This is a genomic window from Microbacterium sp. MMO-56 (assembly GCF_037146215.1).
In the GTDB taxonomy this organism is placed as follows: Bacteria; Actinomycetota; Actinomycetes; order Actinomycetales; family Microbacteriaceae; genus Microbacterium.
Window position 1 is genome coordinate 1 of the sequence record NZ_JBBCVW010000014.1, and the last position, 54,541, is coordinate 54,541.

Genomic DNA, 54,541 nt, shown 5'->3' on the forward strand with positions numbered 1-54,541 from the left:
CGCCGGATCGCCCGCGGCTTCACCAACTACGACAACTACCGGCTCCGCATGCTCCTGATCGCCGGCGGACTTGACCCCCTCACCCCCACCTAGAATGCGCAGAGCCGGATAAATCGGGCGAGAGAATCCCGCGGCAGACAGCATGTCGTCATGGTCGAACTCATTCGCGGACGCATCCGAACCATCCTCGACGACGAACGCGGCGACGTACCCGGCTGGGTCCTCGTCACGCTCATGACCGCCGGGCTGGTCGTCGCCATCTGGAGCCTCGCGGGGCCGGCGCTGGTCGACCTCTTCGAACAGGCGCTGGGTCGCGTCGTCGGACTCTGACCGACCATGCCTCGACCACTCGACGACGATCGTGGGTCGGCGGCCGTGGAGTTCGTGCTCGTGGGGCTGATCCTGACGTTCCTGACCCTCGGGGTGTTACAGCTCGCACTCGTCGTCTACGTGCGGAACGTCCTGCACGACGCCGCCGTCGACGGTGCGTACGTCGGAGCCCGCGCCGACAACGAGCCCGCGGACGGCGCCGAGCGGACCGCCCGCCTGATCGAGGTCGCTCTCGGCGGCGGGCTCGAGCCGCGTGTGGACGCGGCCGTCGTCGCGGGACCCTCCGGCCAGCGCGTCCGGGTGAGCGTGGCGGCGACGCTGCCGTTGCTCGGCTTCCTCGGTGTTCCGGAGTCTCTGGAGGTGGCCGCGCATGCGCCGCGCGAGAGTTTCGACTGAGATGCCGACGGCCGGGGAGGCGGGGTCCGCCTCGCTGGAGTTTCTGGTCGTCGCCGTGATCCTCCTCGTGCCCATCGTGTACCTGATCGTCGCGCTCGGCACGATCCAGCAGCAGGCGCTCGGCGTCGAGACGGGTGCGCGGCAGCTCGCGCGCACGGTCGCCACGGCGTCGGACGCGGCCGTCGCCCGAGATCGATCGAGTCGCGTCATCGACGAGATCGTCGCCGAGTACGGGATCGATCCGACTGCCCTGGCGGTGTCCGCGACGTGCGACCCGGGTGCGCCGAGCTGTCCGGAACCCGGGGCGCTCGTCAGGGTGACGCTCCGCACGTCCGTTGCGCTCCCGCTGGTCCCGCCGGTGCTCGGTCTCGACCGCGCGACGCGGGTCTCGGTCGAGGCGTCGGCCGTGCACCGGGTGTCACGCTTCTGGACGGGAACACCGTGAGGCGTCCGCCGCGAGTCGGCCCACCCGCTCGGGGATCGGATGACGAGGGCTCGGTCCTCCTCCTCGCTCTCGGCTACGCGCTCCTCGCTCTGGCATTGGTCGCCGTGTGCGTCGACGCGACGAGCCTCTACCTCACGCAGAAACGCGCCGCCGCGGCGGCCGATGCCGCGGCCCTCGCCGGGGCGGACGCACTCACCCTGGTCGTCGACGACGACGACGGCAGCGGCGCGCGCGCCGTTCTGACGGATGCCGACGTGCGCGCCCACGCGTCGCAGGTGCTCGAGGCGCTCGGCACCGCGCAGCTCGTCGACGCGGCCACACCCGACGGGGTCTCGGCCCGCGTGCGGGTCGCCGCCGAGTGGCATCCGCCGGTGCTGACGGTGTTCGTCCCCGACGGCTGGATCGTCGAGGCCACCGCGACGAGCCGCACCGTGCTGCGCTGACGCGCAGCGTCAGTCGCGCCGGCGGGGCACGAAGCGCGGCACCCACCGTGCGAAGGCGGCGGCGCCGATCAGGCCCACGATGCCCATGGCTCCCGTGGCGACCGACAGGGACACGGCGGCGGCGAGCGCCGACACGAGCAGGGGAGCGACCGCACCGCCGGCGTCGGTGAGGGTGCGCCAGGAGCCGAGGAAGGGCGCGGGATCCTCCTGCGGCGCGACATCGGCTCCGAGGGTGAGCAGGATGCCGCTCGAGAGCCCGTTGCCGACGCCGAGCACGGCCGCGAAGAGCGCGAACCACATGGCCGCCTGGTCGCCGTCGTGCGTGAACGCGAGTGCGAGGAACCCCGCTCCCATCAGGATCATCGCCGGCAGGGCGGCCCAGAGCCTGCCGAAGCGGTCCATCACCTGACCGCTGGCGTAGAACAGGGCGAAGTCGATCGCGCCGGAGATGCCGACGACCAGGGCGATCGTCTGGGCGTCGAGACCGATAGAGACGCCCCAGAGCGGCAGCACCACCTGACGCGCAGAGCGGACGGCCGACAGCGACGCCGCCGCGAGGCCGAGGCGCGAGAGGACGTCGCGGTGGCGCCACATCGTGCGGAAGACGCCGGGCGCGTCCGCGGTCGGAAGAGCGCCCGTGACGACCTCCCCGGTGTCCTCGCCGACTTCCGAATCGCCGCCTGTCGTCGTCCCGGCGGCAGGCGGCGCCGGGATCACCCCGGGCGCGGACTCGGTCTCGGGATCGGGGCCGAACAGCACGAGCAGGATCGCAGCCGCGAGGCAGACCGCGAAGAACCACACGGCGGCGTGCTCGTCGCCGAACAGCGCCAGAAGCGCCGCCGCGATGAACGGGCCCACGAACATCCCGAGCCGGAAGGTGCCGCCCAGCAGCGACAGGGCCCGGGCGCGGAAGTCGAGCGGCACCCGGGTCGTCATGAAGGAGTGCCGCGCGAGCCCGAACGCGGCAGCGCAGAAGCCGATCACGAAGACCGACGCGGCCAGGACGGCGAGGTTTGGCGCGAGGGCGAGGCCGACGACGCCGAGCATGCCGAGGACTCCGCCCCCGGCCATCGTCCATCGTTCGCCGATGCGGGCGACCGTCCAGCCGGCGGGGATGTTGCCGCACAGCTGGCCGACGACGAGAGCGGAGGCGACGAGAGCCGCGGTGGGGACATCCGCCCCCAGGCGCGCCGCGATGACCGGAAGAAGCGGGATGACCGCTCCCTCGCCGAGCGCGAAGAGCACGGTCGGCCCGTAGATGACGGGGGCGAGTCTCCACAGCACCCGTCGGATCGAATCGGGGGTGGAGGCATCGGTCACCGCATCCACGTTAGTCTGGACTGTCATGCTTGAGTTCGATCCGTCTGCCGACATCCAGGCCCTCCGTTCCACCTTCTCCGACATCCAGGCGGTGGTGGACGTCGAGTCGCTGCGCGCCGAGATCGACCGCCTCTCCGAGGAGGCCGGCGCACCCGATCTGTGGGACGACGTCGAGAAGGCGCAGAAGGTCACGAGTGCGCTGAGTCACCGCCAGTCCGAGCTGAAGAGGGTGACGGATGTCGAGCAGCGCCTCGACGATCTGGACGTTCTCGTCGAGCTCGCCCACGAGATGGACGACGAGGACACCGCTCAGGAGGCGAGGCGCGAGATCTCCGACCTCCAGGGCGTGATCGGTCAGCTGGAGGTGCAGACCCTCCTCGACGGCGAGTACGACGACCGCCCCGCCGTCGTGACGATCCGCTCCGGCGCGGGCGGCGACGACGCGACCGACTTCGCGGAGATGCTCCTGCGCATGTATCTGCGCTGGGCGGAGCGTCACAAGTACTCGGTCAAGGTCATGGACACCTCCTATGCGGAGGGCGCGGGCATCAAGTCCGCCACCTTCGAGGTCGATGCACCGTACGCCTACGGCACCCTGTCGGTCGAGGCCGGCACGCACCGACTCGCCCGCATCAGCCCGTTCGGCGGCGCCGACAAGCGGCAGACCTCGTTCGCCGCGGTCGAGGTGATCCCCGCGCTCGAGGAGGCCGTCGAGGTCGACGTGCCTGAGAGCGACATCCGCGTCGACGTGTTCCGCTCGTCGGGCCCGGGCGGCCAGTCGGTCAACACCACCGACTCCGCGGTGCGGATCACGCACCTCCCGACGGGCCTCGTCGTCTCGATGCAGAACGAGAAGAGCCAGATCCAGAACCGCGCCGCGGCGATGCGCGTCCTCCAGACGCGCCTGCTGCTGCTGAAGCGCGAGGAGGAGGCCGCGAAGAAGAAGGAGCTCGCCGGCACGATCACGGCGAGCTGGGGCGATCAGATGCGCTCCTACTTCCTGTACGGTCAGCAGCTGGTCAAGGACCTCCGCACCGGATACGAGGTCGGCAACCCGGCCGTCGTCTTCGACGGCGATCTGGACGGTCTCATCGCCGCCGGCATCCGGTGGCGCAAGCGCAAGGACGACGATTGAGTCGATCCTTCCACCGCTGAGGCGCGCATTCGGACGCTCTCGCGGAGCACGAGAAAGAACTCGCGGAAACATCCTGTTTTAGGACGCTGATCCGCGGTTTTCCGATCCGCAATGTCGGAGGCCGTCGGCAGGATGGGGGTATGGACCTCCTCCGACAGACGCTCCGAGAGCTGCGCACGACCGTGCAGGCCGCGGCGGCGGGTGCCCGCGACGAGCGAGCCTGCGAGCGTCTGTCGGACGATGAGCTGGCGGCGCATCTGGGCTCCGTCGCGGAGCTCGTACGCCTCGTCGAGGGGATGCTGCTCGACGCCGTCGGCGAGGCGGCGCGGCGTGCCGACAACCCGGTGCGCGAGGAGAGGATGACCGATCGGCTCGGCTGCCACGACCTGAGTGAACTGCTGCAGAGGACGACGCGGCTCTCTCCGCAGACCGTTCGGCGGCTGCAGCGCGCGGCCGTCGCGGTCCGCCCTTCCGTGTCGGAGACGACCGGTGAGGTCCTCGACGCGTCCTTCCCGTCGGTCCGCGCCGCGATGGTCGACGGTGTGCTCGGCGTCGACGGCATCCTCTCGATCGTGGAGCCGTTGCAGTCGACCGCACCGCGGGTGACTGCTTCCGCGCGGCGCGCGGCCGCCGACATCGTCGTCGCCGAGGCACGAGGCGACGGACCGGACGGCGCATCGCCGGCGTGCGCGGACATCCTTCGGATCCATGCCCAGGCGTGGGCCTGCGCCCTCGACCAGGACGGCGCGGAGCCGCGCGAACGCGCCGCCGAGCGCAAGCGGCACGTCACGTTGGGTGTCGCGACTTCCGACGGCGTGCCCCTTCGAGCGATGCTGCTGCCGGAGGTCGCCGCACAGCTGCAGACGATCTTCGATGCGCAGCTCTCGCCCCGGGTGTCGTTCCCGCCGCCGGCCGGCGCGGACGGACACGGCGACGACGGGGCCGGGCGGTCTTCCGACCTCGAGTTCGGCGATGACGGCCCCGTCGCGCCGCTCGACGAGCGCACGCGGCGGCAGAAGCAGCACGATGCGTTCGCGGCAGCCCTGGGCGTGGCGGCGAGCTCCGGCCGGCTCCCCACGATCGGGGGCGCGCCGGCGACCCTCGTGGTGCAGGTGGACGCCGAAGACCTGGCATCGGGCACCGGGTACGCCCACGCGCAGGGGTGCGCGCAGCCGGTGTCGCTCGCGGTGGCCCGCCACATCGGCTGCGGCGGGGTCGTCGAGCGCGTGGCCATGGCCGCGAACGGGCGGATCGTCGCTTTCGGCACCGGTGACCGGGTGTTCGGTCACCGCCAGCGCCGTGCGATCGTCCTGCGCGACGGCGGGTGCATCATCCCCGGGTGCGGCGTCTCGGCCGCATGGTGTGAGATCCACCACGTGGTCGAGCACGCCCGCGGTGGACCGACCCACACCGACAACGGTGTGCTGCTGTGCTGGCATCATCATCGATCGCTCGATCGCAGCGGGTGGGGCATCCGCATGCGGCACGGGGTGCCGGAGGTGCGCGCCCCCGGCTGGTTCGACGCCTCACTGCGATGGCGTGCGGTGACCACCGCCCCGATCCGCCAGCGCACGAGGATCCTGCGGGGGTGAACCCCTGAACCCCTGAACCCCTGTACCCCGCAGCCGTGAACTGACGACCCCGTGAACGCCGGGCGCCGCTGATCCACGCCCCCGGGGTGTCGCGAGCGGGATCCACGGGTCGCCCGCTTAGGCTCATCGGGTCATGATCCGGTTCGAGCACGTCACCAAGAAGTACCGCGGCACGAACAAGCCGGCGTTGAGCGACGTCGACTTCGAGGTGCAGCGCGGGGAGTTCGTCTTCCTCGTCGGCGCGTCGGGGTCGGGGAAGTCCTCGTGCCTCCGGCTGATCCTCCGCGAGGACACGCCCAGCGACGGGCGTGTGGTCGTGCTGGGCCGCGATCTGCGGACCCTGTCCACGCGCAAGGTCCCCTACTTCCGTCGCCACATCGGGTCGGTGTTCCAGGACTTCCGCCTGCTGCCGAACAAGACGGTGTTCCAGAACGTCGCCTTCACGCTGCAGGTGATCGGTTCGTCCCGCGTGTTCATCCAGCAGGCGGTGACCGAGGCGCTCACGCTCGTCGGCCTCGACGGCAAGCAGAAGCGCTTTCCGCACGAGCTGTCGGGCGGTGAGCAGCAGCGCGTCGCGATCGCCCGCGCCATCGTCAACCGCCCGCAGATCGTCCTGGCCGACGAGCCGACCGGAAACCTCGACCCCGCGACCTCCATCGACATCATGCAGCTGCTCGCCCGGATCAACGAGGGCGGGACGACCGTCGTCATGGCGACCCACGAGGCGGGCTTCGTCGATCAGATGAAGCGCCGCGTCATCGAACTGCAGGACGGCGTCATGGTCCGCGATGACCGACACGGCGGCTACGGCGACCGCTCGTCGCTCCCGACGCTGACGCCCCAGCAGGAGAAGGGCGCCGCCGCGACCGCGGCCCTGACGGCCGTGCTCGAGCTGCAGCGCGAGATCGCCGCATCGCCGGTCACGCCGGTGCCGTCGGCCGTGTCGGATGCCGCGGCGGACGCCGTCGCCGCCAGTGCGGTCGCGGCCGCCGCTGCGGCGATGCCGGCCGACCCCGGACCTCCCGAGCCCCGGCCGTCCACGCGCCCGATCAAGATCGACACTCCTGCGGTCGAGCTCGACGGTCTGGCACTGGGAGACCTCGGGGTCGCCGACCGACTCGGTCTGGCATCCGACGAAGACGAAGTGGGGCCGACCTCGTGAGAGTGCGCCTTATCCTCGCCGAGGCTCTCACGGGCCTGCGGCGCAACGCCTCGATGGTGATCTCCGTCGTGCTCGTGACCTTCGTCTCGCTGACCTTCGTCGGTGCGGCGATGCTCATGCAGATGCAGATCGGCAAGATGCAGGCGTACTGGGTCGACCGTGCCCAGGTGTCGATCGTGATGTGCCGCGATGATTCGACCGCGACCACCTGCGTCGACGGTGCCGCAACCGAGGAGCAGGTGAAGGAGGTCGCGGATCGCCTCGCGAGCCCGGCCCTCGCCGATGTCGTGCGGGACGTCCGCTTCGAGACGGCCGACGAGGCGTACCAGAACCTGATCGACCTCTACGGCGACGAGTACAAGGACTACGTGACCCCGGCGCAGCTGGGCCAGACCTACTGGGTGGGGCTCGTCGATCCTGCGAAGTCCGACGTGATCACCGAGGCCTTCAGCGGCACCCAGGGCGTGGAGGCGGTGCGCAATCAGATGCAGTATCTCGAGCCGCTCTTCTCCGCGCTCACCGTCGCGACGTACATCGCGGTCGGCATCGCGGCGCTCATGCTCATCGCCGCGGTGCTGCTGATCGCGACCACGATCCGCCTGTCCGCCTATGCGCGACGACGCGAGGTCGGCATCATGCGACTGGTCGGCGCATCGAACCGCTTCATCCAGACGCCGTTCATCCTCGAGGGCGTGTTCGCCGCGCTCATCGGCTCCGTTCTGGCGGGTGCGGCGATCCTCGGCGGGGTGGTGTTCGGCGTCGGCGGCTATCTCCAGGAGCGCGTCACGTTCATCACCGATTGGGTCGATGTACGGGACGCGGCGATCGTGATCCCCGTCATCATCCTGCTCGGTCTCGTCCTCGCCGCGCTGTCGGCCGGCTTCGCCATCCGGCGATGGCTGCGCGCGTGAGCGTCGTCCTGCGGTAGGCTGGCAGGCTGCCGCGGAGCGCGGCATCCGTCCCACGCGGGGCGCAGCACTCAGGAGGATCTGTCATGCCCAGGGAACGCGGGGAGAAGGTCGTCGCGACCAACCGTCGCGCGCGGCACGAGTACGCGATCGAGAAGACCTACGAGGCCGGCATCGTCCTCACCGGTACCGAGGTCAAGTCGCTGCGGGAGGGTCGGGCGAACCTCAGCGACGGCTATGCGTACATCGACGGGGGAGAGGCCTTCCTCGACGCGGTACACATCCCCGAGTACGCGCAGGGGCACTGGACCAATCACTCCTCGAAGCGCACGCGCAAGCTCCTCCTGCACAAGGAGGAGATCATCAAGCTCTCGCACGCCATCAGTGCGGGCGGCTACACTCTCGTCCCGCTCAAGCTGTACTTCTCGGACGGACGCGCGAAGGTCGAGATCGCCATCGCCAAGGGCAAGCGCGAGTACGAGAAGCGGCAGACCATCCGCGAGCGCGAGGACAAGCGGGAGGCGGAGCGCGCCATGCGCAGCCGCAACCGTCTCGGCGACTGACCGCGGGGCCCGCGCCCGCGGAGCGCGGGGGCGCGCCCCGCTGGCGTGGCGGCGCGTGCAGCGGCGTGACGAACTCCGCAGGATGCCACGTACTCCGCACCCGCACGGGCGATCGGATGCGGAGTACGCGCGATCGTGCGGAGTTCGTGCAGACAGGGACGGGTGGCGACGGGGCGCGGCGGCTCAGTGCGCCGTGAATCGGGCCTCGACCGCGGCGGTGACCACGATGTCATCCGGCTGGAAGTCGACGACGGGCGCGGCATCCATCGCGACGGATGCCGACCGCGCGAACATCCGCGGCGCGGGCGCCTCGGGGCGCCCGTCGCCCAGCAGCCCGACGTCCGCCAGCTGCACCGGAACGATCGTCTCGCGCCCGATGGCCCGTGCGTACGCCGTCGCGCGCTCGACGGCGACACCCACCGCCTGCGTCGCGACCCTCCGCTCGACGTCGGCACGCGTCTCGGGCGTGAGACGCCACTCGACCGCGCCGACCTGCAGCCCGTCGGTGCCGACGATCCCGTTGAGCCAGTCCGAGAGCGCGAGGACGTCCGTGAAGGTCGCGGTCAGCTCGACGGACGCATGGTGCACGGGGTCGAGTTGGCGTCCGTCCGAGTTCCAGGGGCGGTCCGCCCAGACCGACACGCGCTGGCTGGACCAGTCGCTCAGCGTGCCGGACGCCTTGCGCGCCGCCAGGTCCGCGCGGAGAGGCTCGGCGAGGGCGGCGATGCGCTCCACGACGGTGCCGCGCGCGGCGCCGTCGGCGGTCGCCGTGACCCGGGCGACCGCGATCTCGGGGGCAACGGCCGTCTCGCTCTCGCCCCGGACCGTGATGGTGACTTCGCTCATGCAGCCGAGCCTACGGTGTCGGCGCGGAATGGCGTCAGAGCGAGTTCCGTTGTAGTCTGGGATGCTCGGATGCCTCGGCATCCTGCACACAACTCCACAGCGTGACAGTGGCTCACCCTGCCGCCAGGCGCACGGGGCTGATCGGTTTCGACAGCGCCTGTGTAACTGCGGGAAGCGGGCCGAGGATGCAGGGTTATCTCGTAAACGATCTCTGCGAACCAATAGTTGCCGATGCAAAGCGCAACGACTTCGCCCTCGCTGCCTAAGCGAGCCCGATAGTCCGTCAGACCGTAGGCGATCCCGCTACGGACCCTGGCGTCATCTAGGGATCTAGCTGTGTGACGGGGTCTCGACGTCACATGGGACTCTTCTGAGACTGGGCTCGTCGACTTAGGTGTCTGTGACAAAGGTCGGAGCCGAGCAGAACGCCTCTACAGACTGCGCCCGGAGAAGACGCAGTATCTCAGCGTTGGACGGGGGTTCGATTCCCCCCAGCTCCACGACGCCGCTGTCACGCGGAGTGCATGAGGCCGGACCCTGGGGTCCGGCCTCATGTCGTGTCCGGGGCGTCAGGCGCCCGGTCGCCGGATCAGCAGCAGGTTCTGCTTGAGGTCGCCGACGGTGACCCATCCGTCGCCGAACTCGTACGTCATGCCGTAACCGCTCGGGTCGACGGTCGGGGCCTGCGCCGGGTCCTCGGTGATGTACAGGCTCGACCCGTCCTTCTTCCGGATCCAGCCCTGCCCTTCGAGGCCGCTCTGCATCTTGGTCGACTGGTCCGCCGTGAGCGGTGCCCATCCGAAGATGAGGATGCTGCCGGACGGCTGCGTGTAGTTCGCCCAGGTGCACACGAGGCCCTGACTGAGGGTGACACCGCCCGCCGCGAACGGCGTCTCCTTCGCGGTCCAGCCCTGCGCCTGCAGGTCGGTCAGGACGTCGGGGTCGATGAGCGAGTCGCACGTGACGTCCTCGGGGGTGGCCGACGGGTCCGCGGGGGTGGGATCGCTCGCCTCGGGCGGTGCGGACGTGGGGGCATCCGTGCCGACGATCGCAGTCGGCGCCTGTGCGGCGGTGCCCGCGCATCCCGACAGGAGGAGGACGGCGAGGCCGACCGTGGCGGTCGCCGTGAGCAGGCGGGGGCGGGTGTGGGTCATCGTGTCGTTTCGTGGGGGAGGGCCGCGCCGGGTCAGGACGAGGGGTGAAGGAGCTCGAGGAAGTCGGGGTGGAGGACGCCGTTGGTCGCGAGCGAGGAACGTGTGGAGATGGTGTCTGCGCCGTCGATGTCGGTGAACCGTCCCCCCGCCTCGTGGATGATCGGCACGAGCGCGGCCATGTCGTACTCCTTGACGCCGAACTCGGCGACGAACTCGAGGCGCCCCTCGGCGAGGAGCATGTACGGCCACGTGTCGCCGTAACCGCGGTCGCGCCACACGGCGCGGCTGAGCCGGACGAGATCGTCGGCGCGTCCCACCTCGTCCCACTGGGCGATGGACTGGAAGCTGACGCTGGCGTCGGCGAGCGACGCGACTCGGGAGACCGCCAACCGTCTCGGCTCGCCGCCCGGCTGGTTCGTCCAGGCGCCGAGGCCGGATGCGGCCCACCAGCGCCGTCCGAGCGCCGGCTGACTCGCGACGCCGACGCGGGGCACCCCGCCGACGGCGAGAGCGATCAGGGTCGTCCACATCGGGATGCCCTTGAGATAGTTCGCGGTGCCGTCGATCGGATCGATGATCCACTGCCGGCGGTCGTCGCCGGTCGCGCCGAACTCCTCACCGAGGATGCCGTCGGCCGGTCGCTCGTCGGCGAGGATGCTCCGGATCGCCTTCTCCGTCGCGAGGTCGGCCTCGGTGACGTGCGTGGCATCCGCCTTGACCCGCACATCGAGGTCTGCCGCGTCGAAGCGCGCCATGGCGACGGCGTCCGCCGCGTCGGCCAGACGCAGTGCGAGGGCGAGGTCATCGGCGAGATCGCCGTCGAAGGGCGCGGTCCATCCAGACGTGGTGGGGGAGGTCACCTCACCAGGATACGCGGCCCCTCATGCTCGATTCGCGATGAACGCTCACGGATGGTAACGTTGCTCCTCGGTTCGCCAGTGAGTTCTCGACGAGGATTCGGCGGACACGGAACGCACCTCTAGCTCAATCGGCAGAGCAACTGACTCTTAATCAGTGGGTTCTGGGTTCGAGTCCCAGGGGGTGCACCGAACAAAGAAGGCCCGGCAGGACACGCACGACGCGCCACCTGCCGGGTCTTCTTCGTTGCACGTCTCATCGCCTCTGCGAAGAACGCCGCTACGGGCTCGGTGACCACTCGTCGAGGCCCCGAACGGGGTAGTCGATCAGGCCGAGCTGCTGGGTGCAGATGCCGTGCCAGCCCCAGTCGCGCGCGGTGGGGCCGGTCTCGAAGACCGGTGGATCGGAGTCCCAGAGCGTCGAGCCGTCGTAGACCTGCGCGACGAGTCGGTCGGCTTCGATCTGGTCGTGTGCGTCGATGGCGGCCCACGCGGCATCGAGGTGGAGGCACGCCCAGATCATCTCAGCGGATGACGGCGGCACCTGCTCGGGCCAGGAGTAGCCGGTGGGGAGGTCGGTGGAATAGCGCGCGAGCGCGGCATCGACGGTCGCGTCGGTTGTGGGAAGGGTCGCGGACTGTGGTGTGGACGACCCGATCGGCTCAGGCGCGTGGACACCGGGGCTGCATGCCGCGAGGGCGACCACGACGAGCGGTGCGGCGAGAGCGGCGGGGTGCGGACGCATGCGTCGTACCTTAGGCGATCATTCCCACAGCCGGTGCGTCGGGGCATCGGCCCCCGTGCGGCATGATCGGCTCATGACAGGTTCATGGCGCGACCGCTGGGAAGACCACACCTTCGTCTTCGACCTTCCCCCGGGCGGATTGCGGGCCGAGGGCACGACTCCGATCCGGTTCGACGCGGCGACGTCAGGCGGCGTGCCATCCGCGACCGGGTACTTCCGGTATCGGCCGGAAGGGCACGAGGACTCCGAGCTCGGGAGGGTGTTCGACGTGGTGGTGCTCTCCAACCTGGAGATCTTCGAGGGCTTCCGCCGCATCGGTCTCGGGAGCGCGGTGGTCGCGGCGATCGCACGCCACTTCCCCGACGCGCTGATCGTGGGAGAGAACGCGAATGAGGACGCCCAAGCGTGGCACAAGCGCAGCCTCGAAGTCCGGATGCCCACGAGGATGCTCGATGTCCTCTCGGGCGGAGAGGTACGGATCACACCCGGAGTGTCGATAGATCAATCGGAAGTGGAGTGAGCGCGCATGAGCTGATCCGGCTCCGATGCAGCGGCGCGTGCCGCGCTACTGCTTCCTCTTCTTCTCCCGCGCATCGAGGCTCGCCCCGAGCGCGACCCCGAGTGCGAGACCGACTCCGAGTCCCACGGAGACATTCCCCGTGACGGAACCCATCAGCATGCCGATCCCCGCTCCGAGGGCGATGCCGATCGCGATCCAGTTCTGCGACGTGTTCGTGTTATCCGCCATGCGACCACGCTACGCACACAGTGACGCGCGCACCTCCGTCGCGCGGCGGATCTTGCCGTCAGCTGCTCGGAGCCTCGTCGGGAGTCTCGGGCTCGGCCGGTTCGGGGACGAGATACAGACCGGTGGCGCTGTTCGCGGTCATCGCGAGCGCTTCGAGCCAGTTCTTGTTGAGCGTCGGCGTGCGGCTTCCGAAGTACTTGAACGAGATCGGGATGGACTGGTTCATCCACACCGATACCCTTCCGGCGCGCATGTGAGAGACGTCCTTCCACGTGAAGACGAAGGACTCTCTGCGGCGCAGCTTTCCGGCGATGACCACCTGGAGGTGGGCGAGAGCACGGTCCTCGATATCCGTGGTCGTACTGGTCTGATAGGTGAAACGGCCCATGCCGGGCTCCTCTGTGACCCACGCGGGACCCAGCGGTTCGCGACGAAGGCACAGCTACTCGTGGAGGGTCCCGACGGCGCGTCGATATCGATCCAGGGTCGCACAGTTCCGGTGGCGAGGCACGGGGCTTGTCAAATCGTCGCCGATCTGATCGACGCGCCGCCGACGACGTCCGTATCGACGGTGGTGTCGACGCGCCGCGGACGTGCTAATCGGTGCGAGGGGGAGAAGCCTCATCGGGGATGGCGGTGACGGGGATGATCGAGACGTCCTGCATCTTCCAGTCGAGTGCGGCGACGGCGCGTCGTGCGGCGTCGATCTTGGTGGTGGAGACGCGGTCGCGGCGCGGCACGACGAATGCTTCCACGTGGAAGACCTGCCCCATGTCGCGCATCCGGACGCCCGCGTGGCGCACCCACGGCTGACGCTCGAGCTCCGCGGCGATGCGACCGACGAGGGGATGCGGTGCGGAGTCGTCGACGCGTCGGGCGCGCTGGTCGATGAGGTCCCGCACGGCGGCACGCGTGTTCCGGTAGCCGTCCCACACGATCCCGAGGGAGATGAACAGGGCCGCAGCGCCGTCGAGCCACCACCAGCCGATGCCGATGCCGAGCACCCCGACGATCGATGCGACGGTGGTCGTCCAGTCGGCCTTGGCCATGTCGGCGTCGGTGTAGAGGACCTTGTTGTGCAGCTTCGGCGCGAGCTTCGCCTTCGCGTTCCCGTAGAAGAACGGGCCGATGACGATCACCGACATCACGGCCACCATGAGCCAGCCCAGCCAGATCGTCTGCCCGAAGAGGACCACGCTGCCGATGGCGGGATGCTCCCCGCGAACGAGACCTGCGACCGACTCGACGGCGAGATTCCCGCCGACCGCGAGCAGCGCGACGCCGGCCACGAGATGCCCGATGCCCATCACCCGATGCAATCCGAACGGGAATCCGCTCGTCGGGGCGCGTCGGATGAACAGGAGGGAGACGAGGAAGGCGACCTGCGGGATGAGGGACAGCATGTCCTCGATCCACGCGGTCTTCATCGCCTGGGATCCGCCGAGGACGAATGCGATGACGACGATCGTCACGCTGGTGTAGCCGATGGTGAACCACTCCCATCGGATGGCGCTGCGCAGCGCCCGCTGCTGCTCTTCCGGCAGCGCCGTCCGGCCCAGCGACTTCACCGCCGCGCCTCGCGGTCGAGGTAGGCCTCGAGAGCCAGCTGGAGGGCGTTCTCGCCGAGGGGCAGCAGGACGACGAACGACCGGTCGTCGCCGTCCACGATGTCGTCGTACCCCCGGGTGACCGACACCCGTTCGCTCCACGGGCTCGCCGTCGTCATCCCGCCGACGGCGAGGTCGATGTCGCCCGCTTCGAGATCGTCGACGAGGGTCTCCTCGCCGGCGACGACCCACTCCACCCGTGCCCCCTGCTCGGCGGCGAATCCCTCCACGAGGGAGGCGAGGGGCCCCGAGACGCCCTGCCCGTCGACGGACAGCGCGTCTCCGGCGGGCGATGCTCCCGCGCGCAGCTCCCTACTCGAGGCGATCCGGCGGAGCGTCCCGTCGGGATCGGACGGAATGGTCACCCCGCACCCCGTGGTCGCGACCGCGAGCACCGCGGCGGTGACGACGCCGGCGAAGCGTCGGTGCAGCGTGGTCATGGTCATCCTTGTCGTGTCGACGTCGGCGACGAGCCCGTGGAGTCGTGGCGCACGGGGACGAGGCGCTGCCAGCCTGGCACGCGACGGCCGTGCGACCGGAGGGCTTGCCAATCGTCGTCGGCTGTGGGTGTGGGGGTGTCCGCCGGATGTCAGCCCACACGCGCCCGGACGGCGTCTCGCACGCGCTCGAGGTTCGACACCATGAGATCCATCGAGGCCGCACCCCAGGCATGCATCAGGTCGTCGACCTCGGTCGCGAACTCCACATCGAAGGCCGAGTCCTCGGATGCCTCGATCGTACGATCGCGGAACCGGTGCGTCGCGATCTGCTGCTTCCGCGCGCTCAGCTCCGTATCGACGAGCCTCAACAGCGATGCCGCATCGAGGAACCCGCAGAAGTACACCCGAGCCCGGAACTCGAAGTCGACGGGTCCGAGCGTGGGAACGAACGGGCTGCGAAGCCAGGTCAGGAACACCTCGCGGCCCGCTTCCGTCGCCTCGTAGATCTTCGCGTCCTGGGCTCCGGGACGCGTGCTGACGGTGTATCGGGCCCACCCGCGTTCCGACATCTGGGCGAGAGAGCGGTAGACCTGGCTCATCTGCGTGCGCGGGCGCATGAAGACGCCCTCCATCTCCATGTAGCGCGAGAGCTCGTAACCGGTCCGCGGGGCGATGAGGAGGATCCCCAGCAGAAGGTTCTCGAGCTTCATGTGTCGTCTCCCTGCGGCATCGACGGACCGTGGCGACTATTCTACATCTGGAGTACTAGTACTCTACTTGTCGAATCCATCGACGGCCCCTCCCCCCTCTACCGGAGGGCTCGTCGCATTCAGATCGTCAGAACCCCGCCACAGAAGCCGGAGGTCACCATGACCCGCCCGAACATCGTGTTCATCATGTCCGACGACCATGCCGCGCATGCGATCTCCGCCTACGGCTCACGCGTCAACCACACGCCGAACCTCGATCGCCTGGCCGCCGACGGGGTGCGGATGGACGCGGTGTTCTGCACGAACTCGATCTGTTCGCCGTCGCGGGCGACGATCCTCACCGGGACGTACTCCCATCTCAACGGCGTGTCCTCGATCTGGACGGAGATGGACTACCGCGTTCCGACGTTCATCGACGTCTTGCACGATGCCGGCTACAAGACGGCGATGTTCGGCAAGTGGCACCTCGGCGAGCACGGTCGCAGTCTGCCGCGCGGCTTCGACGCGTGGAAGATCTTCCCCGGTCAGGGCGACTACGTCGACCCGGAGATGATCGACGCGTCGGGTACCGCGGTGGTGCCGGGGTACGCGACGGACATCGTCACCGATCTGTCGATCGATTGGATCGATTCCCTCGCGGAGGATGAGCCGTTTGCGGTGATGGTGCACCACAAGGCGCCGCACCGCCCGTGGGTGCCGGATGAGAAGCACACGCACCTGTACGCCGATGGGTCGATCCCGGAGCCGGAGACGTTCTTCGACGACTATGCGACGCGCTCCAAGGCGGTTCGCGGCGTGCACATGACGATCGCCGAAGACATGGGCGCCGACGATCTGAAGCAGGACGTGCCCGAGCACCTGCGCGGCGAGGAGAACCGACACGCGCGGATGAGCTGGAAGTACCAGATCTACATGCGCGACTATCTCCAGTGCATCCAGTCGATCGACGACAACGTCGGCCGTCTGCTCGATCATCTGGACGAGCGTGGCCTCGCGCAGAACACGATCGTCGTGTACACCTCCGACCAGGGATTCTTCCTGGGCGATCACGGCTGGTTCGACAAGCGGCTGATGTTCGATCAGTCGCTGCAGATGCCGATGCTGATCACGTGGCCGGCCGAGATCCCCGCGGGATCGCGCTGCGAGGCGATCATCACCAACACGGACTTCGCCGCCACGTTCCTGGATGCGGCGGGGATCGACGCCGGGCACGCATTGCCGACCTCGCAGGGCCGCTCGTTCCGCGCGCTTCTGCGGGGGGAGGAGGTCCCAGACTGGCCGGATGCGGCGTACTACCGCTACTGGGAGCACGACGATCCGATCCACGCGGCGCCCGCGCACTACGGGATCCGGACGAGACGGCACAAGCTCATCTACTACTACGGCGCGGGTCTAGGCGTGCCGGGAGCATCGCAGCGGGTCTTCGCGCCGGAATGGGAGCTGTACGACCTGACCGCGGACCCCGCCGAGGTCCGGAACGTCGCCGACGACCCCGCGTACGCGCAGATCCGTGCCGATCTCGAGGCGAAGCTCGCGCAGTATCAACGGCACTACCGCGACGAGCCCTACACGGGGCCGGACACGCCGGCACCGCAGTGGGGGCCGCACGACCCCGAGTTGCTGGAGAGGGTACTCGGCTACGTCGACGGCATCCGCTCGAGCAGCTGACCAGGATGCCCGGGGGCCACGGATGCCTGACGCCGCGCCTCGCCCGGCCCCTGGCAGGATGGATCGCGGAGCGTCCCCGGTGCACATGACCCGGGCCACGCAGCGACGGAGTCGCTCGGACGCGTTGATCCGAACGGAGAGGACACATGGCTGATCTCGAAGGATCGTGCGGCCCGTCGTGCGCGTGCGGTGCGCCCTCCCGGGGAGCGTTCGAGCTGGTCGTGCCGCCGCGGCGCGACGGGATCGCCGGTGCGGGACGGCACATCGTCCCGCAGGTGCGCGTGCCCGCGGGCAGCTTCGTGATGGGCGACTCGTCCGGAGATCGCAACGCGGCCGACGGCGAGGTGCCGCGTCATGACGTGTCGCTCGACGGCTTCCTCATCGACGAGTCATCCGTGACCAATGCGGCTTTCGCCGCGTTCGTCGACGACACCGGCTACCGGACGGAAGCGGAGACCTACGGCTTCTCCGCGGTCTTCCATCTCGCCCTGGCCGCGCCGCCGCAGGATGTGATGGGTCCCGCGGCGGGCACACCGTGGTGGCTCGGGGTGCGCGGCGCGGACTGGCGGCACCCGGGAGGCCCGCTGTCCTCGATCGACGGCCTCGACGATCACCCGGCTGTGCACGTGAGTTGGAACGACGCCACCGCGTACTGCGCCTGGGCGGGCCGGCGCCTGCCCACGGAAGCGGAGTGGGAGTACGCCGCGCGCGGAAGCATCGCGTCGGCGACCTACCCCTGGGGCGACGACGAGATCGACGCCGGCGGCTGGCGCGCGAACATCTGGCAGGGGGACTTCCCGCGGGAGAACACCCGGGAGGACGGCTGGCTCACGACCGCGCCGGTGCGCTCGTTCGCTCCCAACGGCTACGGGCTGTGGCAGATGGTGGGCAACGTCTGGGAGTGGTGCAGCGACTGGTTCTCACCCACGTACTACGAACGGTCGCCCCGGCACTCGCCCGTCGGCCCGGACGCCGGCACGGCACGGGTCCTGCGCGGCGGAAGCTACCTGTGTCACATCTCGTACTGCAACCGATACCGGAACTCGGCCCGGTCGCAGAACACGCCGGACTCGTCGATGGGCAATGCGGGGTTCCGGACGGTGGCGGCGTGACCGGCGGCCACGCGGACAGCGAGGGCGAGCCGCACGATCGCGGGCGCCGACGCAGGCCTCGCCGTGGGCGTCGCCCCGCGCCGCAGACACCCGTCCCTGAGATGCGGGAGTGGCTCTCCTCCTACGTCTACGGGAACATCACGGTCCTGGGGGCGGCGATCGCCGTCGGCCCGGAGCAGATCCGTCACGGCGCGGCGGTGTGGGCCGTGCTGGCGACCGGCCTCCTGACGTTCCTCGCGCACGTCCTCGCCCACATCGTCGCGCAGGGATTCGGTGACGGCGCGGACGAGCAGGCGCCCGATGCCCGGCGTGCCGCCGTGCGCGAGGTGGTGATCACGGCGCGGCCCATCGCCACATCTGCCGTCATCCCCGCGGCGCTGTACGCGGTCGCATGGATGGGATGGCTCCCGTCCGTCTGGATGCAGGCCGCGGCGATCCTGGTCCTCGCCGTCCGCATCGGCTTCGTCGGTCTCGCCATGGAGCGATACAGCGGGCGCCCGCTCACTCTCGGCGCATTCTGGAGCGGTGTCGTGCTGGCGACGGTGGCCATCGGGATCGGGATCGTCAAGCTGCTCCTGACCCACTGAGACCGGGTCCGGGCCGGCCTCGGTCCCGTCCGCTTCACGGCGCACCTCGCGCCGTCAAATATCGACGTTTGGCGACCTCCGGCGCCGATAGAGTTCCGCCATGGAATCCGAATCTGAGCTGGGCCCCGGTCGCTACCGCTTCTACCTGATCTTCTCCGTCGTCCTGGCGCTGCTGACGATCGGGGTCGGCATCTGGGGCATCGGATGGAGCAATGAACCGTTCCTCGGCTGGTTCATGCTCGCCGTCGGCATCGTGACGACGGTGATCGCGGTCGTGCAGGCCCGCAGGGCCTAGCCCCGTCCGCGGACGCGGAGCGGAAGGCCGGGCTGGAGCTACGCGGCGTCGCCGACGAGCACGGCGGCCGCCTCCTCCGCGGCATCCGCATCATGCGCGTCGATACGGGAGAGCGCTCGTCGCCCGATCAGGATCGTTCCGGCGGACACGAGCACCGAGACGGCGGCGAAGACGAACGGCACCGATTCGGAGAACGCGTGGCCGAGGGCCGCCGCGATCGGCGGAGCGGCAGCGCCGCCGAGGAACCGGACCGCCGAGTACGACGACGACGCGACCGATCGCGGCAGATCCGTGGCCTCCATGACCGACTCGGTGAGGATCGTGTTCATCAGCCCGAGGAGAAGGCCTCCCGCGATGATGCAGACGACGAGTCCGGTGGGGGAGTCCACGACCAGCGCCGCGGCCAGGAGATCGATCGCGAGGAGCGGGAGGACGAGGAGCATCGCCGTGCTCCGCCTCAGACGGCGCAGCAGGACGGGCGCGACCCATACACTCGTGATCGCCAACGCGACGCCCCAGCCGAAGAACGTGAGGCCGATCCCCATCGCTCCGAAGCCCAGGGGGAACGGCGAGTACGCCAGCAGCACGAAGAACCCGATGTTGTAGAAGAGCGCCGCGATGGCGAGGACGGCGAGCGCCGGCTCGCGCAGCGCGCGGAAGGGTGCGGACAGCGGAACGGGCGTGCGCTTCTCCTCACCTCCGCGCAGAAGCGTCAGCACCGCGATGAACGCGATCGCCATGAGGCCCACGACGCCGAAGAACGGACCGCGCCAGCTGATCTCCCCGAGGATGCCCCCGAGAAGCGGCCCCACGGCGATGCCGAGACCGAGCGCCGCCTCGTAAAGGATGATCGCCGCGGCGGAGCCGCCCGAGGCCGCGCCCACGATCGTCGCCAGGGCGGTGGAGATGAACAGGGCGTTGCCGAGGCCCCAGCCCGCGCGGAACCCGATGACGGCGTCGACGCTGCCGGACAGCGCGCACAGCAGCGCGAACACGACGATCAGGGCCAGGCCGATGAGGAGAGTCGGCTTCGTGCCGATCCGCGACGAGATCCAGCTGGTGAACAGCATCGCCACGCCCGTCACGACGAGATAGCTCGTGAACAGCAGCTCCGTCTCGACCGGGCTGGCATCCAGCGACGTCGCGATGGCGGGCAGGATCGGGTCGACCAGGCCGATGCCCATGAACGCGATCACGCACGCGAAGGCGACGGCCCAGACCTGTGCGGGCTGGTGCCAGACGGTGAGCTTCCCTGCGCCGGCGCTCACCGGGCGACCCCCTCGAGAATGCGCCCCTCGGCTCGGGTGCGCTCGGCGACGATGTCCGCGGCCCGGCGGATGGCGGCCCAGTCCTCCTCGCCGAGGTCGTCGAAGCGGGGGGCCAGCGCATCGCTCAGCACGCGCATCCACTCCTCGAAGGCGGCGAGGCCCGCCGGGGTCGCCGAGACGACCGTGGCGCGGGAGTCGTGTGCGTCCGCGCGGCGCTCGAGGAGGCCCGCGTCCGTCATCTGTCCCACCAGCCGGGTCATCCCGGGCTGCGTGACGCGACTGAGCGCGGCGAGATCGCCGATGCGCTGGGGTCCGTGCTCCTTCAGCAGGGAGAGGGTGCGCCACTGTGCGGCGGGCGCCTCGTTGCGCGTCTCGAGCGACGCGACCCGCGTCAGCGCATGTGCCCCGACGAGGAGGCGCAGGATGTCGTCACCGTTATGCATATCAGAAGTATATACCTGCGGTATCTAAGAGGGCTCGCGCGATGCGGGCCGGTTGACACGCGTCGTCCGTCGGTCGCAGGATGACATGACCTGAATCACCCGTCGGGTCTTCCTGCACCGGTGGAAGGGCGTACACATGCGGCGTGCGAAGGCGATCCATGACCACCACTGACGCGCCCGCCGGGGGTACGCACGCGCCGGACGCCGTTCTCGATGCGCCGCCGGTGTCCACGACGGGGAGGCCGCTGACCACGCGCGGAGAGGCGACCAGGCGCAAGCTCCTCGAAGCGGGCGAGCACGTCTTCGCCGACCTCGGGTACCACGAGGCGTCGATCGTCAGGATCACGGAGCGCGCCGGGGTCGGGCTCGGCACGTTCTATCTGTACTTCGACGGCAAGCAGCAGATCTTCGAAGAGCTCGTGGTCGATCTGAACCGGCGCGTCCGGCACTCGATGGCCGAGGCGATGGCGGGTGCCGCCACGCGCATCGACGCCGAGCGGGCGGGCGTCGAGGGGTTCTTCCGGTTCACGGCCGCCCACCCGGCACTGTACCGCGTCGTGCGCGAAGCGGAGTTCGTCTCGCCGGACATGCTGCGTCTGCATTACACGCGCATCGTCGAGGCGTACGAGGAGGGCCTGCGCGCCGCACAGCTCGTGGGCGACGTGGACGCCGCACTCGATCCCGAGGTCACCGCGTGGGCGCTGATGGGCGCGGGCGAGCTCATCGGGATGCGCTTCCTGCTCTGGGAGCGGGACGCCGACGGCGCGGTCCCCGCGGAGATCCCGACCGAGATCGTCGACGGCATGATGCGATTCATCCGCAATGCCCTCGCGCCGCGGCGCGAGGCCGGGAACGACGGAGGCACGGATGCCTGAACAGGACCTCACCGGGCGGCGCGCGCTCGTCACCGGCGGCGGGAGCGGCATCGGCCGAGCGTGCGTGCGCGAGTTCGCGGCACGCGGCGCACACGTCGTCGTCGTCGATGTCGACGAGCGGGCCACTCGCGACGTGGCCGCAGAGGTCGGGGGCGATGCCTGGGGCATCGACCTCTCGGACACCGTCCTGCAGGAGGAGCTGACTCTGGACGTCGACATCCTCGTGAACAACGCGGGCGTCCAGAACGTCGCTCCGATCCACGAGTTCGACCCCGAGCGATGGCGATTCATGCACCGGCTCATGGTCGAATCGCCCTTCCTGCTGATCCGCGCCGCACTCCCCGGGATGTACGCGCGCGGGTGGGGGCGCGTCGTCAACATCTCGAGCGCGCACGGACTGCGCGCCAGTGCCTACAAATCCGCGTACGTCGCGGCCAAGCACGCCCTGGAGGGCCTGTCGAAGGTCACCGCGCTGGAGGGTGGCCCGCACGGCGTTACGAGCAACTGCATCAACCCCGGATACGTGCGTACGCCGCTCGTCGAGAGGCAGATCGCCGACCAGGCCCTGATCCACGGCATCGCCGAGAGCGAGGTGATCGAGAAGATCATGCTCACCGAGTCCGCGATCGCCCGACTCGTCGAGGCGGACGAGGTCGCCTCGCTCGCGGGCTGGCTCGTCTCGGAGCGCTCCGGGATGGTCACCGGTGCGAGCTACACGATGGACGGTGGGTGGACGGCGCGGTGACCCGTCTCGAGACCGTGCGGCTCTGCGGATCAGCGTCGTCAGCGCGCTCCGGCGGCGACCCGAGTGGACAGCTGGTGGGCGTGGGCGAGCAGCGTGCGCCCGAGCTCCGCGACCCGGTCGGGGGAGAAGCGGAACTCGACGCCGGTCAGGCTGAGCGCCCACTGCGGATGACCCGAGCGCGTGAACACGGCCGCGCCCAGGCCGAAGCTCCCCTCGACGATGAGCCCCGGGTTCAGCGCGAAGCCGCGCTCCGTCGTCTCCCGTAGCCGAGCACGCAGCCTCCGCTCGCCGTGTGCGGGTCCATAGCGAGCCGCGAGGTCCGGATGCCGCTCGAAGTACGCGTCCACATCGTGGCCGGGGAGGAATGCCAGGATCGCGAGACCCGCCGAGGCGACGCCGAGCGGAAAGCGGGTTCCCTCCGACAGCACGAAGGAGCGGATCGGGAAGCTCCCCTCCTCACGGATGAGGCAGACGGTCTCGTCGCCACGGCGCACCGAGAGGAACGCGCTCTCCTCCGTGCGCACGGCGAGCGAACGGACGATGTCCCGGGCGATCGCCGTGATGTCGTATCGCGCTGCGGCCACCGTCCCCATCAGATAGAGCTCGGGCCCGGGCATCCATCGTCCGGTGTGCTCGTCCTGGTCGACGAGCCCCTCCTGGCGCAGGGCGCTGAGCAGGCGGTGAGTCGTGGGACGCGTCAGCCCGGCACGGCGGGAGAGGTCGGCGACGGTCGCGCCGGCGTCGCCGCCCGCCGTCACAAGGCGCAGCAGCACGGCGGCGCGGGCGATGGCCTGTGCGCCGGGGACGGTGCGCGCGGAGCCCCTCGTCGCCGCGGTGTCCATGATGTGGACAGTACGCGTCACATCGCCCACATCGCAAGCATCCGCGCGCGGTCGGACGAGCCCGAGGCGCACGATGGAGGGGCGACACGAACGAAGGAGTGCACGTGATCGACAAGACCTACCCGTCGGCGGCGGAGGCCGTCGCGGACATCCCGGACGGAGCCTCGCTCGCCGTCGGCGGGTTCGGGCTGTCCGGCAACCCGATCGCCCTCATCGAGGCGATCCTGGCGCAGGGCACGAGCGACCTGTCGATCGTCTCCAACAACTGCGGCGTCGACGACTGGGGCCTCGGCATCCTGCTCGAAGCCCGGCGGATCCGCAAGATGACCTCGTCGTACGTCGGCGAGAACAGGGAGTTCGAGCGGCAGTTCCTCTCCGGCGAGCTCGAGCTGGAGCTCACCCCGCAAGGCACCCTCGCCGAGAAGCTGCGCGCCGGCGGCGCAGGCATCGCCGCCTTCTACACGCAGACCGGCGTCGGGACGCAGGTCGCCGAGGGCGGTCTGCCGCGTCGGTACGACGGGGCAGGGGGAGTGGCCGTGGCCTCGCCGGCGAAGGACGTCCGAGAGTTCGACGTGACGGGCGAGTCGCGCACCTACGTGCTCGAGGAGGCCATCGTGACCGACTTCGCCCTCGTCCATGCGGCCGCGGGAGACGTGCACGGCAACCTCGTGTTCCACAAGGCCGCGCGCAACTTCAACCCGCTCGCCGCGATGGCGGGGCGCGTGTGCATCGCCCAGGTCGAAGAGCTTGTCCCGGCGGGGTCGCTCGACCCGGACGCCGTCCATCTGCCGGGGATCTACGTGCACCGCATCGTCGAGGTCGGCTCCGACATCGAGAAGCGGATCGAGCGGCGCACGGTGTCCGAGCCGGATCCCCCGACGCCCGGCGCCCCGGGCGGCGACGACCGCGAAGGAGTCTGACCATGGCGCTCACCCGCACCGAGATGGCCGCCCGGGCTGCCGCAGAGCTCGCCGACGGCTCCTACGTCAACCTGGGGATCGGGCTGCCCACGCTCGTGCCGAACCACGTCCCACCGGGGGTCACCGTCGTCCTCCAGTCCGAGAACGGCATCCTCGGCGTGGGGCCGTACCCCGTCGCGGCGGACGTGGACCCCGACCTCATCAACGCGGGCAAGGAGACCGTCACCGTCCTCCCCGGCGCGGCGTTCTTCGACTCCGCGACGAGCTTCGGCATGATCCGCGGCGGAAAGATCGACGCCGCCATCCTGGGCGCCATGCAGGTGTCCGCGTCCGGCGATCTCGCGAACTGGATGATCCCCGGGAAGATGGTGAAGGGCCCGGGCGGAGCGATGGACCTCGTCCACGGCGCGGGCCGCGTCATCGTGCTGATGGAGCACGTCGCCCGCGACGGCTCCGCGAAGATCGTCGACCGCTGCACCCTTCCCCTCACGGGTCGCGGGGTCGTCGACCGGATCATCACCGACCTCGCCGTGATCGATGTCACGGACGAGGGCCTCGTCCTGGTCGAGACGGCGCCCGGCGTGAGCGTCGACGACGTCGTGGCCGCCACCGAGCCCGCCCTCCACATCCCGCACTCGCTGAAGGAGCACCCATGAGCACCGATGACATCGTCATCGTCGCCGCCGCCCGCACCCCGCAGGGTCGGCTGAAGGGGCAGCTCGCCTCGTTCACGGCCCCGGAGCTCGGTGGTCTCGCGATCGCCGGGGCGCTCGCTCAGGGCGGGGTCCCCGCCGACGCCGTGGACGCGGTGATCCTCGGGCAGGTGCTGCCGGCCGGGTCGGGGCAGAACCCGGCGCGGCAGGCCGCTCTGGCCGGCGGGCTCGGCTGGGACGTGCCCGCGTCGAGCGTCAACAAGGTGTGCCTGTCGGGACTCGCCGCCATCATCGACGCGAAGCGGATGATCGCGTCCGGCGACGCGTCCGTCGTCGTCGCAGGCGGGATGGAGTCGATGACCCGCGCGCCGCACCTGCTCATGGGCTCCAGGGAAGGGTGGTCCTACGGGTCCGTCGAGGTCCTCGACCACATGGCGTACGACGGATTGACGGATGCGTACGACCGCGAGTCGATGGGGGCGTCCACCGAACGACTCAACCCCCGCTTCGAGATCACCCGCGCCGCTCAGGACCACGTGGCGGCGCTGTCGCACTCCCGGGCCGCCGCAGCGCGCGAGGGGGGCGTGTTCGACGCCGAGATCGTCCCGGTCGAGGTGCCGCAGCGTCGCGGCGCCGCGGTGCTCGTCACCGCCGACGAGGGCATCCGTCCCGAGACGACGGAGGAGACGCTGTCGGGGCTCCGGCCCGCCTTCGCCGCCGACGGGACGATCACGGCGGGCAACGCGTCGCAGATCTCGGACGGCGCCGCCGCCGTGGTCCTGACCACGCGCGCCCACGCGGATGCGAACGGATGGTCGGTGATGGCGGTGGCCGGCGCGGCCGGACAGGTGGCCGGACCGGACAACTCGCTGCACGCCCAGCCCGCGCGCGCGATCGCCCAGGCGCTCGCACGCCAGCATCTGACGGCGGCCGACCTCGATCTCGTCGAGATCAACGAGGCATTCGGGGCCGTGGTGGCGCACTCCCGGGTGGAGCTGGACGTCCCGGAGAAGATCGTCAACGTCCATGGCGGCGGCATCGCCCTCGGGCATCCGATCGGCGCCTCGGGTGCGCGGCTCGTCGTCCACGCCGTGCACGAGCTCGTGCGGCGTGGATCCGGGACGGCGGCGGTCGGCCTGTGCGGCGGCGGAGGTCAGGGCGAGGCGCTCATCGTGACCCGCTGACGCGGCGGAGGGCTCGGGGGTGATGACTCAGGGCGCGGGGAGGCCGAGGGCCGGAAGCAGCACTTCGTCGACGAGGGTGATGATGTACTCGCGGTCCACCGCCTGGCCCAGCATGAGGGACTTGTAGGCGGTCATCGACGGGATGACCTGAGCCAGCACGTGCACGTCGACGTCGGGGGTGACCTCGCCCCGATCGATCGCGCGCCGGATGAGGGTGCGGAGGGCGGCCGCACGCGGCTCTACGATCACCGACCGGGCGGCGTCGGCGAACTCAGGCGATTCGGACATCAGCGAGACCATCCCAGCCATGATGCGCAGCTTCCGCTCGCCGTCCTTGACCGCGGGCGCCTTGATGTTGGCCACGAGGTCGCCCCGGAGCGACCCGGTGTCGGGCAGGTCTGCGGGATGGGTGCTCTTCATGCAGGCGACTGCGTCGATGACCAGCTCGGCCTTCGACGGCCATCGTCGGTAGAGCGTCGCCTTCCCTGCGCGGGCACGCGTGGCGACCATGTCGACGGTCATCCGCTCGTACCCCTTCTCCGCGAGGATGTCGAGGGCTGCGGCGAGGATCTCGGGGTCGCGCGAGTGATCGCGCTTGCGGCCGAGCCTCGGGGTGGGGTCGACGTCCTCTTCGCTGAGCGTCGTGTCAGACATGAGAACAGTATAGTTCAGGAACTGTCGTGTTCAGAAACTCCATGGTTTCGGAACTGACGAGTGTCGTATAGAGTCTGGCGCATGACTTCATCCGTCCCCCTCGCGCCGACCTCGGCGCACGCGGGTCAGCGATGGCTGACCCTCGCCGTCGTCGCCCTGGCCCAGCTCATGGTCGTCCTCGACGCGACCGTCGTGAACATCGCGCTCCCGGCCGCCCAGGCCGATCTGCGGTTCTCCGACGGCGACCGCCAGTGGATCATCACCGCGTACTCGCTCGCCTTCGGATCCCTCCTGCTCCTCGGCGGCCGACTGTCCGACCTCATCGGCCGCAAGCGCGCGTTCATCATCGGGCTCGTCGGCTTCGCCCTCGCCTCCGCGCTCGGCGGGATGGCCGACACGTTCGGCCTTCTCGTGGCCGCTCGCGCGCTGCAGGGCGCCTTCGGTGCGCTGCTGGCGCCCACCGCGCTCGCGGTGCTCACCACGACCTTCACCGACCCCAAGGAGCGCGGACGCGCCTTCGGCGTCTTCGGCGCCATCGCCGGTGCGGGCGGCGCGATCGGTCTGCTCCTCGGCGGCATCCTCACCGAGGACCTGAGCTGGCGGTGGAACCTCTACATCAACGACGTGATCGCCGTCGTCGCCGTCGTGGGCGCGATCTTCTTCGTCCACACCGTCGCTCGCACGGGGCCCCGGCCGAAGCTCGACGTGCCCGGCACCGTCCTGGTGTCCGCGGCCCTGTTCGCCCTCGTGTACGGGTTCTCGCACGCGGAGACCGACGGCTGGGAGGCGCCGCTCACGTGGGGGATGCTCGTCGCCTCCGGCGTGCTGCTCGTCGCCTTCGTCGTGTGGCAGGCGCGCGCCGCGCATCCGCTCCTCCCGCTGCGGATCGTCCGGGATCGCAACCGCGCCGCGGCGTACAGCTCGATCCTCATCGCCGGGGCCGGCATGTTCGGCATCTTCCTGTTCGTGACCTACTACCTCCAGACGACGCTCGGCTACTCGCCGATCCAGACCGGACTGTCGTTCCTGCCGATGATCGCGATGCTGGTGCTCAGCGCCCAGCTGTCGACGAACATCTTCCTGCCCCGATTCGGTCCGAAGGTGATGGTCCCGATCGGGATGCTCCTCGCGATGTCGGGCATGGTGCTGTTGACGTTCCTCGACGGATCGAGCGCGTACGCGACGCACGTCCTGCCGCCGCTGATGCTCCTCGGGCTGGGCATGGGGTCGATCATGCCTCCGTCGATACAGACCGCGACGCTCGGCGTCGATCGGGAGTTCGCCGGCGTGGCCTCCGCCATGGTGAACACGTCCCAGCAGGTGGGCGGATCTATCGGGACGGCGCTGCTCAACACCCTCGCCGCGACCGCGGCGGCGGACTTCGTCACGGCGCACGGCCCGGCGACGCCGGAGGTGCTCGCGGATGCCGCCATCCACAGCTACACGACCGCGTACTGGTGGGGTGCGGGCGCCTTCGCCCTCGGTGCGGTGATCTCGGCCGTGACGTTCCGTCGCCGTCCGCGGCCCGACGCGGATCGGGCGGCATCCCGCCCCGCCGCATCCGCGGACGCCGCGACGCCGTCCCCGTCGGCCCCGCACGCGGACCCCGTGATCGCGCACTGACCCTCCGCACCGCGTCGAGACCGCCTCGCCGAGTCGAGACCGCCCCGCAGCGTCGAGACCGCCGCTCTACACGGCGGTCTCGACGCGCGGAGATAGTCTCGGCGTATGGCGACGATCGCATCCCTCACCTCGGCGGACCGTGCGGACTGGGTCGGGCTCTGGCAGGGGTACCTGGCGTTCTACGAGAGCGAGCTCGCCGACGAGGTCACCGCGGACGTGTTCACGCGCCTCGTGGAGCAGCGCGGGCTGCACGGCGCGATCGCGCGCGACGATTCCGGTCGCGCCGTGGGACTCGTGCACTGGCTGTTCCACCCCGCGACGTGGAGCACCGGAGAGTACTGCTATCTCGAGGATCTCTTCGTCTCGCCGGATGCCCGGGGCGGAGGCATCGGCGGTGCGCTCATCGACCACGTCACCGCCGAGGCGCGGAACGCCGGCGCGGCGAAGGTCTACTGGCTCACCCAGCGGACGAACGTGACGGCCCGCGCTCTCTACGACCGGGTCGCCACCGACACCGGGTTCGTCCACTACGCCCGCACCCTCTGACGCGAGACCGCCGCACCCCGTCGAGCCCGCGGACGACACCGGCGGTCTCGACGCGCGGAGACGGTGTCGATGGAGCGACCGGGCGAGGACGGGGAGGGTCAGCGCGGGGTGCCCGCGGGCGTGACCGCACGCGGGCGGGTCAGCGGGTGAGGCGCTTCTTGAGCAGGCGCTGCTCATCTCCGGCCACCGGCGAATCGGTGGCGACGATCCCGCCGCGCGAGGCACGGTACGTGTCGACGATCGTGCCGATGGACAGAGCCAGCGTGATGCCCCAGCTGAGCCACGCCAGCGCCTGGCGCCAGGTGAAGGGCACGTCGCCGCGCATGCCGCGCAGCAGAGCCATCCCGCTCGTCACTGCGGAGATGATCCCGGTTCCGAACAGGTACTTGCGCATGGGACCACGTTAGCCTGGAAGGACGCCTGCCGAGAGGAACCGCATGAGCGAGCGCACTCCCGAATCCCCGAAGGCCGACTTCGTCGTCGTCTCCAACCGTCTGCCCGTCGACCGGGCGGAGGGCACCGACGAGTGGCGTCGATCGCCGGGTGGCCTCGTCGCGGCGCTCGAGCCCGTGCTGCAGTCGACCGGGGGAGCCTGGGTCGGATGGCCCGGCCAGCCAGACCTCGAACTCGAGCCCTTCTCGCTCGACGGCATGGAGCTGGTGCCCGTCGCCCTCACCCCGGAAGACCTCGAGGAGTTCTACGAGGGCTTCTCGAACGACACGATCTGGCCGCTGTACCACGACGTGATCTCCCCTCCCGCGTATCACCGCGAGTGGTGGGAGGCGTACGTGCGCGTCAATGAGCGCTACGCCCGAGCGGCGGCCTCGATCGCCGCCCCGGACGCGACGGTCTGGGTGCACGACTACCAGCTGCAGCTCGTGCCGAGGATGCTGCGCGAGCTGCGCCCCGACGTCGTGATCGGCTACTTCCATCACATTCCCTTCCCGGCATACGGCATCTACTCGCAGCTTCCCTGGCGCAACCAGGTGCTCGAGGGACTGCTCGGCGCCGACGTGATCGGCTTCCAGAGGGTCGCCGACGCCTCCAACTTCACGACGGCGGTGAAGCGCCGGCTCGGCTACGAGACCAAGGCGGGCGCGATCTCGGTGCCCACCGGCGACGGAGAGACCCGCACGGCGGTCGCGAGGTCCTATCCCATCTCCATCGATGCGGACGTCTACGACGAGCTCGCCCGGCGGCCGGATGTCCAGGAGCGTGCGCGGGAGATCCGGGCCAGCCTCGGCGACCCCGCCGTCGTGCTGTTCGGGGTCGATCGCCTCGACTACACGAAGGGGATCGGGCACCGGCTGAAGGCGTTCGGGGAGCTCCTCGCCGACGAGCGCCTCGACGTCGAGGATGTGACGCTGGTGCAGGTCGCGAGCCCCAGCCGGGAGAGGGTCGCCGCGTACATGCAGCTGCGCGACGAGATCGAGCTCACCGTCGGGCGCATCAACGGGGACTACGACACGGTGGGCCACACCGCGATCAGGTACCTCCACCACTCGTATCCGCGCGAGGAGATGGTGGCGCTCTACCTCGCCGCCGACGTCATGCTGGTGACCGCGCTGCGCGACGGCATGAACCTCGTCGCGAAGGAGTACGTCGCCAGTCGGGTGGACGGCCGAGGCGTCCTCGTGCTCAGCGAGTTCACGGGCGCCGCGGACGAGCTGACCCAGGCGGTCCGGGTCAATCCCCACGACATCGAGGGCCTCAAGGACGCCATCATGACCGCGATCGAGATGCCGGTCGCCGAACAGCGCCGACGGATGCGGGCGCTCCGACGCCGCGTCCGGGACCATGACGTCGCCGACTGGTCGAACCGGTTCCTCGCCGACCTCGACCAGATCCGACACACCGGGGCCGCCCCACGGAACCCGGCGGCGCCTCGGAACCCCGACGCGTTCCGAAAGCAGGCCCGATGAGCACCCCCGACCCGATCGCGGAGCTGGCGCGCACATCGCGCCTGCTCGTCGCACTCGATTTCGACGGAACGCTCTCTCCGCTCGTCGACGAGCCGATGGCCGCACGGATGACCCCCGCCGCGCGGGCGGCCGTCGACGCCCTGGTCGCGGCGCCGGAGACCGCCGTCGCCCTCGTGTCGGGGCGCACCCTGGGCGACCTCCGGATCATCGCCGAGCACGACGACGACTCGCCGCTGCTGCTCGCGGGATCCCACGGCGCCGAGCAGTGGCCGGCCGCGACGGCGGGTTCCGATGCGCCGGACGCCGATCTCCTCGACCGCCGCGACGGGCTCCGTGCGCGTGCCGACGAGCTCGTCGCCGGGGTCGACGGCGCGTGGGTGGAGCCCAAGGAGTTCGGCTTCGCGCTGCACACACGCCGCGTCGACGACGCGGCCCTCGCGGCGAGCGTGCACGACGACCTCGTCGCCCTCATGACCGCCGAGGCTCCCGACTGGCGGCGTCGCGACGGCCGCGACATCCTCGAGTACGCCTTCCGCGCCGACGGGAAGGACGGCGCCGTCGCGCGACTGCGCGCACAGACCGGCGCGACGGCGGTTCTGTTCGCGGGGGACGACGTCACCGACGAGGATGCCCTCCGCAGCCTCGGCCCGGGCGACGTCGGCGTCCGGGTGGGCGGGGGAGAGACGCCGGCGGCCATCCGCGTGGCGGACATCCCGGAGCTGGCGGCCTTGCTGACGCGCCTGGCGCACGCCCGTGCCGCGGTGCGGGAATAGACTTCGACAATGGCGCCGAGTGACCGCGAGATCGACATCAAGCCGCGCAGCCGCGCCGTCACCGACGGCATCGAGGCGACCACCTCCCGTGGCATGCTCCGCGCCGTCGGCATGGGCGACGAGGACTGGGACAAGCCCCAGATCGGCATCGCATCGAGCTGGAACGAGATCACCCCCTGCAACCTGAGCCTCGACCGGCTCGCGCAGGGCGCGAAGGAGGGTGTGCACGCCGGCGGCGGCTACCCTCTCCAGTTCGGCACGATCTCGGTCTCCGACGGCATCTCGATGGGCCACGAGGGGATGCACTTCTCGCTGGTCTCGCGCGAAGTGATCGCCGACTCCGTCGAGACCGTGGTCATGGCCGAGCGGCTCGACGGCACCGTGCTCCTCGCGGGATGCGACAAGTCGATCCCCGGCATGCTCATGGCCTCGGCCCGGCTGAACCTCTCCAGCGTCTTCCTCTACGCGGGCTCCATCGCGCCCGGCTGGGTGAAGCTCTCCGACGGCACGGAGAAGGACGTCACGATCATCGACTCCTTCGAAGCGGTCGGCGCGTGTCTGGCAGGCAAGATGAGCGAGGACGACCTCAAGCGCATCGAGTGCGCGATCGCCCCGGGTGAGGGCGCGTGCGGCGGCATGTACACCGCCAACACCATGGCCTCGGTCGCCGAAGCCCTCGGGCTGTCGCTGCCGGGATCCGCGGCGCCGCCCTCGGCGGACCGACGCCGCGACTACTTCGCGCACCGCTCCGGGGAGGCCGTCGTCGAGCTGCTGCGCCAGGGCATCACGACCCGGGACATCCTCACGCCGAAGGCCTTCGAGAACGCGATCGCCCTCGCCATGGCCCTCGGCGGATCGACCAACGTCGTCCTGCACCTGCTCGCGATCGCCCGGGAGGCGGAGGTCGAGCTCAGCCTCACGGACTTCAACCGCATCGGCGACAAGGTGCCGCACGTGGCCGATATGAAGCCCTTCGGGAAGTACGTCATGAACGACGTCGACCGCCACGGCGGCATCCCCGTGATCATGAAGGCGATGCTCGACGAGGGCCTGCTGCACGGCGATGCGCTCACGGTGACCGGCAAGACGCTCGCCGAGAACCTCGAGGCGCTGAACCCCGATCCCGTCGACGGCACCGTCATCCACACGTTCGACGACCCGATCCATGCCACCGGCGGCATCACGATCCTGCACGGTTCGCTCGCCCCCGACGGCGCCGTCGTCAAGACGGCCGGCTTCGACGCGGCGGTCTTCGAGGGGCCCGCGCGGGTCTTCGAGCGCGAGCGCGCGGCGATGGATGCCCTGGAGGCGGGAGAGGTCGAGGCGGGGAGCGTCGTCGTCATCCGCTACGAGGGCCCGAAGGGCGGCCCGGGCATGCGCGAGATGCTCGCGATCACCGCCGCCATCAAGGGCGCGGGGCTCGGAAAAGATGTACTACTCTTGACGGACGGACGATTCTCAGGCGGCACAACCGGCCTGTGCATCGGCCACATAGCACCCGAAGCGGTGGACGCAGGTCCGATCGCGTTCGTGCGCGATGGTGATCTGATACGGGTCGATATCGCGGCTCGCTCCCTCGACCTACTCGTCGAGGAGGCGGAGCTGAACTCCCGCCGCGACGGCTGGGAGCCCCTTCCCCCGCGCTATACCCGTGGCGTCCTGGCCAAGTACTCGAGACTCGTGCGTTCCGCCGCGGAGGGCGCGACGACGGGTTAGGCCCCCGCTTCAGCATCCATCACCAGAGGTCATCCATGTCACCCGACACCACGGCCATCCCACGGCCGCCCGTGCGCGGCGCCTCGGCGTCCGCTCCCGTCCTCACCGGCGCGCAGTCGGTGGTCCGCTCCCTCGATCTGCTCGGCGTCACCGACGTGTTCGGCCTGCCCGGCGGAGCGATCATGCCCGTGTACGACCCGCTCATGGACGATGAGGCGGTCCGCCACATCCTCGTCCGGCACGAGCAGGGCGCCGGCCACGCCGCCGAGGGGTACGCCGCCGCATCCGGCCGCACCGGCGTCGCGATCGCGACCTCGGGCCCCGGCGCGACCAACCTCGTCACGGCGATCGCCGACGCGTACATGGACTCGGTCCCGCTCGTGTGCATCACCGGTCAGGTGTTCAGCCACCTGATGGGCACCGACGCCTTCCAGGAGGCCGACATTGTCGGCATCACGATGCCGATCACGAAGCACTCCTTCCTCGTGAAGACCGCGGAGGAGATCCCCGGCGCGATCGCCGCCGCGTTCGAGATCGCCTCGACGGGCCGCCCGGGCCCCGTGCTCGTCGACATCACGAAGGATGCGCAGCAGAGCTCCGCTCCGTTCTTGTGGCCGCCCAAGATCGAGCTGCCCGGCTACCGCCCGGTGACCAAGGCGCATGGCAAGCAGATCCAGGCCGCCGCGCAGATGATCGCCGCCGCCCGCAAGCCCGTGCTGTACGTCGGCGGAGGCGTCATCCGCGCTCGCGCCGCCGACGAGCTGCGCACCTTCGCGGAGGCGACCGGCGCACCCGTGGTCACGACGCTCATGGCGCGGGGCGCGTTCCCCGACTCCCACCCGCAGCACCTCGGGATGCCCGGCATGCACGGAACGGTGCCCGCCGTGCTCGCCCTGCAGGAGTCCGACCTCATCGTCGCCCTGGGCGCGCGCTTCGACGATCGCGTGACCGGCAAGGCGGAGCTGTTCGCCCCGCACGCACAGGTCGTGCACGTGGACATCGATCCCGCCGAGATCTCGAAGATCCGCACCGCGGACGTGCCGATCGTGGGCGACCTCAAGGAGGTCCTCGTCGACCTCGACGCCGCCTTCCAGAGCGCGCGTGAGGACCACGCACCCGACATCGCGGAGTGGTGGTCGTACCTCGACGGCCTGCGTCAGGAGTTCCCGCTCGGCTACGCGCAGCCCGAGGACGGTCTGCTGGCGCCGCAGTACGTCATCCAGCGCATCGGCGAGCTCACGGGGCCCGAAGGCGTCTACGCCGCGGGCGTCGGCCAGCACCAGATGTGGGCGGCGCAGTTCATCAGCTACGAGCGACCGAACTCGTGGCTGAACTCGGGCGGCGCCGGCACGATGGGCTACTCGATCCCCGCCGCCATGGGGGCGAAGGTCGCCGAGCCCGACCGCGTCGTGTGGGCGATCGACGGCGACGGATGCTTCCAGATGACCAACCAGGAGCTCGCCACCTGCGTCATCAACGACATCCCGATCAAGGTCGCGATCATCAACAACTCGAGCCTGGGCATGGTCCGTCAGTGGCAGACGCTGTTCTTCGCCGGGCGCCACTCGAACACCGACCTGAACACCGGGCACGGCACGGCGCGCATCCCCGATTTCGTGAAGCTCGCGGAGGCGTACGGATGCCTCGGCATCCGCGTCGAGAAGGAGTCGGAGGTCGACGCGGCCATCCAGCTCGCCCTCGAGACGAACGACCGGCCGGTCGTGATCGACTTCGTCGTCTCGGCGGACGCCATGGTGTGGCCGATGGTCCCGCAGGGCGTGAGCAACAGCTTCGTCCAGTACGCGCGCGACCACGCGCCGAGCTTCGACGGGGAGGACTGATCATGAGCAAGCACGTGCTGAGCCTCCTCGTGGAGGACAAGCCTGGCCTGTTGACCCGCGTCGCCGGCCTGTTCGCCCGTCGCGGCTTCAACATCGAGTCGCTCGCCGTGGGCGTCACCGAGGTGCCGGGCCTCTCGCGCATCACGGTCGTCGTCGACGTCGAGGGGCTGCCCCTCGAGCAGGTCACGAAGCAGCTGAACAAGCTCGTCAACGTGATCAAGATCGTCGAGCTCGAGCAGTCCGCCTCCGTCCAGCGCGAGCACGTGCTGGTGAAGGTGCGCGCCGACAACCAGACCCGTTCGAACGTGATCGAGGTCGTGAACCTGTTCCGCGCCTCCGTCGTCGACTACGCGACCGACGCTCTCGTCGTCGAGGTCACCGGGGACCGTGCGAAGGTGGATGCCTTCCTGCGGGCGCTGGAGCCGTTCGGCATCAAGGAGCTCGCGCAGTCCGGCATGGTCGCGATCGGCCGCGGCGGCAAATCCATCACCGAACGAGTCCTGCGCGGCTGACTCCGACCCCACCCTCGATCCGGCGAGTGTCCACGACACGCGGTCTCTCGCCCCATCCCATCCGCGTGTCCTGGACACTCGCCCGAGACACACACCTTTCGACACAAGGAGAAACACACCATGGCTGAGATCTTCTACGACTCCGACGCCGACCTGTCCGTCATCCAGGGCAAGAAGGTCGCGATCGTCGGCTACGGCTCGCAGGGCCACGCGCACGCGCAGAACCTGCGCGACTCGGGCGTCGAGGTCGTCATCGCGCTCAAGGACGGCTCGAAGTCCGCGCCCAAGGCGCAGGAGGACGGCTTCGAGGTCCTCTCCGTCGCGGACGCCACCGCGTGGGCCGACCTCATCATGATCCTCGCGCCGGACCAGCACCAGCGCGGCATCTACAACGACGAGATCAAGCCGAACCTCGCAGCCGGCAAGACGCTCGCCTTCGCGCACGGCTTCAACATCCGCTTCGGCTACATCGACGCGCCCGAGGGCGTCGACGTCATCCTCGTCGCCCCGAAGGCGCCGGGCCACACGGTGCGCCGCGAGTTCGTCGCCGGCCGCGGCATCCCCGACATCATCGCCGTCGAGCGGGATGCCTCCGGCCACGCGTGGGACACCGCGCTGGCGTACGCGAAGGCGATCGGCGGCACCCGTGCCGGCGTCATCAAGACGACCTTCACCGAGGAGACCGAGACGGACCTGTTCGGCGAGCAGGCCGTCCTGTGCGGCGGCGTCTCGCAGCTGGTCCAGTACGGCTTCGAGACCCTGACCGAGGCGGGCTACCAGCCGCAGATCGCCTACTTCGAGGTGCTGCACGAGCTGAAACTCATCGTCGACCTCATGTGGGAGGGCGGCATCGCCAAGCAGCGCTGGTCGGTGTCCGACACCGCCGAGTACGGCGACTACGTCTCCGGCCCGCGCGTCATCGACCCGCACGTCAAGGAGAACATGTCCGCGGTGCTCGCCGACATCCAGTCCGGCGCCTTCGCAGAGCGCTTCATCGGCGACCAGGACAACGGCGCCGTCGAGTTCCAGGAGCTGCGCGCCAAGGCGGCGGCGCACCCGATCGAGGCCGTGGGCAAGGACCTGCGCGCCCTCTTCGCGTGGAAGCAGCAGGACGCGGACTACGTCGAAGGAAGCGCCGCGCGCTGACCCACCAGGTTCGGGCCATGCCGCGCGCTGACCCGTTCGCGCTCTCGGCGCACCCACCGAGAACGGCTTGAGAGAGCCACCGGGCCCGACCCCTCCACCCGGGGGGTCGGGCCCTCGGTCGTGGGTCGGGCCCTCGGCACTCGCTCTGGGTACCCTGGGATCCATGACCCTCGCCGTCGAGATCGCCGTTCAGGACGTGGCCGGAGCCCGCGCCGCCGTCGCCGCCGGGGCGGACCGTCTCGAGCTGTGCCAGGCGCTCGGCGTCGGCGGGCTGACGCCGTCGATCGGGCTCATCTGCGCCGCCGTCGAGGCCGTCGGCGGCGAACGGGTCAACGTCCTCGTCCGACCCCGCGGAGGCGGATTCGTCTACGACCGGGACGAGGTCGCCCTCGTCGGCGACGACATCGCGGCCGCCGTCGAGGCGGGTGCGGGCGGCGTGGTCGTCGGGGCGCTCACCCGAGAGGGGGCGGCCGACCTCGCCGCCGTGCAGCGGTGGCGTGACGCGGCGGGGCCGGCACGCCTGGTCTTCCACCGCGCGATCGACGCCGCCCCCGACCCGGTGTCCGTGCTCGCCGCGCTCCGCGGGTCCGGGGTCGATCGCGTCCTGACCTCGGGCGGCGCCGCCCGCTGCGTGGACGGCCTCGCCGTCCTCGCCCGGCTCGTCGTCGAGCGCGGCGACGTCGAGATCATGGCGGGCGGCGGCGTCCGCATCGAGGACATCCCCGCGATCCGCCGGGCCGGCGTGCAGGCGGTGCACCTGTCCGCACGCACCGTCCGAGGAACCGACGCGCCGTCCGGGCCGGGCGGGGGAGTGCCCGGCCACGACGCGACCGACGCCGACCTGGTCGTCGCGGCGGTCGCGGCTGCGGGCGGGCCGATCCCGGCTACGCTGAACCCGTGAGCACCGGACGCGACGACGACGCCCTCAGCTGGGGAGGCGACGACGACCCGACCCTCGACGTCGGACGGACGTCGCCGGCGGAGCCGGCCCCCGCCACGCCCCGCGCGAGCGAGGCCGACGCCCGGGACGCCGGGGCCGGGACGAGCGAGGCGGCACCCGCCCTCCCCGACGGGTTCACCGCGGTCGGCAAGGGGAGCGCGGAGGTCGGACGGATCGACGCCGACGGCACCGTGACGATGCCCGCCGACGCTCCGCAGACCTCCAACGCGATGCTCGTGACGCTCGGCGTCCTCGCGGGCGTGTTCCTGCTGTTCACGATCGGCTGGGTGGTCGGCGGGCTGCGGCTGCAGGGGACGGCGCAGTTCCTGGTGGAGCCCGTCGGCTACACCGTCGCGCTCTGGCTCGCCGTCGCGGCGCCCGCCGTCTGGTTCGTCACGGTGCTGCTGCTCACGCGCACGTCCAAGGCGTGGGTGCGCCTCGTCTGGCTGATCGGCGGCCTCGCGCTCCTGGTGCCGTGGCCCTTCATCCTGGTGGGGGCGATCGGACGATGAGCGACACCGCCTCCCCGCGCCGCACGCCGCGCGCACTGCCCACCTGGGTCGTCGTCACCGTCTCGGTCGTCTTCGGGCTGTTCTACGCGTACTTCGTCTGGAACGCCGTGGGCTTCCTCGTGCAGGCCGCGGGCGGCGCCCAGCCGCTGAACGGACACGGCTGGCTCGTGCTCCTGCTCGCGGTGCTCTTCCCACTGCTCGCGTTCGGCATCGCCTTCGCCCTGGGCTGGCGGCGGTCCTGGTGGGAGTTCTCGCTGGTGCTCCTCGCAGGGCTGTGCGTGGTCGCGGTCTTCTGGCTCAACATCCTGACGTACGCCGCGGGTCCGTCGGGCGCCGCGATGCTGGGCTGAGGCCGGGGCTCGCTTAGTCCCGGCGTCACACGGTCGGGGCGGTCTCGCGACGGCCGCTAGGCTGGCACGTGCCACGCCCCGGCGCCCCAGGTGGTGTGCGGCGCGGCATCCCATCCACCCTGCGCTCGCGCGAAGCTCCGAAGGTCTGCCGCTGTGTCCAAGCCCGTCGTCCTCATCGCCGAAGAACTCTCTCCCGCCACGATCGATGCCCTCGGTCCCGATTTCGAGATCCGCACCGTCGACGGCGCCGACCGGGCAGCACTGCTCCCCGCGATCGCCGACGTCGACGCGATCCTGATCCGCTCGGCCACGAAGGTGGATGCCGAGGCGATCGCCGCGGCGACGCGCCTGAAGGTCATCGCCCGCGCCGGCGTGGGTCTCGACAACGTCGACATCAAGGCCGCGACGGCCGCCGGCGTCATGGTCGTGAACGCCCCGACCTCCAACATCATCTCGGCCGCGGAGCTGACCGTCGGCCACATCCTGAGCCTCGCCCGTCACATTCCGGCCGCGCACGCCTCGCTCGCCGCCGGCGCCTGGAAGCGCAGCTCGTTCACGGGTACCGAACTCTTCGAGAAGACCGTCGGCATCATCGGCCTCGGCCGCATCGGCGCCCTCATCGCCGCCCGCCTCCAGGGGTTCGGCGTCAGCGTCGTGGCCTACGACCCGTACGTGACCCCGACGCGCGCACAGCAGCTGGGCGTGACGCTGCTGAGCCTCGACGAGCTGCTCGACCAGAGCGACTTCGTCACCATCCACATGCCGAAGACGCCGGAGACGACCGGGATGATCGGCGCCGAGCAGTTCGCCCGGATGAAGCCGACGGCCTACGTCGTCAACGTCGCGCGCGGCGGGCTCATCGACGAGGCGGCGCTGTACACGGCGCTGACCACGGGAGAGATCGCCGGTGCGGGGCTTGACGTGTTCACTTCCGAGCCGCCCAAGGAGGACGGCACCGCCTTCCCGCTGCTGTCGCTGCCCAACGTCGTCGTCACGCCGCACCTGGGAGCCTCGACCGACGAGGCGCAGGAGAAGGCGGGCATCTCCGTCGCGCGCTCGGTCAAGCTCGCCCTCGAGGGCGACCTGGTCCCCGACGCCGTCAACGTCGCCGGGGGCGTCATCGACCCGTTCGTGCGACCCGGCATCGCTCTGGTCGAGCAGCTCGGACAGGTCTTCTCCGGCCTCGCCACGAGCGCCCTCACGAGCCTCGACATCGAGGTCCGCGGCGAACTGGCCGCGTACGACGTCAGCGTCTACCGCCTCGCGGCGCTCAAGGGCATCTTCACGACGATCGTCAGCGAGAACGTGTCGTACGTCAACGCGCCGCTGTTCGCCGACCAGCGCGGCATCGAGACCCGTCTGATCGTCGAGGCGGAGAGCCCGCTGTACCGCAACATCACGATCCTGCGCGGCACGCTCTCCGACGGTTCGGTCCTCACGGTGGCGGGCACGCTCGCCGGTACCCGGATGGTGCCGAAGATCGTCGGGATCAACGGCTACGAGATCGAGGTGCCGATCGACACGCACCACGTCGTGATGCGCTACGCCGACCGCCCCGGCATCGTCGCGATCTACGGTCAGAAGCTCGGCGAGGCCGGCATCAACATCGCGGGCCTGTTCGTCGCGCAGCCCGATGCGAGCGGACGCGCGCTGTCGGTGCTCACGGTCGACCAGCCGGTGCCGGAGGCGATCCTCGACGCGATGCGCGACGCCGTCGGGGCCGACCTGTTCCGCCAGATCGAGATCACCGAGTCCTGATCCGCCGTCGAGTGCCCCGTCGACCCCGTGCGCGGGCGTCCGACGGGGCATTCGGCAAGAGCGGCGTCAGCGGGCGGATGCCTCCACGAGCGCGACGAGGGCGTCCAGGGCCGTGCCCTGGGGGACGGGACCGGCGAGGGTCGTGCCGGTGAGAGCGTTGTTGTAGTAGAGCCCGTCGCTGACGAGCAGGACGAGCGCGAGGGCGGCGTCGTCCCGCACGTGGGGGCGCAGTGCGTCCTCCCAGCGTCCCCGGACGCGACGGAGCGTCTCGGCCGCGTCGGGGTGCCCGCCCTGGGCGAGTCTCGAGGCGGCGGTCAGCGCCCGGTCCAGGGGGTCGTCGTCCATGACGGAGGTGCGCAGGAAGAACGCCACCGCGCCCTCGGGTGCGGACTCCATCGCGGCCAGGTCCTGCGACACGAGCTCTTCGACACGCTCGAGCAGGGCCGATTCGAGGGCATCCTTCGACGCGAAGTGGTAGAGGAGCCCACCCTTGGACACGCCCGCGGACCGCGCCGTGGCGTCCATCGTCGCGGCGCGTTCTCCGTCATCGAGCAGGAGGCGCTCGAACGCGTCGAGCACGCTCTCGCGTGCGCGCGGAGGTCGAGACATGCATCGATCCTTCCATCCGGCGGTCCGTTGCTGTTACTATACCGGCTGGACGGTATAGATATCATGACTTTGACTGAAGAGATCACCCTGGCGGACGCGGCGGGAAAGCGCGTGGGATGGCGCGGATGGGCGGCACTCGTCGTGCTCATGCTCCCCGTGCTGCTCGTCTCCGTCGACAACACGGTGCTGAGTTTCGCCCTGCCCGACATCGCCCTGAGCCTGGGTCCGACCAGCGCGCAGCAGCTGTGGATCATCGACGCCTACCCGCTCGTGCTGGCCGGCCTCCTGGTCACGATGGGAACGCTCGGCGACCGGTTCGGCCGCCGACGGATGCTGCTGATCGGCGCCACCGGATTCGCGGCCGTGTCCGTGCTCGCGGCCTTCGCGCCGAGCGCGATGTGGCTCATTGCCGCGCGCGCCGGGATGGGCGTGTTCGGTGCGATGCTGATGCCCTCGACGCTCTCGCTCCTGCGGTCGATCTTCACCGACCGCGATCAGCGCCGACTGGCCATCGCGGTGTGGGCGTCCATGTTCTCCGCGGGCGCGGCGGCGGGACCCATCGTCGGTGGGATCCTGCTCGAGCACTTCGCGTGGGGATCGGTGTTCCTGATGTCCGTGCCCGTGCTGCTCCCGCTGCTCGTGCTGGCGCCGCTGCTCGTGCCGGAGAGCCGCGACCCCCGCCCCGGCCGCATCGACCCCGTGAGCATCGCGCTGTCGATGCTGACGATGGTGCCCGTCGTGTACGCGATCAAGGAGGTCGCCGTGCACGGTGTCGGGCCGATCCCCGTCGTCCTGGTCGTGGCCGGGATCGCCTTCGGCGCGGTGTTCGTGCGGCGCCAGCTCCGTTCCGATCAGCCCATGCTCGACATGCGTCTGTTCGCGCGCGGGACGTTCAGCGGCGCCCTCCTCGTGAACCTCCTGAGCGTGATCGCCCTGGTCGGGTTCCTCTACTTCGTGGCGCAGCACCTTCAGCTGATCGTCGGCCTCTCGCCGATGCAGGCCGGCTTCGCGCTGGTCCCGGGCATGCTCGCGATGATCGTCGCGGGTCTGCTCGTGGTCCCCGTGGCGCGCCGTGTGACCGCGCGCATCGTCGTGCCCGTGGCGCTGTCGTTCTCCGTCGTGGCGTACCTCCTCGTCCCCGGTTCCGTGGGCGAGGGGGCCCTGGGTCTGCTCATCGCCGCCTTCACCCTCCTCGGCATCGGCATCGGGGCGGCGGAGACCGTCTCGAACGAGTTGATCCTGGCCAGCGCGCCGCCGGCCAAGGCGGGCGCGGCGAGCGCCGTCTCCGAGACCGCGTACGAGCTCGGCGCCGTGCTCGGAACCGCGGTCCTCGGCGGCATCCTGACCGCCGCGTACCGCGGGGGCATCGTCCTGCCCGACGGCGTCACGGGGGCCGCGGCGGACGCCGCGCGCGAGACCCTGGCGGGTGCGATGACGGTCGCGGGCACCCTCGATCCCGCGGCTGCGGAAGCCCTGCGGGCGGCCGCTGCGCACGCGTTCGACGCGGGTGTGGGGATCACCGCGGTGATCGGCGCCGTCCTTGTCGCGATCGCCGCCGTCATCGCGGCCACTACGCTGAAAGGGTCCCGCACCGCGCACGTCGACCACTGAGGGCAGCGCGCGGTCTTCCCGCGAACACGAGGAGATCCATGTCGCGCGTCGTCAAGCTGGCCGTCATCCCCGGGGACGGCATCGGACCCGAGGTCGTCGCCGAGGCCGAGAGGGTGCTGGATGCCGTGACGACCGGCACCGACGTCACCTTCGAGAAGACCCGATTCTCCCTCGGTGCGGCGCGCTACCTCGAGTCGGGCGACACCCTCACCCCCGAGGACCTGGCGGACATCGCGACCCACGACGCGATCCTCCTCGGCGCGGTCGGCGGAGTGCCCGGAGACCCGCGCCTGAAGGACGCGAACATCGAACGGGGTCTGCTGCTGAAGCTCCGGTTCGAGCTGGACCACTACGTCAACCTGCGGCCGTCGAAGCTCTATCCGGGAGCGCCCGGCCCGCTCGCGGACCCGGGCGAGATCGACTTCCTCGTGGTGCGCGAGGGGACGGAGGGCCCCTACGTCGGCAACGGCGGATCGATCCGCACGGGAACACCCCACGAGGTCGCGAACGAGACGTCCGTCAACACCGCCTACGGGATCGAGCGCGTGGTGCGCTACGCCTTCGCTCAGGCGGAGCGCCGCCGTAAGACGCTCACACTCGTGCACAAGACGAACGTCCTGGTCCACGCCGGGAGGATGTGGAAGCGCATCGTGGACGCCGTGGCATCGGAGCACCCCGACGTCGCCGTAGACTATATCCACGTCGATGCGGCCACCATCTACCTGGTCACGAACCCGGGCCGCTTCGATGTGATCGTCACCGACAACCTCTTCGGCGACATCCTCACCGACTTGGCCGGAGCCGTCACCGGAGGCATCGGTCTCGCCGCATCGGGGAACATCAACCCCGACGGCGCGTTCCCCTCGATGTTCGAGCCCGTGCACGGCTCGGCGCCGGACATCGCGGGCCAGCAGAAGGCCGACCCCACGGCCGCGATCCTCTCCGTCGCCCTGATGCTCGATCACCTCGGGCTCACGGACGAAGCCGCGCGCGTCACCCGCGCCGTCGAGGCGGACATCGAGGGTCGGGGCTCGGCCGCCCGCACGACCGCCCAGGTCGGCGACGCCATCGTCGCGGCCCTCCAGGCGTAGCCTGGACCCGCCACACCACGGAAGTCAGGACAGACATGAGCCTCACCTACGACCCCGACGCCGGACTCGCCCCGCTCGAGTTCGCCGTCACGAAGAACCTCGCCGCGAGGTCGGATGCGGAGCGCGACGCGCTCCTGGTCGATCCCGCCTTCGGCACGACGTTCACCGACCACATGGTCGACATCTGCTGGTCGGTGCGCGGCGGCTGGCACCGTCCGCGCGTGCAGCCGTACGGCCCGCTCTCCCTCGATCCCGCCGCGGCGGTCCTGCACTACGGGCAGGAGATCTTCGAGGGCATCAAGGCCTATCGCCACGCCGACGGCTCGGTCCACACCTTCCGTCCGCGTCAGAACGGTCTGCGTCTGCAGCGCAGCGCCCGTCGGCTGGCTCTGCCCGAACTTCCGGTCGAGTACTTCATCGAGTCGCTGAAGGCCCTCATCGCCGTCGACGGCGCCTGGGTGCCGTCGGGGTCGGACCAGAGCCTGTACCTGCGCCCCTTCATGTTCGCCAAGGAGGCCTTCCTCGGCGTCCGGCCCGCGAACAAGGTCGGCTACTACCTGATCGCCTCGCCGGTCGGCGGCTACTTCAAGGGCGGCGCGAAGCCGGTGTCGATCTGGCTGAGCACCGACTACGCGCGCGCCGGCAAGGGCGGCACCGGAGCGGCCAAGACCGGTGGGAACTACGCCGCGAGCCTCCTTCCCCAGGCCGAGGCCTACGAGCAGGGCTGCGACCAGGTCGTCTTCCTCGACCAGGACCGCAACGTCGAGGAGCTCGGCGGGATGAACATCGTGTTCGTCTACAAGGACGGCACCCTGGTGACCCCGCAGTCCGACTCGATCCTCGAGGGCATCACGCGCGACTCGATCCTGCAGCTCGCCGCCGACCGCGGACACCGGGTCGAGGGGCGTGCGGTCTCGATCGACGAGTGGCGTTCGGGCGTCGCGTCGGGCGACATCGTCGAGGTCTTCGCGTGCGGGACGGCGGCGGTGATCGCGCCGATCGGGGAGCTGAAGGGCACGGACTTCATCGACGAGCAGCCCCTCGGCGAGCTCGCGCTGTCGCTGCGCGAGGAGCTCACCGACATCCAGTACGGACGCCGCGAGGACCGGCACAGCTGGCTCGTACGGCTGGACGGCTGATGCGGATCGTCCGCTTCGCCCACGCGGATGCCATCCGCTTCGGCATCGTCGACGACACGGAGCTCGTCGTCCTGGCCGGCGACCCGCTGTTCGCCGGCTTCGAGACGACGGGGGAGCGGGTGCCGCTCGGCGAGGTCGCGCTCCTGGCACCCGTGATCCCGCGCTCGAAGATCGTGTGCGTCGGCAAGAACTATCGCGATCACGCCGCTGAGATGGGTGGGGAGGCTCCCGCCGCGCCGCTGCTGTTCCTCAAGCCGAACACGGCGGTGATCGGTCCGGGGGACGCGATCGTCCGGCCGCCGCAGTCCGAGCGCACGGACGTCGAGGGAGAGCTTGCCGTCGTGATCGGACGCGTCGCGAAGAACGTGACGGCCGAGGACGCCCTGGGTCACGTGTTCGGCTATACGATCGCGAACGATGTGACCGCCCGCGACCTGCAGTACGCCGACGGTCAGTGGGCGCGGGCCAAGGGGTTCGACACCTTCTGCCCGCTCGGCCCCGCGATCGAGACGGACTTCGACCTGGAGGGCCCCGCGCGCATCGTCACCCGGGTGGACGGCGCGGTGCTCCAGGACGGACCGATCTCCGACATGGTCCACAGCGTGCCGGAGATCATCGCCTACGCCTCGGCGGCCTTCACTCTCCTGCCGGGCGATGTCATCCTCACCGGCACGCCCGCCGGCGTCGGACCGTTCGAGGCGGGTCAGACGGTCGAGGTCGAGATCACCGGACTCGGCACGCTCCGCAACCCCGCGCGCGACGCGCGGTGACCGGCGCGCTGCGACGAGGTTCGGTCGGCACCCCGGCGGAGCCGGACGCGGCGGAGATCGGCGTCCTGCAGCGGCGCACGGTGCGTGTGCTCGCGGCCGGGCAGGTGCTCGGCGGCATCGCGTTCGGCGCCACCGTGTCGCTCGGCGCGCTGCTGGCCGCTGACCTGTCGGGCCAGGAGTCGCTGTCCGGTCTCGCGACGGCATCCGTGACCCTCGGGGCGGCGCTGTGCGCCATCCCGCTCGCCCGTCTCGCGGCACGTCACGGCCGGCGTCGCGCCCTCACGCTCGGCAACCTGTTCGCGCTCCTCGGCATCGCCGTCGTCATCGCGGCGGCGGCGTTGCGTCTGTTCCCGCTGCTGCTGGTCGGCGTGATCCTGATCGGCGCGGGCAACGCGGGCAACCTGCAGTCCCGGTTCGCGGCCACCGACCTGGCCGTCTCCGAGCGTCGCGGCCGCGATCTGGGTGTCGTCGTCTGGGCGACGACGGTGGGCGGCGTCGCCGGGCCCCTCCTCCTCACGCCCGGAGAGGCGCTGGGACGGGTCCTCGGGATGCCGCCCCTCACCGGGGCGTACGCCTTCTCGATCGTCGCGCAGCTCGCCGCGCTCGTCCTGTACCTGGCGGCGCTCAGACCCGATCCGCTCCTCGTCGCGCAACGGCTCGACCGCGCGGGCGAGGCCCGGCGCGACGGGATCGTCGAGGCCGACCGGCCCGTGGCCGCGCGCTACGCGATCTTCGCCGTCGCCGGCTCGCACGTCGTGATGGCGTCGGTCATGGCGATGACTCCCATCCATCTGGCGCACCTCGCCCCCGAGCACGTGACGCTCGTGGTCGGGACCACGATCGCCCTGCACGTGTTCGGCATGTACGGGCTGTCGCCGCTGTTCGGTCTGCTCGCCGACCGGGTGGGCCGGATCGCGACGATCCTCCTCGGGCAGGCTTTGCTCGCCGCGGCGCTCGTCCTCGCGGCCGTCGCCCCGGGGTCGCAGTGGGCTGTCCTGGTCGCGCTCTTCCTCCTGGGGGCGGGCTGGAGCGCGGCGACCGTGTCCGGTGCCGCACTGCTGACCGAGAGCTCGCGCACCGCCCTACGCCCGCGCAGGCAGGGGCTCAGCGACACCGTGATGACCTTCAGCGCGGCCGCGGGCGCCGTCCTGGCCGGCGTCGTGCTCGGCGCGGTCGGCTACGGCGGACTCGCCCTCGCGGCACTCGTGATCGTGGTGGCGGTGACGGTGACCGCGCCGTACGCGCGCGGTCCCGTGGCGGCCCCGCGTCGATAGGCTCGACGGGTGAGCACCGTCCCGTTGGAAGCCCTGCCCCTGGAGAATCTGCGTCGCCGGAGCAGCACGAAGTGGCGAACCCACCCGGCCGATGTCATCCCGATGTTCGTCGCCGAGACCGACTTCGCCCTCGCTCCCGCGATCACCGATGTGCTCGCCGCCGCCGTCGCGAACGGTGACACGGGATACACGCCCCCCGACCCCGGCGTGAGGCACGCGTTCGCCGGCTTCGCGTCGCGACGCTTCGGCTGGGCCGTGGACCCGGACCGCGTCCGCACGACCGCGGACGTCATGATGGGGGTCGTCGAGCTGCTGCGGGCGACCACCCGTCCGGGGGACCGCGTCGTGACCACACCCCCCGTCTATCCTCCGTTCGCCCTCTGCATCGAGGAGGCGGGCTGCGAGGTGGCACCGGTTCCGCTGCGCGACACGGGGTCGGCGTGGGAGCTCGACCTCGCCGGCATCGACCTCGCGCTGCGACAGGGTGCCCGAGCGGTGCTGCTGTGCAATCCGCACAACCCGACCGGGACGGTCCACTCCGCCGCCGCCCTCGCGGAGCTCGCCGCCATGGCCGAACGGCACGGCGCCGTCGTCATCAGCGACGAGATCCATGCGCCGCTCGTGCGCGACGGGGTGGCGTTCACACCCTTCCTCGCCGCGTCCGAGGCCGCCGCCGAGATCGGCTTCGCGGTCACGAGCGCGTCGAAGGCGTACAACCTCGCCGGTCTCAAGTGCGCCGTCATGGTGACGGCGTCGGACGGACCAGCCGCCGTCGTCCGCGGCCTCAGCCCGGAGGTCGAGTGGCGCACGGGGCTGTTGGGCGCGCTCGCGGCGGTGGCCGCGTTCGACGCGGCGTCCGACGAGTGGCTCGATGGACTGCGGGCCGCCCTGGCGCGCAACCGCGCGCTGCTCACCGGAGTGCTGGAGGAGCACCTGCCCCGGGCGCGCTACCGCGAGCCCGACGCGGGCTACCTCGCGTGGATCGACGTCTCCGCCTACGGCTGGGGCGACGACCCCGCGGTGACCCTCCTCGAGCGCGCGAGGGTCGCGCTGCACCACGGGCCGCTCTTCGGCCCGCAGGGCGTGGGCCACGTGCGACTGAACTTCGGCTGCGGCCCCGACGTGCTCACCGAGGCTGTCACCCGGCTCGGTGCGGCCGCGCGTCCGTGAGGCCCGCGGACTCCGACGAGGTGGCCGCGGAGACGACGACGGGGGTGTGGCATCCCCGGTACGTGTGGGTCACCCTCGGCGCCGTCGCCATGATCTTCCTCGCCGCCACCCAGGCGCTGGCGGTGACGACAGTGATGCCGCTCGTCAGCGACGACCTCGGGGGCGCCGGGCTGTACGCCGTCGCCTTCTCCGGCACGCTTGCGACGAGCGTCATCGGGATGGTCGCCGTCGGCGCCTGGTGCGACCGGACGACGCCGGTGCTCCCGCTCGCGACCGCCGTGGCGCTGTTCGTCGTGGGCCTCGTGATCGCCGGTGCCGCGCCCTCGATGGAGGTGCTCGTCCTCGGCCGGCTGCTGCAGGGCCTGGGTACCGGCGGGCAGACGGTGGCCCTGTACGTGGTCGTCGCCCGGGTCTATCCGCCCGTCCTCCACGGCCGGGTCTTCGCCGCCTTCTCGGCGGCGTGGGTGGTGCCCTCGATCGTCGGTCCTTTCCTCGCGGGTCTGGTCGCGGAGCAGCTCCACTGGCGCTGGGTGTTCCTGGGGGTCGCGATCCTCACCCTGGTCGCCTTCGCGGTGGTGTACCTGCGGCTGCACGGGATCGACCTGGCCACCGACGATCCGTCGCACGAGCCCGTCGGGGCCCGGCTGCTCCTCGCGTCTGTCGTGGCCGCCGGCGCCCTGGCGCTGAGCATCGCCGGCGGGTCCGGAGCGTGGACTCCGGCGGTCATCGTCGGAGCGCTGCTCGGGATCGTCCTCGCCGTCCGGCCGCTGCTCCCACCCGGAACGCTCCGCGCGCGGCGCGGTCTGCCGAGCGTCGTGCTGATGCGCGCCCTCATCGCGGGTGCGCTGTTCGGGGCAGAGATCTACATCCCGTATCTCCTGATCGACGACTACGGGTTCTCCGCCACCGCCGCCGGGCTCGGTCTCACCGCGGCGGCACTGCTCTGGGCGTCGGCGGCCGCGGTCCAGGGCCGCTACGGCGACCGGCTCGGCAACACGCGGATCACCCTGATCGGGTCCGCTCTGCTGCTGGCGGCGACGCTGGCCGCCGCCGCGACGGCCGCGTGGCACCTGGCGCCGGTCGCCGTCATCGCCGGCTGGGCGCTGGCGGGAGCGGGCATGGGGCTGATGTATCCCCGGCTGACGGTGCTGACCCTCGCCTACTCGACCCCGCAGAACCAGGGGTTCAACTCCTCGGCGCTGTCGATCTCCGACTCGATCGGGGCGGCGTCGTCGATCGCGGTGATGGGGCTGACGTTCGTCGCGCTCTCGGCGACCTCGGCCGGGTTCACCGCCGTCTTCCTCATCGCGGCCGGACTCGCGGTGCTCGCGGTCGTCCCGGGACTGCGGATGAGCGCGACCGCACCGGCGAGCGCGGGGTGACGTGTCCCGGTCGCGACCCCGTCACACCTCGGCGCGACCGAGACGCCAGTACCCCATGAACGCGACCGCTCGGCGGTCGACGCCGTGGTCCGTGACGAGGCGGCGGCGCAGCGTCTTGATCGCGCTCGCCTCGCCGGCGAGCCACGCGTACAGCGGCGCGCTCTTGAGGGCGGCGCCTCCCTTCGCGGTGCGAGGCACCTCCCACAGGATGTCCGTGTCGATGTCGATCTCCTCGACGTCCGCGCCCCGACCGGCCGGGACGAGCCGCGCCGCGGCATCCTCGACGGCGGCGACGAGGTGCGCATGGCGGGCGTCCGCAGTGCGCGCCGCCACGCGGTAGGCGAACCCCGGGTGGACGGGCAGGTAGTCGGCGTCGGCCGGGTCGGGCACCTCGAGGACGACGACGCCGCGTGCGTCGCGGGGGAGCTGTTCCAGGATGACGGCGATCGCGGGCGCGGCGGTCTCGTCCCCGGCGAGCACGATGTGGTCCGTGCGCGCGGGCGGCACGAAGTCGATGCCGTAGTTGACGCCCGTGTGGGCCGTGGTCGGACCGAAGATCAGCACCTCGTCGCCGATCCGCGCGCCGGCGATCCACGCCGACGCCGGGCCGAGGACGTCGTGGGAGACCATGTCGATGTCGACCTCCCGCGCCGAGCCGTCCACCTCGCGGACGGCGCGCGTCGTGTAGGTGCGGAACGGAGGCCGCGACGCCTCATCCATCTCGCGCCACTGCGTCCACCAGTCGTTCCCCGTCGGCATGTCGTCGATCGAGGTCTCCGCGGTGGGGAAGACGATCTTGATGCGCTGGTCGTACCCCGGGTCGCCGTAGTCGGCGAGGTCGTCGCCGCCGAACGTGAACCGTCGGAAGCTCGGAGTCACGTCGGTGATCGCGACCAGTCGTGCGCGGAAGAAGCGGCTCGCGGGTCGGTCCTGCGTCGTCATGCGGATGCTCCTGTCGTGGGGGCGGTCGGTGCGGTCGGAGATGCGGTGCGCGCCGCCGGGAGCACGCGGTGGCGTCCCCGGGGGAGGACGAGCGGGGTGCCCGAGACCGGATCGTCGATCACGACGGCGTCCAGGTCGAACACCTCCCGGACCAGTTCGCTGGTCACGACCGTGCGCGGCGCGCCCGCGGCCACGACGCGGCCCGCCCGCATCGCGAAGAGGTGGTCCGCGTACCGGGCGGCCAGATTGATGTCGTGCAGCACCATGACGATCGTGGTGCCGCGGGTCGCGTTCAGGTCCGTCAGCAGGTCGAGCACCTCGATCTGGTGGGATACGTCCAGGAACGTGGTCGGCTCGTCGAGCAGCAGGATGTCGGTCTCCTGGGCGAGGGCCATCGCGATCCACACGCGCTGGCGCTGTCCGCCGGACAGCTCGTCCACGGGACGGTCGGCGAGATCGATCACGCCCGTCGCCCGCAGCGCCTCGGTGACGGCGCGATCGTCGTCGGCCGTCCAGCTGCGGAACAGGCGCTGGTGCGGGTGCCGCCCCCGTCCGACGAGGTCGGCGACGGCGATGCCCTCGGGGGCGACCGGCTGCTGCGGCAGCAGGCCGAGGGTGCGCGCGAGCTCCTTGGTGGGGACCTCGCCGATCGGCCTGTCGTCGAGGACGACGGCGCCCGACTGCACGGGCACGAGCCGGGAGAGCGTCTTCAGCAGCGTCGACTTGCCGCAGGCGTTCGCGCCGACGATGACGCTGACGCGCCCCGCCGGGATCTCCACGTCGACGCCGTCGACGACGATGCTGCGCCCGTAGCCCGAGACGAGTCCTCGGGTGCGCAGCGAGTGGTGGCCGGTCATGCGGATCCTCCCCGGCGGCTGGTGCGGATGAGCAGGTACAGGAGGTAGGGCGCGCCGAGGATCCCCGTGATGACGCCGACGGGGAACTTCGTGTCGAAGGCGAACTGGCCGAGCAGGTCCGCCGTCAGCACGAGGCAGGCGCCCGTGAGCGCCGCCGGCAGCACCACCGGCGATCCGGCGCCCATGATCCGCGTCGCGATCGGGCCCGACAGGAACGCGACGAAGGCGATGGGTCCGGTGGTCGCGGTGGCGACGCACACCAGCGCGACGGCCGCGACGACCAGCAGGAGCCTCGTGCGGTCCACGCGGACGCCGAGCGAGCTGGCCGCGGCGTCCCCCAGCTCGAGGGCGCCGAGGTCGCGGGCGAGCACGAGCAGGAGCGGGATGAGCACGACGACCGAGACCGCAAGCGGCGGCACGTCCTCGAGCCTGGCCCCGTTGAGGCTCCCGCTCATCCAGCGGGCGGCCGCGGGGAGGTCCCACACGGCGGCGCGCAGGAGGAGGAAGCCGACGACCGCGTTGAGCATGGCGCCCACGCCGATGCCGATGAGGATGAGGCGGCCGCCGGTCGCCTCGCCGCCCCGGGCGGCCAGATAGATCACGAGCGCCGTCAGGATCCCCGCGGCCAAGGCGAGCGCCATCGTGGGGCCGCTCGCCCAGTGCAGGATCACGAGGGAGAGGACCGCGGCCGCGCTCGCTCCGGACGTGATGCCGATGACGTCCGGGCTCGCCAGCGGGTTGCGCAGCATCGTCTGGAAGGTCGCGCCCGCCGCGCCGAAGGCGAGACCGGCGAGCACGGCGGTGAGGGCGCGGGGGAGGCGGAGCGTCCCGACGGCGAAGGACGCGCCGGGCACATCCTGCCCGAGCAGGACGGCCACGACGTCGGACAGGGGATAGATCGTGTTCCCGAGGACCAGCATCGCGACGAAGAGCGCGACGATGAGCGCGCTGAGAACGCTCAGCGCGACGACGCGGCGACGGGCGCGACGGGCGCGCCCACTCCGGACGCGCGCGAGATCGGCGTCCGTGGGGTCGGGACGGGGCGGGGCGGGCTCGGTCGCATCCGCTGCCGTGCGTCCGGTCGCGATGAGCATCACAGCGCCTTCATCCGCGTCCGGCGGGCGATGACGATGAGCACCGGAGCTCCGAGGAAGGCCGTGATGATTCCGGCCTCGACCTCGCCGGGGGAGCCCAGGACGCGACCGAGCGTGTCGGCGAGGGTGAGCAGCACGGCACCGCCCAGCGCCGACAACGGCAGCTGCCATCGCTGGTCCGGCCCGGAGACCAGGCGGACCGCGTGGGGGACCATGAGCCCGACGAAGCCGATGGGCCCGGTGAGCGCCGTCACCGCGGCGCAGAGGGCGACGCCCGCGACGGCGGCGACGATCCGGACCCGGGTGACGTGGACGCCGAGTCCGACGGCGACGTCGTCCCCGAGCGCCAGAGCGTTCAGCGACGCGGCCGACAGCAGCGCGACGGCCGTCCCGAGGAGGAGCACCGGCACGATGACGGCCATCGTGTCCCACTCGGCGCGCGCGACGTTCCCGACCTGCCAGTAGCGGAACTCGTCCATGACGGCGCGGCGGGGGAGGAGGATCGCGGCGACGAGGGACGACAGCGCCGCCGTCGTCGCCGCGCCGGCCAGGGCGAGCTTGATCGGTGTCGTCCCGCCGGGGCCGACGGAGCCGACGAAGTACACGAAGACCGCGGTGAGGAAGGCGCCCACGAGAGCCATCGCGAGGTAGCCCCACGCGCTGGAGACGCCGAGGAAGGCGATCCCGACGACGACCGCCAGTGCGGCACCGGTGTTCACGCCGAGGATGCCGGGGTCGGCGAGCGGATTGCGCGTGATCGCCTGCATCAGGGCGCCGGACAGCGCGAGAGCCGCGCCCGCGAGGAGGGCGAGGACGGTGCGCGGGATCCGGCTCTGCACCGCGAGTGCGCCGATGTCGGTCGTCGTCTCTCCGCGCATCCAGCCGGCGAGGCCGTCGAGGACCTGGCCGGCATCGACGGGGCGCGACCCGAATGCGAGGGAGAGGACGATCGAGACGACGACGGCGGCTGCGCCGACGGCGAGCGCGACGAGGCGGCGCCGTGTGCCCACGGTGGTCGTGGGCACACGGCGCTCCGCCTCGGTGAGGACGGTCACTGGGCCTTCGCTGCGGCGTCCTTGAGGCGGGCGACGTAGTCGGTGAGTACCCACGGGATCGACAGCGCGGTCGGGCTGACGGCCGCGCTGAACGCGTCGCCGGAACCCACCGCGACGACGGCGCCGTTCTTGACGGCGGGAAGCGTGCTCCACAGCGGGTCCGCCTGCAGGGCCGGCAGCAGGTTCTCGTCGCCGTAGGTCACGATCACGTCGACGTCGGAGAGCTGGTCGGCGTTCTCCGCGCTGAAGTCGAGGTAGAAGGACCCCTTCTCGGCGGCGTCGACGGCGACCTTCGGCAGGTCGAAGCCCAGATCGTGCAGGAACGCCGTCCGGGCGTCCCCGCCCGTGTACAGGGACACCTTCGACAGGTCCGACGCGCTGGCGTAGAAGAAGGCCGCGGTCTTTCCGGCGAAGCCGGCATCCTTCGTCGCGTCGGCGATCTGTCCGTCGAGGTCGGAGACGAGCTTCTCGCCCTCTGCCTTGAGGCCCAGCGCTTCGGCGTTCAGGGTGATCTGGTCGCGCCAGGGGGTGAACCACGGGACGCCCGGATACGCGACGACGGGCGCGATCTTGCTCAGGGTGTCGTAGTCCGACTCGGTCAGGCCCGACTGGGCGGCGAGGACCACGTCGGGGCGCACATCCGAGATCCCCTCGAAGTCGATGCCGTCGGTGACGTCGAAGAGAGCGGGGGTCTCGCCCCCGAGCTCGGCGATCTTGTCGGTCGTCCACTCGTAGACGCCGGGCGCGGCGCTGCCGGTCCAGGCCCAGACCTGGGAGTCCATGCCGACGGGCACGACGCCCAGCGCGAGGGCGACGTCCTGGTTGCCCCACGAGATCGTCGCGACGCGCTCGGGCTTGCGTTCGATGGTGGTCTCACCCAGAGCGTGGGTGATCGTCACGGGGAAGGCGCCGTCGGCGGCCGTGGGTGCGGCGGTCGATCCGCCTCCGGTGGTTCCGGCGCAGCCGGTGAGCAGAAGGGCGCTTGCGGCGACGAGCGCGGCGGCGGTGCGGATGCGGGGCACGGGGTTCCTCCGTTTGCTGTGGGGTGTCCCAAGTAAGGGCAGGCTTACTTTACGTCGCCGACCCGCGCCCCTGTCAACTTCGCTGCAGCCCCCCTGAAGGTCATCCGCAACGACGCGAGACCGCGCGAATGCTCACGTTCACGCCCTGAAGCGTGGCATTCGCGCGGTCTCGCGGATGGGGGAGAGTGCGCTCAGGCGTCCTTCGTCCGGTCGGCGGCACGCACGGCCGCCCATGCGGC

60 protein-coding genes, 1 tRNA gene and 1 other RNA gene (1 of these 62 cut by a window edge) are annotated in these 54,541 nt (G+C 70.8%); 40 read left to right on the plus strand and 22 right to left on the minus strand.

The window, feature by feature from the left end; all coding sequences use genetic code 11:
- The first annotated feature begins 150 nt into the window (after positions 1-150).
- From WFI00_RS12480 to WFI00_RS12495, 4 genes are read left to right on the plus strand one after another with little or no spacing between them, the layout of a single operon-like run.
- Positions 151-330: a hypothetical protein gene (locus WFI00_RS12480; protein WP_336633458.1), complete on the plus strand. Its 180-nt coding sequence runs from the start codon at positions 151-153 to the stop codon at positions 328-330.
- 6 nt (positions 331-336) lie between these two features.
- Complete coding sequence (locus WFI00_RS12485) at positions 337-726, plus strand: TadE/TadG family type IV pilus assembly protein (protein ID WP_336633459.1); 390 nt, start codon at positions 337-339, stop codon at positions 724-726.
- 1 nt (position 727) lies between these two features.
- On the plus strand, positions 728-1,171 hold the full coding sequence (locus WFI00_RS12490) for a TadE family protein (protein WP_336633460.1): 444 nt from the start codon (positions 728-730) through the stop codon (positions 1,169-1,171).
- On the plus strand, positions 1,168-1,614 hold the full coding sequence (locus tag WFI00_RS12495) for a pilus assembly protein TadG-related protein (RefSeq protein ID WP_336633461.1): 447 nt from the start codon (positions 1,168-1,170) through the stop codon (positions 1,612-1,614). The genes WFI00_RS12490 and WFI00_RS12495 overlap by 4 nt, the downstream gene beginning before the upstream one ends.
- 9 nt (positions 1,615-1,623) lie before the next feature.
- On the opposite strand, the gene WFI00_RS12500 is transcribed toward WFI00_RS12495, so the two are convergent.
- Positions 1,624-2,961, minus strand: a complete 1,338-nt coding sequence (locus tag WFI00_RS12500; protein ID WP_336633462.1) for an MFS transporter — start codon at positions 2,959-2,961, stop codon at positions 1,624-1,626.
- Here WFI00_RS12500 and prfB point away from each other — a divergent pair.
- The 5 genes from prfB (at position 2,960) to smpB (ending at position 8,294) form a co-directional block, all read left to right on the plus strand.
- Entirely contained in the window at positions 2,960-4,069 is a 1,110-nt protein-coding gene (gene prfB / locus WFI00_RS12505; protein ID WP_336633463.1) for a peptide chain release factor 2, read from the plus strand. The two genes, WFI00_RS12500 and prfB, sit on opposite strands and share 2 nt — an antisense overlap.
- A gap of 140 nt (positions 4,070-4,209) precedes the next feature.
- Entirely contained in the window at positions 4,210-5,661 is a 1,452-nt protein-coding gene (locus WFI00_RS12510) for an HNH endonuclease signature motif containing protein (RefSeq protein WP_336633464.1), read from the plus strand.
- A 133-nt stretch (positions 5,662-5,794) separates the two neighbouring features.
- Entirely contained in the window at positions 5,795-6,823 is a 1,029-nt protein-coding gene (gene ftsE, locus WFI00_RS12515) for a cell division ATP-binding protein FtsE (RefSeq protein WP_336633465.1), read from the plus strand.
- On the plus strand, positions 6,820-7,734 hold the full coding sequence (ftsX, locus tag WFI00_RS12520; protein ID WP_336633466.1) for a permease-like cell division protein FtsX: 915 nt from the start codon (positions 6,820-6,822) through the stop codon (positions 7,732-7,734). The genes ftsE and ftsX overlap by 4 nt, the downstream gene beginning before the upstream one ends.
- 83 nt (positions 7,735-7,817) lie before the next feature.
- On the plus strand, positions 7,818-8,294 hold the full coding sequence (gene smpB, locus WFI00_RS12525; RefSeq protein ID WP_336633467.1) for an SsrA-binding protein SmpB: 477 nt from the start codon (positions 7,818-7,820) through the stop codon (positions 8,292-8,294).
- A 183-nt stretch (positions 8,295-8,477) separates the two neighbouring features.
- Here smpB and WFI00_RS12530 read toward each other — a convergent pair whose 3' ends face one another.
- The gene (locus WFI00_RS12530; protein ID WP_336633468.1) at positions 8,478-9,140 is read right to left on the minus strand and encodes an SIMPL domain-containing protein; all 663 of its coding nucleotides are present in this window, start codon (positions 9,138-9,140) and stop codon (positions 8,478-8,480) included.
- Positions 9,141-9,273: 133 nt separating this feature from the next.
- Between WFI00_RS12530 and ssrA the strand changes: the two genes are divergently transcribed.
- Positions 9,274-9,643: a transfer-messenger RNA gene (gene ssrA / locus WFI00_RS12535) on the plus strand.
- A 66-nt stretch (positions 9,644-9,709) separates the two neighbouring features.
- Here ssrA and WFI00_RS12540 read toward each other — a convergent pair.
- The gene (locus WFI00_RS12540) at positions 9,710-10,294 is read right to left on the minus strand and encodes a nitrate ABC transporter substrate-binding protein (RefSeq protein ID WP_336633469.1); all 585 of its coding nucleotides are present in this window, start codon (positions 10,292-10,294) and stop codon (positions 9,710-9,712) included.
- Positions 10,295-10,326: 32 nt separating this feature from the next.
- Positions 10,327-11,154, minus strand: a complete 828-nt coding sequence (locus WFI00_RS12545; protein WP_336633470.1) for an inositol monophosphatase family protein — start codon at positions 11,152-11,154, stop codon at positions 10,327-10,329.
- 113 nt (positions 11,155-11,267) lie between these two features.
- On the opposite strand from WFI00_RS12545, the gene WFI00_RS12550 reads away from it, so the two are divergent.
- Positions 11,268-11,340, plus strand: a tRNA-Lys gene (locus tag WFI00_RS12550).
- Positions 11,341-11,431: 91 nt separating this feature from the next.
- Here WFI00_RS12550 and WFI00_RS12555 read toward each other — a convergent pair.
- Complete coding sequence (locus WFI00_RS12555; protein WP_336633471.1) at positions 11,432-11,896, minus strand: hypothetical protein; 465 nt, start codon at positions 11,894-11,896, stop codon at positions 11,432-11,434.
- Between the two features lie 73 nt (positions 11,897-11,969).
- Between WFI00_RS12555 and WFI00_RS12560 the strand changes: the two genes are divergently transcribed.
- Positions 11,970-12,416, plus strand: a complete 447-nt coding sequence (locus tag WFI00_RS12560; protein ID WP_336633472.1) for a hypothetical protein — start codon at positions 11,970-11,972, stop codon at positions 12,414-12,416.
- A gap of 45 nt (positions 12,417-12,461) precedes the next feature.
- Here the strand turns inward: WFI00_RS12560 and WFI00_RS12565 are convergent, their stop codons facing one another.
- The 5 genes from WFI00_RS12565 to WFI00_RS12585 all read right to left on the minus strand — a co-directional run bounded on the left by WFI00_RS12565 (position 12,462) and on the right by WFI00_RS12585 (position 15,401).
- Entirely contained in the window at positions 12,462-12,644 is a 183-nt protein-coding gene (locus WFI00_RS12565) for a hypothetical protein (RefSeq protein ID WP_336633473.1), read from the minus strand.
- Between the two features lie 58 nt (positions 12,645-12,702).
- Positions 12,703-13,032 carry a DUF7882 family protein gene (locus WFI00_RS12570; RefSeq protein ID WP_336633474.1) on the minus strand — a complete coding sequence of 110 codons (330 nt, stop codon included), beginning with the start codon at positions 13,030-13,032 and terminating at the stop codon, positions 12,703-12,705.
- 208 nt (positions 13,033-13,240) lie between these two features.
- The gene (locus WFI00_RS12575; RefSeq protein ID WP_336633475.1) at positions 13,241-14,212 is read right to left on the minus strand and encodes a cation diffusion facilitator family transporter; all 972 of its coding nucleotides are present in this window, start codon (positions 14,210-14,212) and stop codon (positions 13,241-13,243) included.
- Positions 14,209-14,691 carry a hypothetical protein gene (locus WFI00_RS12580; protein ID WP_336633476.1) on the minus strand — a complete coding sequence of 161 codons (483 nt, stop codon included), beginning with the start codon at positions 14,689-14,691 and terminating at the stop codon, positions 14,209-14,211. The genes WFI00_RS12575 and WFI00_RS12580 overlap by 4 nt, the downstream gene beginning before the upstream one ends.
- A 149-nt stretch (positions 14,692-14,840) precedes the next feature.
- Positions 14,841-15,401 carry a PadR family transcriptional regulator gene (locus tag WFI00_RS12585; RefSeq protein WP_336633477.1) on the minus strand — a complete coding sequence of 187 codons (561 nt, stop codon included), beginning with the start codon at positions 15,399-15,401 and terminating at the stop codon, positions 14,841-14,843.
- 159 nt (positions 15,402-15,560) lie between these two features.
- Between WFI00_RS12585 and WFI00_RS12590 the strand changes: the two genes are divergently transcribed.
- The 4 genes from WFI00_RS12590 to WFI00_RS12605 all read left to right on the plus strand — a co-directional run bounded on the left by WFI00_RS12590 (position 15,561) and on the right by WFI00_RS12605 (position 19,063).
- Complete coding sequence (locus WFI00_RS12590) at positions 15,561-17,069, plus strand: sulfatase family protein (RefSeq protein WP_336633478.1); 1,509 nt, start codon at positions 15,561-15,563, stop codon at positions 17,067-17,069.
- Positions 17,070-17,215: 146 nt separating this feature from the next.
- On the plus strand, positions 17,216-18,181 hold the full coding sequence (locus tag WFI00_RS12595; RefSeq protein ID WP_336633479.1) for a formylglycine-generating enzyme family protein: 966 nt from the start codon (positions 17,216-17,218) through the stop codon (positions 18,179-18,181).
- Positions 18,182-18,282: 101 nt separating this feature from the next.
- Entirely contained in the window at positions 18,283-18,768 is a 486-nt protein-coding gene (locus WFI00_RS12600; RefSeq protein ID WP_336633480.1) for a hypothetical protein, read from the plus strand.
- Between the two features lie 100 nt (positions 18,769-18,868).
- On the plus strand, positions 18,869-19,063 hold the full coding sequence (locus WFI00_RS12605) for a hypothetical protein (RefSeq protein ID WP_336633481.1): 195 nt from the start codon (positions 18,869-18,871) through the stop codon (positions 19,061-19,063).
- Positions 19,064-19,101: 38 nt separating this feature from the next.
- Here the strand turns inward: WFI00_RS12605 and WFI00_RS12610 are convergent, their stop codons facing one another.
- Positions 19,102-20,331 (minus strand): MFS transporter, encoded by a 1,230-nt coding sequence (locus tag WFI00_RS12610; protein WP_336633482.1) that lies wholly within the window; start codon positions 20,329-20,331, stop codon positions 19,102-19,104.
- Complete coding sequence (locus WFI00_RS12615; protein ID WP_336633483.1) at positions 20,328-20,774, minus strand: MarR family winged helix-turn-helix transcriptional regulator; 447 nt, start codon at positions 20,772-20,774, stop codon at positions 20,328-20,330. Before WFI00_RS12615 ends, WFI00_RS12610 begins: the two co-directional genes overlap by 4 nt.
- 158 nt (positions 20,775-20,932) lie before the next feature.
- Between WFI00_RS12615 and WFI00_RS12620 the strand changes: the two genes are divergently transcribed.
- Both WFI00_RS12620 and WFI00_RS12625 read left to right on the plus strand, forming a co-directional pair.
- Positions 20,933-21,649 carry a TetR/AcrR family transcriptional regulator gene (locus WFI00_RS12620; protein ID WP_336633484.1) on the plus strand — a complete coding sequence of 239 codons (717 nt, stop codon included), beginning with the start codon at positions 20,933-20,935 and terminating at the stop codon, positions 21,647-21,649.
- Positions 21,642-22,394, plus strand: coding sequence for a 3-hydroxybutyrate dehydrogenase (locus WFI00_RS12625; RefSeq protein WP_336633485.1), 753 nt, complete (start codon positions 21,642-21,644; stop codon positions 22,392-22,394). The genes WFI00_RS12620 and WFI00_RS12625 overlap by 8 nt, the downstream gene beginning before the upstream one ends.
- 38 nt (positions 22,395-22,432) lie before the next feature.
- On the opposite strand, the gene WFI00_RS12630 is transcribed toward WFI00_RS12625, so the two are convergent.
- A complete protein-coding gene (locus tag WFI00_RS12630; RefSeq protein ID WP_336633486.1) occupies positions 22,433-23,236 on the minus strand; it encodes an IclR family transcriptional regulator in 804 nt (267 codons plus the stop codon).
- A gap of 104 nt (positions 23,237-23,340) precedes the next feature.
- Here WFI00_RS12630 and WFI00_RS12635 point away from each other — a divergent pair, with 104 nt between their 5' ends.
- The 3 genes from WFI00_RS12635 to WFI00_RS12645 are packed head-to-tail and all read left to right on the plus strand — an operon-like array spanning position 23,341 to position 25,993.
- Positions 23,341-24,156: a CoA transferase subunit A gene (locus tag WFI00_RS12635; RefSeq protein WP_336633487.1), complete on the plus strand. Its 816-nt coding sequence runs from the start codon at positions 23,341-23,343 to the stop codon at positions 24,154-24,156.
- A gap of 2 nt (positions 24,157-24,158) precedes the next feature.
- On the plus strand, positions 24,159-24,812 hold the full coding sequence (locus WFI00_RS12640; protein ID WP_336633488.1) for a 3-oxoacid CoA-transferase subunit B: 654 nt from the start codon (positions 24,159-24,161) through the stop codon (positions 24,810-24,812).
- On the plus strand, positions 24,809-25,993 hold the full coding sequence (locus WFI00_RS12645) for an acetyl-CoA C-acyltransferase (protein WP_336633489.1): 1,185 nt from the start codon (positions 24,809-24,811) through the stop codon (positions 25,991-25,993). The genes WFI00_RS12640 and WFI00_RS12645 overlap by 4 nt, the downstream gene beginning before the upstream one ends.
- 27 nt (positions 25,994-26,020) lie before the next feature.
- On the opposite strand, the gene WFI00_RS12650 is transcribed toward WFI00_RS12645, so the two are convergent.
- On the minus strand, positions 26,021-26,647 hold the full coding sequence (locus WFI00_RS12650; RefSeq protein WP_336633490.1) for a TetR/AcrR family transcriptional regulator: 627 nt from the start codon (positions 26,645-26,647) through the stop codon (positions 26,021-26,023).
- A gap of 81 nt (positions 26,648-26,728) precedes the next feature.
- Here WFI00_RS12650 and WFI00_RS12655 point away from each other — a divergent pair, with 81 nt between their 5' ends.
- The gene (locus tag WFI00_RS12655) at positions 26,729-28,270 is read left to right on the plus strand and encodes an MFS transporter (protein ID WP_336633491.1); all 1,542 of its coding nucleotides are present in this window, start codon (positions 26,729-26,731) and stop codon (positions 28,268-28,270) included.
- A gap of 105 nt (positions 28,271-28,375) precedes the next feature.
- Positions 28,376-28,816, plus strand: coding sequence for a GNAT family N-acetyltransferase (locus WFI00_RS12660; RefSeq protein ID WP_336633207.1), 441 nt, complete (start codon positions 28,376-28,378; stop codon positions 28,814-28,816).
- 139 nt (positions 28,817-28,955) lie between these two features.
- Here the strand turns inward: WFI00_RS12660 and WFI00_RS12665 are convergent, their stop codons facing one another.
- A complete protein-coding gene (locus tag WFI00_RS12665) occupies positions 28,956-29,210 on the minus strand; it encodes a hypothetical protein (RefSeq protein ID WP_336633206.1) in 255 nt (84 codons plus the stop codon).
- 43 nt (positions 29,211-29,253) lie between these two features.
- On the opposite strand from WFI00_RS12665, the gene WFI00_RS12670 reads away from it, so the two are divergent.
- The 10 genes from WFI00_RS12670 to serA all read left to right on the plus strand — a co-directional run bounded on the left by WFI00_RS12670 (position 29,254) and on the right by serA (position 40,286).
- Positions 29,254-30,738, plus strand: a complete 1,485-nt coding sequence (locus WFI00_RS12670; protein ID WP_336633205.1) for an alpha,alpha-trehalose-phosphate synthase (UDP-forming) — start codon at positions 29,254-29,256, stop codon at positions 30,736-30,738.
- Positions 30,735-31,511 carry a trehalose-phosphatase gene (gene otsB, locus WFI00_RS12675; protein WP_336633204.1) on the plus strand — a complete coding sequence of 259 codons (777 nt, stop codon included), beginning with the start codon at positions 30,735-30,737 and terminating at the stop codon, positions 31,509-31,511. Before WFI00_RS12670 ends, otsB begins: the two co-directional genes overlap by 4 nt.
- Before the next feature lie 9 nt (positions 31,512-31,520).
- On the plus strand, positions 31,521-33,227 hold the full coding sequence (ilvD, locus tag WFI00_RS12680; protein ID WP_336633203.1) for a dihydroxy-acid dehydratase: 1,707 nt from the start codon (positions 31,521-31,523) through the stop codon (positions 33,225-33,227).
- Positions 33,228-33,262: 35 nt separating this feature from the next.
- The gene (locus tag WFI00_RS12685; protein ID WP_336633202.1) at positions 33,263-35,068 is read left to right on the plus strand and encodes an acetolactate synthase large subunit; all 1,806 of its coding nucleotides are present in this window, start codon (positions 33,263-33,265) and stop codon (positions 35,066-35,068) included.
- A gap of 2 nt (positions 35,069-35,070) precedes the next feature.
- The gene (ilvN, locus tag WFI00_RS12690) at positions 35,071-35,580 is read left to right on the plus strand and encodes an acetolactate synthase small subunit (RefSeq protein ID WP_336633201.1); all 510 of its coding nucleotides are present in this window, start codon (positions 35,071-35,073) and stop codon (positions 35,578-35,580) included.
- A gap of 120 nt (positions 35,581-35,700) precedes the next feature.
- Entirely contained in the window at positions 35,701-36,726 is a 1,026-nt protein-coding gene (gene ilvC, locus WFI00_RS12695) for a ketol-acid reductoisomerase (protein WP_336633200.1), read from the plus strand.
- 163 nt (positions 36,727-36,889) lie between these two features.
- Positions 36,890-37,627, plus strand: a complete 738-nt coding sequence (locus WFI00_RS12700) for a copper homeostasis protein CutC (protein WP_336633199.1) — start codon at positions 36,890-36,892, stop codon at positions 37,625-37,627.
- Positions 37,624-38,178: a DNA polymerase III subunit gamma/tau gene (locus WFI00_RS12705; RefSeq protein WP_336633198.1), complete on the plus strand. Its 555-nt coding sequence runs from the start codon at positions 37,624-37,626 to the stop codon at positions 38,176-38,178. Before WFI00_RS12700 ends, WFI00_RS12705 begins: the two co-directional genes overlap by 4 nt.
- Entirely contained in the window at positions 38,175-38,528 is a 354-nt protein-coding gene (locus WFI00_RS12710) for a bacitracin resistance protein (RefSeq protein ID WP_336633197.1), read from the plus strand. Before WFI00_RS12705 ends, WFI00_RS12710 begins: the two co-directional genes overlap by 4 nt.
- A 153-nt stretch (positions 38,529-38,681) precedes the next feature.
- The gene (serA, locus tag WFI00_RS12715) at positions 38,682-40,286 is read left to right on the plus strand and encodes a phosphoglycerate dehydrogenase (protein WP_336633196.1); all 1,605 of its coding nucleotides are present in this window, start codon (positions 38,682-38,684) and stop codon (positions 40,284-40,286) included.
- A gap of 66 nt (positions 40,287-40,352) precedes the next feature.
- Here the strand turns inward: serA and WFI00_RS12720 are convergent, their stop codons facing one another.
- Positions 40,353-40,895 carry a TetR/AcrR family transcriptional regulator gene (locus WFI00_RS12720; RefSeq protein ID WP_336633195.1) on the minus strand — a complete coding sequence of 181 codons (543 nt, stop codon included), beginning with the start codon at positions 40,893-40,895 and terminating at the stop codon, positions 40,353-40,355.
- A 63-nt stretch (positions 40,896-40,958) separates the two neighbouring features.
- On the opposite strand from WFI00_RS12720, the gene WFI00_RS12725 reads away from it, so the two are divergent.
- Genes WFI00_RS12725 through WFI00_RS12755 form a run of 7 tightly spaced genes read left to right on the plus strand, consistent with a single transcriptional unit; the run spans position 40,959 to position 49,332 of the window.
- A complete protein-coding gene (locus WFI00_RS12725) occupies positions 40,959-42,506 on the plus strand; it encodes an MFS transporter (protein WP_336633194.1) in 1,548 nt (515 codons plus the stop codon).
- A gap of 38 nt (positions 42,507-42,544) precedes the next feature.
- On the plus strand, positions 42,545-43,597 hold the full coding sequence (locus WFI00_RS12730; RefSeq protein WP_336633193.1) for a 3-isopropylmalate dehydrogenase: 1,053 nt from the start codon (positions 42,545-42,547) through the stop codon (positions 43,595-43,597).
- 35 nt (positions 43,598-43,632) lie between these two features.
- Positions 43,633-44,736, plus strand: a complete 1,104-nt coding sequence (locus WFI00_RS12735; RefSeq protein ID WP_336633192.1) for a branched-chain amino acid aminotransferase — start codon at positions 43,633-43,635, stop codon at positions 44,734-44,736.
- Positions 44,736-45,506: a fumarylacetoacetate hydrolase family protein gene (locus tag WFI00_RS12740; protein ID WP_336633191.1), complete on the plus strand. Its 771-nt coding sequence runs from the start codon at positions 44,736-44,738 to the stop codon at positions 45,504-45,506. Before WFI00_RS12735 ends, WFI00_RS12740 begins: the two co-directional genes overlap by 1 nt.
- A gap of 8 nt (positions 45,507-45,514) precedes the next feature.
- Positions 45,515-46,780: an MFS transporter gene (locus tag WFI00_RS12745; protein WP_336633211.1), complete on the plus strand. Its 1,266-nt coding sequence runs from the start codon at positions 45,515-45,517 to the stop codon at positions 46,778-46,780.
- 9 nt (positions 46,781-46,789) lie between these two features.
- Positions 46,790-47,950, plus strand: a complete 1,161-nt coding sequence (locus WFI00_RS12750) for a MalY/PatB family protein (protein ID WP_336633190.1) — start codon at positions 46,790-46,792, stop codon at positions 47,948-47,950.
- Complete coding sequence (locus WFI00_RS12755) at positions 47,947-49,332, plus strand: MFS transporter (protein WP_336633189.1); 1,386 nt, start codon at positions 47,947-47,949, stop codon at positions 49,330-49,332. Before WFI00_RS12750 ends, WFI00_RS12755 begins: the two co-directional genes overlap by 4 nt.
- 21 nt (positions 49,333-49,353) lie before the next feature.
- Here the strand turns inward: WFI00_RS12755 and WFI00_RS12760 are convergent, their stop codons facing one another.
- The 6 genes from WFI00_RS12760 to WFI00_RS12785 form a co-directional block, all read right to left on the minus strand.
- Positions 49,354-50,274, minus strand: a complete 921-nt coding sequence (locus WFI00_RS12760) for a siderophore-interacting protein (protein ID WP_336633188.1) — start codon at positions 50,272-50,274, stop codon at positions 49,354-49,356.
- Positions 50,271-51,131, minus strand: a complete 861-nt coding sequence (locus tag WFI00_RS12765) for an ABC transporter ATP-binding protein (protein WP_336633187.1) — start codon at positions 51,129-51,131, stop codon at positions 50,271-50,273. Before WFI00_RS12765 ends, WFI00_RS12760 begins: the two co-directional genes overlap by 4 nt.
- On the minus strand, positions 51,128-52,225 hold the full coding sequence (locus WFI00_RS12770; protein ID WP_336633186.1) for a FecCD family ABC transporter permease: 1,098 nt from the start codon (positions 52,223-52,225) through the stop codon (positions 51,128-51,130). Before WFI00_RS12770 ends, WFI00_RS12765 begins: the two co-directional genes overlap by 4 nt.
- Positions 52,225-53,280: a FecCD family ABC transporter permease gene (locus WFI00_RS12775; RefSeq protein ID WP_336642366.1), complete on the minus strand. Its 1,056-nt coding sequence runs from the start codon at positions 53,278-53,280 to the stop codon at positions 52,225-52,227. The genes WFI00_RS12770 and WFI00_RS12775 overlap by 1 nt, the downstream gene beginning before the upstream one ends.
- On the minus strand, positions 53,277-54,302 hold the full coding sequence (locus WFI00_RS12780) for an iron-siderophore ABC transporter substrate-binding protein (RefSeq protein ID WP_336633185.1): 1,026 nt from the start codon (positions 54,300-54,302) through the stop codon (positions 53,277-53,279). Before WFI00_RS12780 ends, WFI00_RS12775 begins: the two co-directional genes overlap by 4 nt.
- Positions 54,303-54,493: 191 nt before the next feature.
- Positions 54,494-54,541 carry the end of a biotin transporter BioY gene (locus WFI00_RS12785; RefSeq protein WP_336633184.1) on the minus strand. It continues 585 nt past the right edge of the window, so 48 of the gene's 633 nt are visible here — the last part of the coding sequence; its start codon lies beyond the right edge, outside the window; its stop codon occupies positions 54,494-54,496.

What these genes read in the sequence shown, in the direction of transcription:
- WFI00_RS12480 (WP_336633458.1), top strand. Translation starts at nt 151, where the DNA reads ATGGTCGAACTCATTCGCGGACGCATCCGAACCATCCTCGACGACGAA.
- WFI00_RS12485 (WP_336633459.1), top strand. Translation starts at nt 337, where the DNA reads ATGCCTCGACCACTCGACGACGATCGTGGGTCGGCGGCCGTGGAGTTC.
- WFI00_RS12490 (WP_336633460.1), top strand. Translation starts at nt 728, where the DNA reads ATGCCGACGGCCGGGGAGGCGGGGTCCGCCTCGCTGGAGTTTCTGGTC.
- prfB (WP_336633463.1), top strand. Translation starts at nt 2,960, where the DNA reads ATGCTTGAGTTCGATCCGTCTGCCGACATCCAGGCCCTCCGTTCCACC.
- WFI00_RS12500 (WP_336633462.1), bottom strand. Translation starts at nt 2,961, where the DNA reads ATGACAGTCCAGACTAACGTGGATGCGGTGACCGATGCCTCCACCCCC.
- WFI00_RS12510 (WP_336633464.1), top strand. Translation starts at nt 4,210, where the DNA reads ATGGACCTCCTCCGACAGACGCTCCGAGAGCTGCGCACGACCGTGCAG.
- ftsE (WP_336633465.1), top strand. Translation starts at nt 5,795, where the DNA reads ATGATCCGGTTCGAGCACGTCACCAAGAAGTACCGCGGCACGAACAAG.
- smpB (WP_336633467.1), top strand. Translation starts at nt 7,818, where the DNA reads ATGCCCAGGGAACGCGGGGAGAAGGTCGTCGCGACCAACCGTCGCGCG.
- WFI00_RS12530 (WP_336633468.1), bottom strand. Translation starts at nt 9,140, where the DNA reads ATGAGCGAAGTCACCATCACGGTCCGGGGCGAGAGCGAGACGGCCGTT.
- WFI00_RS12540 (WP_336633469.1), bottom strand. Translation starts at nt 10,294, where the DNA reads ATGACCCACACCCGCCCCCGCCTGCTCACGGCGACCGCCACGGTCGGC.
- WFI00_RS12555 (WP_336633471.1), bottom strand. Translation starts at nt 11,896, where the DNA reads ATGCGTCCGCACCCCGCCGCTCTCGCCGCACCGCTCGTCGTGGTCGCC.
- WFI00_RS12560 (WP_336633472.1), top strand. Translation starts at nt 11,970, where the DNA reads ATGACAGGTTCATGGCGCGACCGCTGGGAAGACCACACCTTCGTCTTC.
- WFI00_RS12565 (WP_336633473.1), bottom strand. Translation starts at nt 12,644, where the DNA reads ATGGCGGATAACACGAACACGTCGCAGAACTGGATCGCGATCGGCATC.
- WFI00_RS12570 (WP_336633474.1), bottom strand. Translation starts at nt 13,032, where the DNA reads ATGGGCCGTTTCACCTATCAGACCAGTACGACCACGGATATCGAGGAC.
- WFI00_RS12580 (WP_336633476.1), bottom strand. Translation starts at nt 14,691, where the DNA reads ATGACCACGCTGCACCGACGCTTCGCCGGCGTCGTCACCGCCGCGGTG.
- WFI00_RS12585 (WP_336633477.1), bottom strand. Translation starts at nt 15,401, where the DNA reads ATGAAGCTCGAGAACCTTCTGCTGGGGATCCTCCTCATCGCCCCGCGG.
- WFI00_RS12590 (WP_336633478.1), top strand. Translation starts at nt 15,561, where the DNA reads ATGACCCGCCCGAACATCGTGTTCATCATGTCCGACGACCATGCCGCG.
- WFI00_RS12595 (WP_336633479.1), top strand. Translation starts at nt 17,216, where the DNA reads ATGGCTGATCTCGAAGGATCGTGCGGCCCGTCGTGCGCGTGCGGTGCG.
- WFI00_RS12600 (WP_336633480.1), top strand. Translation starts at nt 18,283, where the DNA reads ATGCGGGAGTGGCTCTCCTCCTACGTCTACGGGAACATCACGGTCCTG.
- WFI00_RS12605 (WP_336633481.1), top strand. Translation starts at nt 18,869, where the DNA reads ATGGAATCCGAATCTGAGCTGGGCCCCGGTCGCTACCGCTTCTACCTG.
- WFI00_RS12615 (WP_336633483.1), bottom strand. Translation starts at nt 20,774, where the DNA reads ATGCATAACGGTGACGACATCCTGCGCCTCCTCGTCGGGGCACATGCG.
- WFI00_RS12620 (WP_336633484.1), top strand. Translation starts at nt 20,933, where the DNA reads ATGACCACCACTGACGCGCCCGCCGGGGGTACGCACGCGCCGGACGCC.
- WFI00_RS12625 (WP_336633485.1), top strand. Translation starts at nt 21,642, where the DNA reads ATGCCTGAACAGGACCTCACCGGGCGGCGCGCGCTCGTCACCGGCGGC.
- WFI00_RS12630 (WP_336633486.1), bottom strand. Translation starts at nt 23,236, where the DNA reads ATGGACACCGCGGCGACGAGGGGCTCCGCGCGCACCGTCCCCGGCGCA.
- WFI00_RS12640 (WP_336633488.1), top strand. Translation starts at nt 24,159, where the DNA reads ATGGCGCTCACCCGCACCGAGATGGCCGCCCGGGCTGCCGCAGAGCTC.
- WFI00_RS12645 (WP_336633489.1), top strand. Translation starts at nt 24,809, where the DNA reads ATGAGCACCGATGACATCGTCATCGTCGCCGCCGCCCGCACCCCGCAG.
- WFI00_RS12650 (WP_336633490.1), bottom strand. Translation starts at nt 26,647, where the DNA reads ATGTCTGACACGACGCTCAGCGAAGAGGACGTCGACCCCACCCCGAGG.
- WFI00_RS12655 (WP_336633491.1), top strand. Translation starts at nt 26,729, where the DNA reads ATGACTTCATCCGTCCCCCTCGCGCCGACCTCGGCGCACGCGGGTCAG.
- WFI00_RS12660 (WP_336633207.1), top strand. Translation starts at nt 28,376, where the DNA reads ATGGCGACGATCGCATCCCTCACCTCGGCGGACCGTGCGGACTGGGTC.
- WFI00_RS12665 (WP_336633206.1), bottom strand. Translation starts at nt 29,210, where the DNA reads ATGCGCAAGTACCTGTTCGGAACCGGGATCATCTCCGCAGTGACGAGC.
- WFI00_RS12670 (WP_336633205.1), top strand. Translation starts at nt 29,254, where the DNA reads ATGAGCGAGCGCACTCCCGAATCCCCGAAGGCCGACTTCGTCGTCGTC.
- otsB (WP_336633204.1), top strand. Translation starts at nt 30,735, where the DNA reads ATGAGCACCCCCGACCCGATCGCGGAGCTGGCGCGCACATCGCGCCTG.
- ilvD (WP_336633203.1), top strand. Translation starts at nt 31,521, where the DNA reads ATGGCGCCGAGTGACCGCGAGATCGACATCAAGCCGCGCAGCCGCGCC.
- WFI00_RS12685 (WP_336633202.1), top strand. Translation starts at nt 33,263, where the DNA reads ATGTCACCCGACACCACGGCCATCCCACGGCCGCCCGTGCGCGGCGCC.
- ilvN (WP_336633201.1), top strand. Translation starts at nt 35,071, where the DNA reads ATGAGCAAGCACGTGCTGAGCCTCCTCGTGGAGGACAAGCCTGGCCTG.
- ilvC (WP_336633200.1), top strand. Translation starts at nt 35,701, where the DNA reads ATGGCTGAGATCTTCTACGACTCCGACGCCGACCTGTCCGTCATCCAG.
- WFI00_RS12700 (WP_336633199.1), top strand. Translation starts at nt 36,890, where the DNA reads ATGACCCTCGCCGTCGAGATCGCCGTTCAGGACGTGGCCGGAGCCCGC.
- WFI00_RS12710 (WP_336633197.1), top strand. Translation starts at nt 38,175, where the DNA reads ATGAGCGACACCGCCTCCCCGCGCCGCACGCCGCGCGCACTGCCCACC.
- WFI00_RS12720 (WP_336633195.1), bottom strand. Translation starts at nt 40,895, where the DNA reads ATGTCTCGACCTCCGCGCGCACGCGAGAGCGTGCTCGACGCGTTCGAG.
- WFI00_RS12725 (WP_336633194.1), top strand. Translation starts at nt 40,959, where the DNA reads ATGACTTTGACTGAAGAGATCACCCTGGCGGACGCGGCGGGAAAGCGC.
- WFI00_RS12730 (WP_336633193.1), top strand. Translation starts at nt 42,545, where the DNA reads ATGTCGCGCGTCGTCAAGCTGGCCGTCATCCCCGGGGACGGCATCGGA.
- WFI00_RS12735 (WP_336633192.1), top strand. Translation starts at nt 43,633, where the DNA reads ATGAGCCTCACCTACGACCCCGACGCCGGACTCGCCCCGCTCGAGTTC.
- WFI00_RS12740 (WP_336633191.1), top strand. Translation starts at nt 44,736, where the DNA reads ATGCGGATCGTCCGCTTCGCCCACGCGGATGCCATCCGCTTCGGCATC.
- WFI00_RS12760 (WP_336633188.1), bottom strand. Translation starts at nt 50,274, where the DNA reads ATGACGACGCAGGACCGACCCGCGAGCCGCTTCTTCCGCGCACGACTG.
- WFI00_RS12765 (WP_336633187.1), bottom strand. Translation starts at nt 51,131, where the DNA reads ATGACCGGCCACCACTCGCTGCGCACCCGAGGACTCGTCTCGGGCTAC.
- WFI00_RS12770 (WP_336633186.1), bottom strand. Translation starts at nt 52,225, where the DNA reads ATGCTCATCGCGACCGGACGCACGGCAGCGGATGCGACCGAGCCCGCC.